Raw genomic sequence first — 45,179 nt, 5'->3', positions numbered from 1 at the left:
GTAAGCGCCTAGCCATCCCGTCTTGAGTTGCATTGAAGGTCTTGGGAGCATCGTATCCACTTAAATAGGTGGACACGTGAACACTATCGAAGAAGAAGCGCCACCTGGCCGTCGTCGACGCCGGCGCTATAGCGTCGAGTTCAAAGCCCAGGTGGTGGCAGCTTGCCAGGGCCCCGGGGTGTCGCTCGCGGCGATCGCCCTGCACCACAAGCTGAACGCGAATCTGCTGCGACGTTGGGTAGAGCAGGCCGAAAGGAACGATTGCGTGCTGGTGGCGCGTAGCGACGTGGCGGCGCCGTCTCAAGCGGCACCGGCATTTGTGCCGTTGCCGCTTGAGACGAGAAGCGCGCGTACGGCTGAGATTCGCGTCGAAGTGCGTCGCGCAGACCAGTCGATTACGGTTAGCTGGCCGACATCAGAGGCAGCGCAATGCGCCGCCTGGCTGCGAGAGTGGCTCGCGTGATCCGCATTGATGAAGTGTGGCTGGCAGTCGACCCGCTGGACATGCGTGCCGGCTTCGATACGGCACTGGCGCGCGTGATCACGGTGTTCGGCGCTGCACATCCGCACCATGCTTACCTCTTTGCCAACCGGCGGGCCAATCGCCTGAAGGTGCTGATTCACGACGGAATCGGGATCTGGCTGGCAGCGCGACGGCTGAACGAGGGACAGTTCGTCTGGCCGCACGCTGGCAGCGAACCAAAGCAACACATACTCACACAGGAGCAGCTCGCAGGTCTGGTGGTCGGTTTGCCGTGGCAGCGCATCGGCCCGAACGGTGTGATTCGCGTCGTATGAGGCCAACAGGGACGTTAACTGTTGCGCTTCCATGGTGCCAGGGGTTCTGGCAGACTGGTTTGCATGAACCTGCCCGCCGACCTCAACGCCCTCAGCCCGGAACAGTTGCGCACGCTCGCCGCGCAGCTGATTGCCCAGGTGCAGGACAGAGACCGGGAGATTGAGGAGAAGACGCGGGAGGTCGAAGAGAACGAACGCGAACTGCATTACCGGCAGACGCGTATCGAGCAGCTGAGCCACGAGATCTCCATTCTCAAGCGCCTGCAGTTTGGCCGGCGCAGCGAACAGTTCAGCAGCGAGCAGATGAGCCTGCTGGAAGAAGCGATCGACGCGGATCTGGCCGCCATTGAACTGGAACTCGAGCAGCTTCAGCCGCAAGCCACCGCCGACCAGTCATCCCAGCAACCGAAGCGCGCATCACTGCCAGCGCAACTGCCGCGCACAGAGATCCACCACGAGCCGGATAGCACCGTATGCCAGTGCGGCTGCGAGCGCGTGCGCATCGGTGAGGACATCAGCGAGAAGCTGGACTACACGCCGGGCGTGTTCACGGTTGAGCGGCATATCCGTGGCAAGTGGGTATGCAAGAGCTGCGAAACGCTGATTCAGGCGCCAGTGCCCGCACACGTCATCGACAAGGGCATCCCGACCACGGGGCTGCTGGCCTCGGTGCTGGTTGCCAAATACGCTGACCACCTTCCCCTGTATCGTCAGGAACAGATCTTTGCGCGGGCGGGTCTGGCAATACCGCGATCGACATTGGGTGCCTGGGTCGGCACGTGCGGCGCACAGTTGCAGCCACTGGTCGATGCCCTGCATCAGGAACTCTTGCAGCAGGGTGTGCTGCACGCGGATGAGACACCGGTACAGATGCTTAGTCCAGGTAAAGGGAAGACACACCGGGCGTACCTGTGGGCGTATACGCCCACGCACTTCAGTGATCTGCGCGCGGTGGTCTACGACTTCGCAGACAGCCGCGCAGGCGAGCATGCCCGCACCTTCCTCGCCAACTGGCAGGGCAAGCTGGTGTGCGACGACTATGGCGGATACAAGGCCGGATTCCAGCAGGGCATCACTGAAATCGGATGTGCTGCGCATGCACGGCGCAAGTTCTTCGACCTGCATGCCAATCACAGCAGCCACGTCGCTGGACAGGCCATGCCGTTCTTCGCTGCGCTTTACGATATCGAGCGCGACGCTGCAGTGCTGGATGCCGAAGAGCGGCGCAAACTCCGGCAGAGCCGGGCCAAACCGGTGTGTGACGCACTTTATGAATGGATGGTGGCGCAGCGTAAGCTGGTTTCGGAGGGTTCAGCGATTGCGAAAGCGCTGGACTACAGCCTCAAACGTTGGGAAGCGCTCACGCGCTATCTCGACGACGGGCATGTGCCCATAGACAACAATTGGGTCGAAAACCAGATCCGCCCATGGGCCATCGGAAGGGCCAACTGGTTGTTCGCCGGCTCGCTACGAGCAGGCCAACGTGCTGCCGCCATCATGAGCCTGATACGCTCGGCCCAACTCAACGCCCACGACCCGCACGCCTATCTGAAAGACATCCTCACGCGGCTGCCGACCCACAAGGCCAGCGACATCTCGGCATTGCTGCCGCATCGCTGGCGTCCGCCTGTGATAGTCAACTAGCGCAATCCGTCAAGGCGGGTTTGCTGCGCGCTTACCCATCTTTCGCGGTAATGCTAATGCTTCCGGCGTCAATCTCGCTGTGCTTTGCCAGGGCGGCGTATGTCCGCTTGCGTAGAGCACGATTGGATGCTGAAGCCGTTCCTCGCACCGTGTTTGGTCCGATTCCGGTTGATCCGGTGGGATTGGCTGGCTCGCTGGTCTGGGACCATCCATTTAGGGTCGCAATTACGGCTATCGCGCCGACGACCAGTTTCAGTATTTGAGCAGCATTCATTGAATCCTCCAATTGCTGGTAGTCGTCGTACTAGAAGTTATGGCGCACGCCAATCATCGCAGCGGTAGTCGAAACACCAGGGGCAACTGGCGCACCGTACGTAATCGCCTGATTCATTGTTCCCTTGTTGTGTACGTAACCGACCTGAACGTAACCTAAAGTGGCTTTGGATAAGCTATATTCGGTACCAATTGCAACCTCAGTTGAGTGGTTGACTCCATCGTTCCTGTCCTTCAGGTGGTAATACCCGGAAGTCAACTTCAAGGTCGGGAAGACTCTGTATCCCACACCGACGGAGATGAGTTCGTAATCCACCCGACCGGGGTTTGCCGGGTTCCTTCCAACGCCGTACGAACCGGCTACAGAAAGGCTATGAAATGTGTACATCGCGCCCAGGTAGTAAAAGCGGTTGTTGCTCACTCCGGCCGGCACAGTTGTGGGGGAGGGGTTCGTATCGTGCCCGTTGTAGTAGACGGCAGACAGATTGAGACCGTAATTCGCATACTTCAAAACGGCCGACTCTCGCGTGCGCCCCTGGATTTGCCCTGGCACTCCACCCGGTGCGTATTCCAGCGCGAGCGAGACCCCGTAGATCTTCGGCGATTGATATACAAGCGCATTACTGTCCCATAATGCGCCGAGCGGGCCGTTCGTACTCGCACCTTGCCACCCCGCCGCCTGATTCATGCCCAGCCACGCGGTAAGGATGCTGCCGAAGTACTGCGCGGAGCGGACATCGGTGTCCGCCATTGCATAGATCATCGGCGTGAACTGCCTGCCAGCGTCGAATGTGCCAAACGGGCCCGATATTCCTACAGTTGACTGCTGGTTGAAGATTGCCGTTTCGTCTGCCGTGTCGCCCAAACCCGATTTACCATTTCCGCTGTTGAACGCACCCTGCAGCTTGAAATTCACTTTATAGCCGTTCCCGATTTCTTCGCTACCCTTAACGCCCCAGATGCTTTGGTAGATTCCGCCATCCTTAAGCTGGACGACAGCCCCCGTGTTGGGTGCTTTCGATGCGAACGAAGACGCCGACGTGGTTTGGTATAGAAATCCAGAATCGATGACGCCGTACAGCGTCACTGACGATTCTGCATACACTGCACTACTAAGCACGGCAATCGTCGCCGCAAAGTTTATCTTTGCTTTCATTTCGTCTCCTCATGTTCCTGAGATTTTTGTCTTTGTTTTTTACGACCACGCAACGATGCTCCGCATCGTGGATTTGTTAGAGATCGCCGTTGACTTCTTGAAGATGGCGTTCGGCCCACACCAATTCCCGTGCTTTCTCTAGCGGCCCGTCTCCGGTCCGAATGCGACGGCCGCAAGACCGATGCCGAACGCGCTCGCAATCGCGATCCCAACGGCATTGAGCCCAAATGTCTCGGACGCCGCGGAAATCGTTAGCGGGCCGATAGCAGTGAAGAGCCGTCCCACGTTCCACGAGAACCCTTGGCCGGTCGCGCGTAAGTGCCCGGGAAAGAGCTCAGTCAAATACAGGGCAACGATACCGAACCCACCTATAGCAAAGTAGCCGAACACGAACATCGCTAGGCGAAAGAGGGGGAGGGTAGTGCCGGCGGTATAGAGAAAAATCGTTGTAGTCCATGCACCTGCGCAATAGCCGGCATACACGGCGCGCCGCGATATGCGGGGCAGTAGCCATACCGTGACTAGCGTCGACGCGAAACCGAGCACGGCGCCTGCATTCATTGCCATGAAAGTGGTGCCCGTCTGGTGAGTCAGTTCTGCGGCGCTGAGGCCAGGAGACATGACCTGTAATAGAACCGGGAACAGGACTGCCCCGCCCCAACTACCAATCATCATCGCCGCGGCAATCAGTGAGCCAACCAGGGTTCGACGCCTCAGCGGTTTTCCGAATATTTCCGAGAGCGAACCCATTCTGGGTCCCCGGTGAAGGAGGGCGGCTTCATGCGAACGCTTCCATCGAGCCGATTCGGGCGTAACAAGGCGCAAACCGAGGCTGACGACCGCTGGGGCTGCGCCCAATGCCAATATCCAGCGCCAACCCAGACCCGCCATGACGATCGCAAGTACAGAAGCGAGGATAAGCCCAAAAACTCCGACGGCCTGCATCACCTGAACGGCCTTGGCCCGATGCCTTTCGGGCCATGTCTCGACGACGAGAGCCGCCCCAGCGGCCCACTCTCCGCCAATGCCGAGCCCCGAAATCATCTGCAACACCAGCAACTGATGCCAATTCTGTGCGAGTGCACTGGCTGCGGTGAATATCGAATAGATGACCATCGTTGCGAGCATGACACGTGCACGCCCGACGCGATCGGCAAGGACGCCGAAAACGATTCCGCCGACGCCCCAGCTCAGCAGCTTCGCACCTATGATCAGGCCGCCTATCTGCGCTGCGCTACTTCCAGAGGATCCCAGCAGGTCGCGAAGGGCAGGCAGCATGATCATTGTGAAGAGCTGCAGATCCATTGCGTCAAACATCCAGCCGACGAATGCTGAGGCGAGGACCATCCACGCCCCGGCGCCGATGGCGGGCGTCTCAACATGCTGGACATCTCGCGTTGATTCCAGGGGATTCGAACTAGTTCGCATGCTCTTGTCTCCTTGCGCGCTTAAGGCGCGCATAGTTATCCGATGATTCTTTGCTCTGGCAAGCACTCCAACCAGGTGACTGCTAGATTGCTAAAGAATGACTCACGTGTCTTGTCGACTGCGTCCTCCGCAACACGGTGACGTCGACGTGCTTGTACGGTGCGTGGTGTAGCGTTGCTCCTGTGAACGTGTTGCACACGCCCGGTCCGGATGGGGCGCTGAGTTAGTGAGAGGTTTACGCTGCGGTCGTGCGGCGGTGCTTTTACCTGTCCGTCGCATCAGATTGTCCGGCATCGCTATTGATGATTTGCAGGAATGGATTGCTGTCTCCGTGCCGGACTTCCTCCTCTTGCATACGGCGTGCGCCCGGGCAACAGTTCGTCGGGGTCGGTTTTTACAAACGGAAATGCATTGGGATCCCGTGCCGCTGTTTATGTCAGTGCGAGCTGCCGTTGATATTGGGGATCAGTGTTCAAAAGTGCTCGGCGATCCACGCCGGACATAAGAGCAGAACGTCACTCACCTATAAGCTTCTGAGCGTCTTTCGCGCGGACGGTTGCGCAATCCACCTCTGCCTTCGTCGCGCGGAGCTCACCTTGACCGGCTTTTCGCCATTTCAGCGTCTCCTACGTTCTGGTGTTTTGTGGGACCGAGAAGCGGTGGCGGTTAAGTGCCATCCGGTTTGCCGATTATTTAGCGACCGGTTACGGCCATCTTTCAAAAATGCGGCAGAACCTTCGATTTCTCGGCATCCAGAAAAGCTGCGATGCCACAATCAGAACGGGTTTCTGATTCGGTTCCGTCCGACCCTGATGCGGCCGATGGATTTTCGGCGCGCGCCAGCGGCCCGTAGGAAGAGTTCGCTGTTGAGCGGGCATCAATCGAAACGAGCGGGTAAGTTTTGGATCGCTGCTAGACAGATAAATTTCATTATCAGTCCGTCTCTGATTTTGAACTAAACTGCCGATCATGAAAACGCGTGACGCCTTACCCGTCGGCCACACCGGCCCAAACTTCCCGGACGAAGCCGAACTCGCGGCGCTGCGCGGGTGGTACGCCGGCCTGGACGCGCGGGCCGCCATTGCCCGCTACCTGGGCGACCGAAGAGCAGCCGGCGCGTCGTCGCGCGGCGTGCTCGGCCGGATTCGCCGCCGGCTCGTCGCGTACGCGCAGGCGCGCCATCGCGGGGATCTGGCGGGCGTCTTCATCGATCGCGCGACGACAGCATCGGCGGATCGGGTGGCCAGCGCAATCGAGACGCTGCGCAATCTGCCGGTGCCCGTACCGATGATCGCCGATCCGGTCGACCTGTGGCTGCCCGCACGCATTGCCGGGGCTCTGCATGCCCACGGCATCCGGACGCTGGCCGACCTGACCGTGCGGATTCCGCGACGGCGGCGCTGGTGGTCGGTAATCGCCGGACTCGGTGCTGCAGGCGCACGCCGCATCGAGGCTTTCTTCGCCGCGCATCCCGCGCTGACCGAACGGGCGCGCGCGTTGATCGTCGCGGCGCCGGCCGGCAGCATTGTGCCGTGGGAGCAGTTGTGTGTGCCGCACGAGGTCGACGGCTCGCGCGGACAGTTCCGCGCCCCGGCGCACGCCTGCCTGCTCAAGGCTTCGAATGACTATGAGGCGGTTCAGTCCTGGCTCTCAATGCACGAGTCGGCGGCCACACAGCGCGCTTACCGGAAAGAAGCCGAACGCCTGATCCTGTGGGCGATCGTCGAGCGCGACTGCGCACTGTCGTCGCTCACCACCGACGATGCGATCGCCTACCGGAGTTTCCTGCGGCGGCCGACGCCGCGTGAACGCTGGATCGGACCGTCGCGACCGCGGCACAGCGTCGAATGGCGGCCGTTCATCGGCCCGCTTTCGGCACGCTCGGCGGCGTACGCGCTGAACGTCCTGTCGGCGATGTTTCGCTGGCTGGTCGAGCAGCGTTACCTGCTCGCGAATCCGTTCGCCGGCGTCAAGGTCAAGAGCCACGCACGGCGTGCCGGACTGGACGTATCCCGAGGTTTCTCCGAATGCGAATGGCTGCTGATCCGGACGTTCGCCGATGGCCTCGAGTGGTCGTACGGCTGGAGCGTGCCGGCGGCGCAGCGCCTGCGCTTCCTACTGGACTTCGGCTATGCGACCGGCCTGCGCGCGAGCGAGCTGGTCGGTGCGACGCTCGGCGACATCCGCCGCGACGAGCACGGCGATCACTGGCTGCACGTGCTCGGCAAGGGCGGCAAGCTCGGAAAGGTGGCGTTGCCGTCGCTCGCCCGCACCGCGCTCGATCAGTCTCTCATGCAGCGGGGACTGCCCGTAACACCAGCGCGTTGGGACCCGGCGATGCCTCTCGTCGCGAGTCTCGATGAGGATGGCGCGGGCATCGAAAGCACGCGACTGTGGCGCGTGCTGAGGCGATTCTTCGTGCTGGTGGCCGATGCGATCCAGGACGAACGGCCGGCAACCGCTGAGAAGCTGCGGCGCGCCAGCCCGCACTGGATGAGACACACGCACGCGTCGCACGCGCTCGCGCGCGGCGCCGAACTGATCATGGTGCGCGACAACCTGCGGCACGCGTCGATCTCAACGACGTCGACCTATCTGCATAGCGACGAGGTGCAGCGTGCGCGGCAGTTCGATCAAGCATTCGAGGCGCGAAAGGCCTAAAGTATGAGCGCGTCGATCGCAAATTGGCCAAATGAGGCGGCCTGGTGACGAACGAGATCGCGATTGTGCCGCCACAACGACCAAGGTTTTGCAATGGGATACTCGAATCGAACATTTCTGATCACGCCGGACGACGTCATCCGGAAGATCGGAATGACGCGTTACTGGAACATGCTCGGTACTCCGGACAGTGACTGCCTTCCGGAGTTTGCGGATCAGCGCGTGCGCCTCGCAAACCTGACCATTGAGCTGGTGGACCGCAAGCCCGCGCACGTGATCAATCGGGATTTTGTGATTGTCACTTTTGATGCTCAGGGCCGTCTCAATGTCGGTCAGATCATGCAGCGAGGTAGCTCGCTGTTTGAAGTCTTCATGGCCTCCAACCTGGGCCGTTACGACAAGAAAGGCACTGCGAAGGTTGTCGATGCGATGGCCCGCTTTACCGTACAAGGAAGTCAATGGACGCCAACACCGGCCTTGAGGCAGGCCCTTGACGAGGCAGCACTGGGGTTGCGACGGTGCCCTGGCATTTAGGCGGATAGACGCTTATGGCGATCCGCGCATAAGCCGAGCGCATTTCATAACCAAGAGGCTTATGATAGAAAATTGCGCGTACCTTGTTCCTACCCCTTGTTGCGTGCCTTCGCAGACCGGCTTTCCCAGTCAAACCCATCCGCGACGCACGCAGTGCGGAGTGGGGTGGATGAGTCCTTTGTCACTAACGTTTGTGGCGCGAGGGCAGGACTCGTCTTGGGCCGTTCCCGGGTCAAGGCCAGAGATGGCTCACTACGAGCTAGCGGTGTGAAGCCCGCTTTCTTTGCCTACTTTCTTTGCGGCGGCAAAGAAAGTAGGTGCCGCCCCGCACAGGGGCGAACCTAATAGACCACTAAGAATGCAAGGAAAGGCCAACACCATAAGAATACCAAACCAAACCAACGCGCCGCAGGCAAAAAAAACCTCAAAGCACCACAGTCCGATCCCCATTAATAAAAACCCGCCGCTCGACGAACGCCTTAACAGCCCTGGCAAGAGTAATACACTCAACATCCCTCCCAACAGCCAGCAACCTCTCAGGCCCATAGGAATGATCAACCCTCTCAACAACCTGCTCAATAATAGGCCCTTCATCGAGATCATCAGTAACAAAATGCGCGGTAGCGCCAATCAGCTTAACCCCACGCGCATGCGCCTGATGATACGGCTTGGCCCCCTTAAACCCTGGCAGGAACGAATGATGAATATTGATAGCCCGCCCAGCGAGGGCCCGGCTAGTCTGATCTGAAAGAATCTGCATATACCGCGCAAGAATCATCAACTCAGCGCCGCTAGACTCAAAAAGCTCCAACACTTGCGCTTCCTGCGAAGCACGCGTCTCAGCATTCACAGGAAAATGCCTAAACGCCAACCCATGCTGCGCCGCAAGCCCCTCTAGATCCGGATGATTCGACACCACCCCCACGATATCCATCTTGAGCTCCCCCATCTTCCAGCGAAACAGCAAATCCGCGAGACAGTGTTCGAGCTTCGACACCATAATCAAAACCTTGGGCCGCGCAGCGACATCATGAATCGCCCATCTCATCCCGAAGTCAGCAGCAATACCCGAAAACTCCCGCCGCAAGACGTCAATCTGCAAAGGCAATGCGGGCGCCGCAGCAACCCCATGAAACACACAACGCACAAAAAACCGCGTACTAATCTCATCGTCGAAGACAGTGAACTCATCGATATAGCAATGATGCCGCTCGAGAAAGCCAACAACGGCGGCAACCTGTCCTGCGGCGCTCGGGCAAGAGAGGGTCAGGGCAAACTGATGGGAGCGATCGGTGGCGGACATGCGGATCCTTGGCTTCGATAGAGAAACCCGCGGAAGCGCAATCAAAAAGACCTTCAGCGCACGCGGGAATGCTGAAGTAAATCAGGCCACATTTCCCGCGAATAGAATCGAACCGCCGTGATGCTGGTATCGGTGCGTCAGCGCCGCGCGCTGCGGCGCATTTAAAGCGTCAGTCGCGGTGTCCCATCAGGCGCATTCGTCGAACAACCATCTGCGGAACAACGGCACCGCCGCCGCTTCAGGCCGTGCTTGCGGACGCACCAGAAAATACCCGCGCGAGGTCGTCACCGGCTTGTCGAGCAGTTTGACCAGTTGTCCGCTTGCCACCAGTTCGTCCACCAGCGGTGTCCACCCCAGCGCAATTCCCTGGTTCATCAATACCCCATGAATCACCAGCGCGTAACTGTTAAACGTGATGCCGTCCCGATCCGCCGGGGGATTGAGCCCCTGCGCAGCAAACCAGCCGCTCCACGCCAGCCAGCGTTCCGGTTCCGTCGGCTGCACATGCAGCAGCGGCAGACGGATCAAGTCTGCGGCGTCCGTCACCTCTGGGTGTGCCGCGCGAAACGCCGGCGAGCACACCGGCGTGACTTCCTCGGGAAAGAGCCGCGTCGAGGTGCTCGGCGCCCAGTCGCCATCGCCGAAGACAATTGCAATGTCCGCATGGTCATGGCGTGGATCGAGACCTGCCTGCGAGGTAATGATCTTCACGTTCACATCCGGCATCAATTGCTTCAGGCGCGTGAGCCTTGGCATCAGCCAATAGGTCGCAAAACCGAAATCGGTCAGGATCGTCAGGGCGCCGCTCGCCCGGCGAGCGCGGATATCGGCCGTGGCCACGCGCAGGGTGTCGAGGCTCTGGCTGACCGCTTCGAACAGTCGTTCGCCCTCGGGTGTGAGTGAAACGCCGCGGTGCCCGCGGGCGAACAGCGGGGTGCCGAGGTCTTCTTCCAGTTGCACGACGCGCTGGCTGATCGCCGGCTGAGTGGAGCCGAGTTCGCGTGCCGCTGCCGTAAAGCTGGCGAGGCGCGCCGCCGATTCGAACACCGACAAGGTCTGCATTGGCGGCAAGCGATCCTGTCTCGACATAACTCCCCCTTATGGGCCCATAAGCATTGAGCACCTTCACAGTGCGTTTATGAGCAGCAATAGTGAAGACACTCGGGTATGACACGGCACGCCACGAAGCCGCGTTTCAGCCGGGTCTTAGCCGCGCGTCCGCCGCGCGGAGATCATCAAGATTCTAATCGGCCCCGCTCATGAGCCTTAACACAAAACAGAATATCCTTATCCTGATGGCGGATCAGATGACGCCGTTCGCATTGCGGGCATACGGCCATGCGATTTCGCATACGCCGCGTCTCGATGCGCTCGCCCGCGACGGGGTGGTGTTCGATTCCGCCTATTGCGCGAGTCCCCTGTGCGCGCCTGCACGCTTTTCGATGCTGGCGGGCAAATTACCTTCCAATATAGGCGCCTACGATAACGCCGCCGAATTTCCCGCGCAAACCCTGACTTTCGCGCACTATCTGCGTGCCGCCGGCTATCGCACCATCCTGTCGGGCAAGATGCATTTCTGCGGCCCGGACCAGTTGCACGGTTTCGAGGAGCGGCTCACCACCGATATCTATCCGGCCGACTTCGGCTGGGTGCCGGACTGGTCACAGCCGGAGGTGCGCCCGAGCTGGTATCACAACATGAGTTCGGTACTCGACGCCGGACCTTGCGTGCGCACCAATCAGCTCGATTTCGACGACGAGGTCACCTTCACCGCGCGCCAGAAACTCTTCGATATCGTTCGCGAACGGCAGGCAGGGCGGGATCAACGGCCGTTCTGCCTGGTCGCCTCGCTCACGCATCCGCACGATCCCTATGCGATTCCCCAGGAGTACTGGGACCTGTATCCCGACGATGAGATCGATCTGCCGCGTACGTCGTTGAGTGCGCAGCAAAGCGATCCGCATTCGCGACGCCTGCGCACGGTCTGCGAAACCGACCGTACGCCGCCCAGCGAGCAGCAGGTCCGCAACGCACGGCATGCTTACTACGGAGCGCTCTCGTACGTCGACCGCCAGTTTGGCGCCATTCTCGATGCGCTCGATGCGACGGGTCTGGCCGAGGACACCATTGTGATCGTTACCTCGGACCATGGCGAGATGCTCGGCGAGCGCGGCCTCTGGTACAAGATGACCTGTTTCGAGGGTGGCATCCGCGTGCCGTTGATCGTGCATGCGCCTAAGCGTTTTGCGGCGCATCGGGTGTCGGCCTCGGTATCGCATCTCGATCTGTTGCCGACACTCGTCGAACTTGCCACCGGTGCGCCGCGTAGCGAGTGGCCAGACCCCGTCGATGGCCGCAGTCTCGTGCCGCATCTGCAAGGCGATGGCGGGCACGACGAGGCGATCGGCGAATACCTGGCCGAAGGCGCGATCGCGCCGATGGTGATGATCCGGCGCGGTGACTTCAAATACATTCATTCGCCGGTCGATCCCGATCAGCTGTTCAACCTGGCTGCCGATCCGCAAGAGCTCACCAATCTCGCGACGAATCCGGCGTTCGCTGACACGCTCGAGGCATTCCGCGCCGAAACAGCCCGTCGCTGGGATTTGCCGGCGTTGCATGAAGCGGTCCTCGCGAGCCAGAAGCGGCGCCGCTTCCACTTTGAGGCGACCACCCAGGGCCGCATTCAGTCGTGGGACTGGCAGCCGTTCAACGACGCCAGCCAGCGCTACATGCGCAATCACATCGAACTCGACACGCTGGAAGCCATGGCGCGTTTCCCGCGCGCCGCACCTTAGCGGCCATCGGGCGAACATCTTGAGAACATCCACCGTACCCAACGAACTAAACAAACGACCGAACCGGAGCCCATCATGAACAAACGCTGGACCCTCTTGCTTTCCACGTTGTTGGCCACGTTGTGCAGCATGGCGAGCGTCGCGGCCGACGCGGCTGACCCGCAAAGCTGCACCCAGGTCCGTATGGCCGACCCGGGCTGGTCCGACATCGACGCGACCAATGCCGTCACCGGTCTGCTCCTGAAGGGCCTCGGCTATCAGCAGAACGTCTCTAACCTGTCGGTGCCGATTACCTATCAGGGCTTGAAGAAAGGGCAGATCGACGTGTTCCTCGGCAACTGGATGCCTGCCCAGGGGCCACTGGTGAAGTCCTTCATCGATGAGCATTCGGTCGACGTGCTGCACGCCAATCTGACCAACGCCAAGTTCACGCTGGCGGTGCCAGACTATGTCGCCGCGGCCGGCGTGCATTCGTTTGCCGATCTCGTCAAACATGCCGACCAGTTCGACGACAAGATCTACGGTATCGAGCCAGGCGCGCCGGCGAATCAGAACATCAAGAAAATGATCGCCGACAAGGCGTTCGGTCTCGGCGACTGGAAACTGGTTGAGTCGAGCGAAACAGGCATGCTGACTCAGGTGGAGCGGGCAGTGCGGGACAAGAAGTGGATTGTGTTCCTCGCCTGGGAGCCGCATCTGATGAACACCAGATTCCATCTCGCTTACCTGTCGGGCGGCGATGCGTACTTTGGCCCGAACTACGGCGGCGCTACGGTCAACACGGTCGCGCGGGCAGGTTTCGCTAGTCAATGCACGAACCTCGCAAGGCTGTTCCAGCAGGTCACGTTCAATGTGGATCTGGAGAACCAGATCATGACTAACGTGCTGCAAAACAAGGTCGATGTGAATGCCGCAGCGCTGCGTGCCTTGCAGGCCAATCCCGAGTTGCTGTCAGCGTGGCTGAAGGGCGTAACGACCATTAACGGTGCAGATGGGTTGCATGCGGTTCAGGCGTCTTTAGGACTGCATTAGGTTTGACAATTGTCATATCGGGCAGGCATCAAGACCGGGCCCGGGACGCGCGTCATGCTCGCTGCATCGCAGCACATCTTTAGCATTTTCCCTTGTTGTCGCAATCAGACCAATCGGCGTCGCCTTTGGTCGAGTTGCCGGAAATATGGGCTTGTACTGTCCCACCATCGTCGCGTGGGATTGCGTGGAAACACGCGGCGAGCGCTCTAAAGACGGCGCGTCATTCCAGCAAGATCGAGCGGTTCCGCTGTGGTTCATGCGGAACACTCTTCCCATCGACAAAGGCAAGAGAGAACGACACAAATGAAAAGAACGAATGCCGCAGCACTGTCTGGCGTAGCCTTCGCGCTCGCCAGCCTTCCCGCCGTGAGTCAGGCCCAAAGCAGCGTCACGCTGTACGGGATTGTCGACGCGGGCATTACCTACGTCAGCAATACCGGTGGCTCACACGTCGTGAAATTCGACGACGGCATCGCGTACGGCAACCGTTTCGGTTTGAAGGGTACGGAGGATCTCGGCGGTGGCTTGTCGGCCGTATTCGTACTCGAAAGCGGCTTTCATCTGGGCACAGGCAAACTCGCTTTCGACGGCGCGGAGTTCGGCCGCCAGGCGTACGTCGGTCTGAAAAACCAATGGGGTACGCTCTCGTTCGGCAATCAGCTCGACCTGACCAACGAGATGGTGTCCATCTACAACATCTCTGCGTGGGGTAGCGGGTATGCGATCCACCAGGGCGACTTCGACCGCTTCAACGGCGACCGCCTGCCCAACTCGGTGAAGTTCCTGTCGAACGAGTTCGCGGGCTTTACATTCGGTGGCTTGTATTCGTTTGGCGGCGTCGCGGGCGACTTCCATCAGAACAGTGCCTACAGCCTGGGCGCACACTATGCGAACGGTTCGTTCACGGCGGGCGTGGCCTACACGCAGTTGAACAATCCGTTCGGCATCTACGCATTCGATCCTTACGCGATGATCGGCACGAGCACCTTCCTCGGCCGTCCGACCATCAGCGTGAGTCCGAGCGGTGCGATTACCGATCTGTATGCGAATACCTCGTTCGCGGTCGACAAGCAGGGCACGTTCGGCGTGGGCACCAGCTATGCCATCGGCGACGTGACGCTGAACGCGAACTATACGTACACGACGATCAAGGCATACGGCGAGTCGTCGCACATGCAGGTGGGCGAGGGCGGTGCGAACTGGCAGATCACCCCGGCGTTTAGCGCGATCGGCGGCTACCAGTACACGACCTTCGAAGGACACCACTGGAACCAGGGCACGCTCGGCCTGCATTACCTGCTGTCGAAGCGCACGGACGTATATATCTCGGGTGATTACCTGAAGGCGTCGAACGGGGTGAACGCGGTGATCGGCTATAGCTTCACGCCGTCCACCACGAGCACACAAGCGGATGTGCGTATCGGCATGCGGCATTCGTTCTAAGCGGCTGGGCAACAACGGCGGCAACCGCGGCAAGGGCTGCAAGGGTGACGGTGGAGCAGGGCTGACGCTTCGGGGCCTGGCGGCAGCGTCCGCGTGCTCTGATCCCCACCGTGCGCCCCGCTGCCGAAGCAGTCAGTTATTTCTGTCTTGACAGAAATAACTGACTGCACTAAATTTGCGACATGGAACTTACACCGGTCGCACAGCGCTTCGTTCTGCATTGGGGTGAAATGGGCTCACGCTGGGGCGTGAACCGCACCGTCGCGCAGATCCACGCGCTTCTCTACCTGACAGGCCAGCCGCTGACTGCAGAAGACATTGCAGACACGCTCGGCGTGGCGCGTTCTAACGTCAGTACCAGTCTGAAAGAGCTGCAGTCGTGGCGGCTTGCGCGCATCACCCATCAGATGGGCGATCGGCGCGATCACTTCGAGACCTCCACGGATATCTGGGAACTGTTCAAGCTGATCGTCGAAGGGCGCAAGCAACGGGAGATCGATCCAACGCTCACGGTGCTGCGCGACTGCCTGACGAATCCGGAGATCGAGGATGAAAGCGCCGGGACCCAGAAGCGTATCCGGCAGACGCTCGAGTTCATGGAGACGCTCACCACGTGGTCCGACGAGATGCTGCGCATGAAGCCGGAGACGTTGATGAAAACCTTGGGCATGGGGGCGAAGATCAGCCGCACCATGCGGGGAAAGCCGAAGCAAGGCTAGGCCGCCAATCCGATTGGAGAGGCGGCTAGCGGTAAGGCGCGGGCGGACAACGCCCGTTTTTTTGAGGGTTTAATTTCTGTCTATACAGAAACAACAGTCAAGAATAAAGGGGAAGTCCGATGAGCAGCCTGAGGCTTTCGATAATGCAAGCGGCCGTGTCGGCCGTCGCGCTTCCCTTCGCGAGTGGCGTCGCTGCAACTGATAAGGCGGCGTCGTGAACGTCCTCGTCTGCGGTGCACGCGGGTTTCTAGGCGCGGCGATTTGCGAGCGCCTCGTTCAAGCGGGTCACACGGTCGTCAAGGGCGTCCGGGAGCCACATGCCTTCGCCCAGGAGGTTGCGGTCGATTTCAGCCGCGATCTGACGGTCGACGCGTGGCTGCCGAAGCTCGCCGGCATCGATGCAGTGGTCAACGCGGTCGGCATCCTGGTCGAGCGCAGCGGACAGCGTTTCGCCGATATCCATGAGCAGGCGCCGATTGCTCTCTTCACTGCCTGCAGCGCGGCGGGCGTGCGGCGCGTGGTGCAGGTGTCGGCGCTGGGCGTGGAACAGGGCGGTTCGCCTTACTTCGATAGCAAGCTGTCAGCGGACAGGTTTTTGGCCACCCAGCCCATCGAATGGCAGATCTGCCGCCCGTCGCTGGTTTACGGCGCCAAGGGCAAGTCCGCGTCGTTCTTTCGCACGCTTGCGAGCCTGCCGGTTTGCGCCGTCGCTGCACAAGGCCGGCAGATGCTGCAGCCGATCCACATCGACGATTTGGCGCAAGCGTTGCTGCATCTGCTCGATGCGGCAACGCCAGCACGGCAGTGCGTCGAGCTGGTCGGTGCGACGCGGGTTGCTTACCGCGACATGCTGTCCAGCTATCGCCGTCAGATGGGATTCCCGAGGGCACTGACGGTGAGCGTGCCGGGCTGGCTGATCAGTTGCGCGGCCACGCTACTCGACCCGATACCCGGCGCGATCCTGACGCGCGACACATGGAAGATGCTGCGCGCCGGCAACGTGGGCGATGCTGCGCAAACGGCCTCGTTGCTGGCGCGTCCGCCAAAGGGTGTGGACGACTTCATGACACCTGCAGAGGCGCCATCGATGCGCGAACAGGCCCTTGCGCAATGGCGCTCAGGTCTGTTTCGCGGGGTTCTGGCGCTGGTGTGGATCTGGACCGCGCTGGTTAGCCTGTTCGTGTATCCGCTGCGTGACAGCCTCGCGCTGCTGGCTCAGGTGCAGCTCACCGGCCCCGTTGCGGCGGCTGCGCTTTACGGTGCCGGTCTGCTCGATTTCACGTTCGGCGTGGCCACGCTGCTCTTGCCCTGCAGGCGGCTGTGGCTCGCCCAAGCCGCGCTCATAGCGTTCTACACGGTAGTCATCGGGATTGCGATGCCGGAATTTGTCACCCATCCGTTCGGACCGCTGCTCAAGAATTTGCCGATTCTTGCAATCCTGTTTTTACTTATTGCTGAAGAGAAGAAGTCGTGAACCTCTATTTTCTGATCAAGACCCTGCATATCCTGTCGTCGGTGGTGCTGGTGGGCACGGGTTTCGGCACCGCGTTCTACCTGTTTTTTACCAATCGCACGCGCTCCGTCGACGCGATCGCTATCGTTGCGCGTCTGGTGGTTCGCGCGGACTGGTGGTTCACCACGCCGGCTGTGATCTTTCAGCCATTATCGGGGCTGTGGCTCGCGCATACCGACGGTTGGGCGTGGCAGACGCCGTGGCTGATGGCCTCCGTCGCGCTGTACGCCCTGACTGGGCTTTGCTGGTTACCGGTCGTGTGGCTGCAGATTCGTCTCGCGAAGATGGCGACGGCTGCCTCTGCCCAAGGCGAAGCGCTGCCGGCACGCTACTGGCAATACGCGAGGATTTGGGAAGCGCTTGGCTATCCGGCCTTTGTGGCAATGATCGGCGTGTACTTCCTGATGGTGATCAAGCCGAACTGGTATGCGTAGCGGTTGTCACGCCAGCCGTGACAGTTTGGGTCTCAGGCGCTGCGCTCGCCGCTTTGCCCAGCGGCGCCGCAGCAGTCGTAGCAGCGCTCCCCAATGGATGCCGGTCGCTGCGCGGACTCGTCCCGAAGCGTGCCCGGTACGTCCGCGAAAAATGCGAGGGCGATTCAAAGCCGCAGGCCACGCAGATCGACGTAATCGTCATATCGGTTTGCTGCAGCAACTCCCGCGCGCGGCTCAAGCGCAGTTGCTGATAAAAATGCGTCGGCGTGTCCTTCAGCGCCGCGCAGAAGAGCCGTTCCAGCTGGCGGCGCGTTACGCCAATCTCCTGCGCGAGTTGATCCGGCGCCAGCGGTTCCTCCATATGCTGTTCCATCACGCCGATCACCTGGATCAGCTTGCGATTGTGCAAGCCGTAGCGCGCGGCGATTTCCATGCGCTGATGGTCCGAACGCTGCCGGATCCGGCTAACCACGAACTGCTCCGACACGGCTGACGCCAGCGCCGCGCCATGACTGCGGCCGATCAGGTCAAGCATCATGTCGATCGACGCCGTGCCGCCCGCACACGTGATGCGGTGCTCGCCGATCTCGAACAGTTCCTGACTGGCGGTGAGCGCCGGGTAGCGTTCGCGAAATGCCGAGAGCGCCTCCCAATGCACCGTCAGGCTGTCCGCTGGGCTTAGCACGCCCGCTTCGGCGAGCACGAAGCTGCCGGTGTCGATGCCCCCTAACGTCGCGCCCGCACGGTCCAGGCGCTTCAGCCAGTTGCCGAGTCCACGGGTATAGCAGGCGAGCGGTTCGAAGCCTGCCACGACAAAAAGCGTCTGGACCTCCTTGATCGTCTCGAAGGCCGCCTCCGCGTTCAGAGAAATGCCGTTGCTCGCCGCCACCGGCGCGCCGTCGACGCTCAGAATGTGCCAGCGGTACAGATTCTCGCGGAAGCGGTTCGCTACCCGCAACGGCTCCACAGCCGACATGAAGCCGATTGCCGAGAAGCCCGGCAGCAACAGGAACGAAATATCTTCGGGCATCGTGCGGCGGCTCGGGGAGGGCCTGCGGTTCGAGGGACGCGCAAAAGCGTAACAAGCGGCGCCCGAGCCGGCAAGGCGCGCCAATATTCGCTTGCGGGGCAATGCTGCACCGCACCGGCGGCCATGCTGGTTTTCCCTCATGGTCGCGGGGAAGCAAGAACGGGTCGCTGACGGTCGCTTTGCACAGAATATGCACTTGTACCTTTACATCACACCACGCAGTCCAGATATCCGGTTGGCCGCACGCTTTGTGGCCTGATGCGAAACCCGCAGTGATACGTGTCCAAAAAGGGGGAACCTCATGAAGTCCAGCGTCAAAGCCTTGTCCGTCTGTCTTGCCGCTGCGGTTGCGACTGTCGCCACCGCGGTCGCTGCACTTGCTTTCCCTCAGCCGGCCTTTGCGCAAGACCCGCAGTCCTGCCGCGCCGTGCGCTTTGCCGATATCGGCTGGACCGATATCACGTCGACCACCGCGCTCGCCTCCACCGTCTTCGAAGGGCTCGGCTATCAACCGGTGACGACGGTTGCGTCCGTGCCCATTTCGTTCGCCGGGCTCAAGACCAGACAACTCGACGTCTCGCTCGGTTACTGGTGGCCGGTGCAGGAGACGGCCATCGCACCGTTTGTCGACGCCAAGGCGATCAACGTGCTGCAGACGCCGAACCTGACCGGCGCCAAGGCAACCTTTGCCGTGCCCACCTATGAATACGACGCGGGCCTGAAGACGTTTGCGGATATCGCCAAACATCGCGCCGAACTCGACGGCAAGATCTACGGTATCGAGCCTGGCAGCAGCGCCAACGCGGCGATCCAGAAAATGATCGCGACCAATCAGTTTAGCCTCGGCGGCTTCAAGCTGATCGAGTCGAGCGAAGCCGGCATGCTGGTGACCGTGGATCGCGCCGTGCGCGACAAGAAGTGGGTGGTGTTTCTCGGGTGAGAGCCGCATCCGATGAACATCACCATCGACATGAAGTATCTGACCGGCAGCGATGGCGTGTTCGGTCCCAACGATGGCGAGGCGCGCGTCTACACCCTCACTTCGCCGGACTTCCTGACGCGTTGCCCGAACGCGGGCAAGCTGGTGAGCAACCTGCGCTTTACGACGCAGCTTGAAAACGTGGTCATGCAGTCGGTGATGAACAAGGAAAAACCCGCCGATGCGGCCAAGGACTATCTGAAGAAGAATCCTCAGGTGCTCGATGCGTGGCTGGCGGGTGTGAAAACCTATGACGGCAAGGACAGTTTGCCGGCGGTCAAGGCATACCTCGGTCTGTGACCTGGCTTCGCGCCGGCGAGGTGAGAAGTAGTCTGATAAGCATAACGAACCAACAGGAATTCGCAAGCATGAACCATGAAGTCATTGTGACCTGCGCAGTCACTGGGGCAGGCGACACAGTCGGCAAACATCCGGCCATTCCGGTGACGCCGAAGCAGATTGCCGAAGCCGCCATCGAAGCGGCTCGGGCCGGCGCGACCGTTGCGCACTGTCACGTGCGCGATCCGCACACGGGACGCGGCAGCCGCGACCCGAATCTATATCGGGAAGTCGTGGACCGTATCCGCTCGTCGGAAACGGACGTCATCATCAACCTCACCGCCGGCATGGGGGGCGATCTGGAGATCGGCCCCGGCGAGGACCCGATGCGCTTTGGCGCGGGCACCGATCTGGTGGGTGGCCTCACGCGTCTCGCGCACGTCGAGGAGTTGCTGCCGGAGATATGCACGCTGGACTGTGGCACACTCAATTTCGGCGATGGCGACTATATCTACGTGTCGACGCCGGCTCAACTGCGAGCGGGCGCGAAGCGCATCCAGGAACTCGGCGTAAAGCCGGAACTGGAGATCTTCGATACGGGGCATCTGTGGTTTGCGAAGCAGTTGGTCAAGGAAGGACTCCTCGATGCGCCGCCGCTGTTTCAGATTTGCCTCGGCATCCCGTGGGGCGCGCCGGCCGATACGACGACCATGAAGGCCATGGCCGACAATCTGCCGCCCGGTGCGCATTGGGCCGGCTTCGGCATCGGCCGCATGCAGATGCCGATGGTCGCGCAGGCCATGCTGCTCGGCGGCCATGTGCGGGTCGGTCTCGAAGACAACATCTGGCTCGATAAGGGTGTGCACGCCACCAATGGCACGCTGGTGCAGCGCGCGGTCGAGATTATCGAGCGGCTCGGCGGCAGGGCACTGACGCCCGCCGAAGGGCGCAAGAAGCTCGGCTTGCCGGCGCGCGGCGAACGACAACTGGAACGCCGCGCGGTCGAACAGTTCGCATAAAGATGCACCACTCAAAGCTCTTCGCAAAGGATCGTCAGCAATGGCAGTGATCGTCGATATCAAGACATTTGCAGCAATCGGGGCAGGCGTGATCGGCAGCGGCTGGGTGGCGCGCGCGCTTGCCCACGGGCTGGATGTGGTCGCATGGGACCCGGCGCCCGGCGCCGGGAAGCAGTTGCGCGACAACGTCGCAAACGCATGGCCGGCGCTGGAGCGGGTGGGGTTGGCGCCGGGGGCGTCGCAGGAGCGCCTGCGCTTCGTTAGCACCATCGAGGAGTGCGTGGCGCACGCCGACTTCATTCAGGAAAGCGCGCCTGAACGCGAAGAACTGAAACTGGCCTTGCACGAGCAGATCAGCCGCGCCGCAAAACCGGATGCGATCATTGGCTCGTCCACCTCGGGTTTGTTGCCGAGCGACTTCTATGCACGCGCCGTTCACCCTGAGCGCTGCGTGGTGGGTCATCCGTTCAACCCGGTTTATCTGTTGCCGCTCGTCGAAGTGCTAGGCGGCGAGCGCACCGCCCCGGCGAGCATCGAAGCGGCCATGACAATCTACCGATCGCTCGGCATGCGGCCGCTGCGGGTGCGCAAGGAAGTGCCGGGCTTTATCGCCGACCGCCTGCTCGAAGCACTATGGCGCGAGGCTCTGCATCTGGTCAACGAAGGTGTAGCCACCACCGGCGAGATCGACGATGCGATCCGCTTCGGCGCGGGTATCCGCTGGTCGTTCATGGGCACCTTCCTGACCTACACTTTGGCGGGTGGCGATGCGGGCATGCGTCACTTCATGCAGCAGTTCGGTCCCGCGTTGGAGCTGCCGTGGACCAAACTGGTGGCGCCGAAGCTGACCGACGAATTGATCGACTGCGTAGTGGATGGCACGGCTGAACAGGTGGGACCGCGCTCGATCAAGGAACTCGAGCGCTATCGTGACGAGTGCATTACCAGCGTGCTTGCGGCGATTGGCGAGACCAAGGCGCGTCACGGCCTGCGTCCGGAGGATTGACTCTGCTACCCTGCACGTCGTTACGCGGCACGATACATGTCGTGATGTGCCAGCGACTGAAGCAGGGTACGCTAGCGCAAGCAAGCAGCCGCCACGAACCAGGGAGATGCCTGAACATGTCGCACACCTTACCGCTGCCGGCGTACCACGACACTGTGCGCGCCGAGTGGGTGGACTACAACGGCCATCTGCGTGACGCGTTCTATATGCTGATTTTCAGCTTCGCGACCGATGCGCTGATCGATCAGATCGGTCTGCCGGATGCGGTTCGCCGTGAGCGTGGCCGTTCTATCTACACGCTCGAAGCGCATATCAACTATCTGCACGAGATCAAGGAGGGCGCCCAGGCGCGCGTCGAAATGCGCTTGCTGGCACATGACGCCAAGCGTCTGCATATCTACCTTGAGATGTTTGCCGACAGCGGCGCGGAACCGGTGGCGGCGAGCGAGCAGATGCTGCTGCATGTCGACACCAGCGGCCCGCGTTCGGTCGCCTTCGACGAGGACGTCGCTGAGCGCGTCGACCAGCTCGCACGCTCGCATGCGGCGCTGCCTGCCGCGGCGTGGGCTGGGCGGCTGATCGGTTTGCCGCCAACGACGCGCGGATGAGCGGGCCACAAAGGCTGCCGGAGAAGCGCGAGGAGCGGCACGATGCTTGAGCCTGAGATTGCCGCTTTCGTCGCGCAGACCGAGGCGGTCTATCCCGCCAATACGGCAACGCTGCCGGTCGCGCAGCAGCGCGCGATCTACGATCGCTATGCGGCTGCGTTCACTCCACCGTTACCGGCGGGTCTGCATGTCGAGAACACGTGTTTGCGTTCGCACGCCGGTCACGCAATCGCGCTGCGTCTATACCGGCCCATAGACCGGCAAGCGACACGCGGCACCGTACTGTACTTTCACGGCGGCGGCTTTGTGGTGGGTTCGCTGGATAGTCACGAGATCGTGACAGCGCGGCTTGCTGCGGATACCGGCTTATGCGTGATCGCAGTGGATTACCGGCTTGCGCCTGAGCATCGCGCGCCGGCGGCGCATGACGACTGCCTGGAGGTCGCGCTTGCAGCGCTCGCGGGCCGTTTGCCTTTTGCATCGTTACCTGCGCCGTTACTGCTGGCCGGTGACAGCGCCGGTGGCAATCTAGCGGCAAGCGTCGCGATGGTCCTGCGGGATCGTGGGATTGACGAGGTGCGCGGCATGGCGCTGATCTATCCGATGCTGGGCGCCGAACCGCAGCTACCGGCCCGTGACACCGAAGCGCATGCGCCGATGCTCACGCTAGCAGACGTCCATGCATTCCGGCATCTGTACTGGGGCGACGCACTGCTGCCGCCTTGGACCTTGCCGCTTCATGCGCAGCGCTTCGATGGCCTGCCTGCGACGTTAGCGATCGGCGTCGAGCACGACCCGCTACGCGATGATGCGCGTGTTTTCGCAGAACGAATTCATGTGGCCGGCGGGCGCGCTCGGATCTGGATAGGCAAAGGACTCGTGCATGGTTGCTGGCGCGCCTTGGCGACCAGCCCCGCCGTGCAATATTTGCACGACACCGTATGCCGCTTTTTGCTGGACGCCGCGCGCCCGCAAACTGACTGAATGGCCGGCTGACGATGCCGGCTTATGCCGCTTGCAATTCCCCAACCAGACTGCACAAGGTTTCGACTGAAATCATCGCAGACGCATTCGACGGCGCCGGGCGTTCGGCCGGCTTGAACACCGCGTCGCCGCGACGGATCTTGCGGCGTGAGACTGCGCAAGTGCCGGACGTATGCGCGGAGCGTCGGCGCCAGCGCTGCTCGCCGTAGTGACAGCGTCCCGGCTCGACCCAGCGGATCACCAGCGTCGTGTCGGAGCGCTCGAGAATCTCGATGCGTACGCCATTGGCACCGTCAAGGGGGAAGGACTCTATGGTCTTCATCGTCGGCTCCGTATATGTGGTGTGCCGAATGTATTCCTGTGCGGGCCTGAGAGCCATTGTGCGCCAGTTGAAACACTGTTCTCGAAACAGCAACAATGAAACTTGACTTTAGTAGTGGGACGAAACGACGCGGGTTTGCGGGATGGGGCGGTGTCTAATTTTGGTATAGAGCGTTTTTTTGCAACGCAGTGTTGACTGCAGCGCGACGTCCGAGGGGCCCAAGCGGGAGGGCGCGGCCGCTTCCTTTAAGATGTGAACATTAAAGAGCCGAGCCGGGGCTAGTGTATCTGGTTTGCGTTTTTCCGGTCGGCTCGTGCACATATTTTCTAGAGGTCACATGGTCACACGTCCGCCCGCCGCATCCCCCGAACCCGATTCGCCGAGCCGCCAGAAAATGCAAAGGGTGGCCTCCGCCGTGCTGTATGCCGGTCTGGTGCTGCTGGCCTTGTGGATCATCCGCGATTTCCTGCCGGCGGTCGGCTGGGCCTGCGTGATTGCGATCGCGCTGTGGCCGTTGCTACACAAAATCGAGGATCACACCTGGTTGCGGGGGCGTACGACATGGATCGCGGCCATTCTGACGCTTGCGATTGCCTTGCTGGTGGTGTTGCCGGTTGCGTTGGGGATCGGCCAGGCCAGCCATGAAGCGCACGATCTGCTGGAATGGTTCAAGGGCGTGCAGGAAAACGGCATCGCCATGCCTGGTATCGTTCAGCGCCTGCCGTTCGGCGCGCAGCAGGTCACGGCGTGGTGGCAGGCCAACCTCGCCCAGCCGCTGCGCGAATCGCCCGCCATGAAGGGGTTGCACGGCGAAGCCGTGATGACCTTCGGCCGCCATTTCGGTGCGCGGGCGGTGCGTGGGCTGATGGTGTTCGGCTTCATGCTGGTGACGTTGTTCGTGATTTTCCAGGCGGGACCGCGGCTGTCCGGAGCCTTGCTCAAAGGGGCTCAGCGTGCCTTCGGCGAGAACGGAGCGCAGTTGCTCGATCGCATGGCCGCTGCAGTGCGCGGCACGGTGGCAGGGCTGGTGGTGGTCGGGATCGGCGAAGGTGCGCTGCTGGGCCTCGCCTATGAGGTGGCCGGCGTGCCGCACGCGGCCTTGCTCGGGCTTGTGACGGCCGTCGCCGCCATGCTGCCGTTCTGTGCGCCGCTGGTGTTCTGCGGCTCGGCATTCTGGCTGTTTGCGCAAGGGGCGGTGGCGTGGGCGATCGGCCTCGTCGTGTTCGGCTTCATCGTCGTGTTTATCGCGGAACACTTCGTGCGGCCGGTGATCATCGGCAACTCGACGCGCTTGCCGTTCCTCCTGGTGCTGTTCGGCATACTCGGTGGCGCGGAGACCTTCGGACTGCTAGGCCTGTTTATCGGTCCGGCGCTGATGACCGTGCTGATGGTGCTGTGGACTGACTGGGTCCGGTAGCGGTTGGGGGACGCGGCCTCTGGCTGGACTGTTCGCGCTTTGGGCTGCTTTTGGGCTGCTGCTTTGGCTACGGCTTCGGCGCGTTCTCCGGCTCCTGCGCTGCCGGTTTCGCACAGGCCAGCGTGTACTTCAACGCCGCCGGTAGCAACGCGCTCCAGACATCCCATGTGTGAGCGCCGTCGATAATGCGTAGCGCCGCCGGATTGCCCGCCAGACGCAGGTTGGTATAGAGCACGGAAGCGTCGGCCTGGATCGTCAGGTCGTCGTCGCCGGCGCCGATGAACATCGGCAGCCGATACGGGCGCTTCATATAGTGTTCCCATTGCGCGGGGTAGTTGAGCGCGTGCCACACGTGCGGATCGAACTGGTACTCGCCGAACACGCCGACCCGGCGTGCGGCCGACGTGAGCGGCGGTTCGTTCGGATAGATCGCGGGGCTGAGCAGCATGGCGCTGCAGAACTGGTCCGGCCGCGTCATCGCATAGCGCAGCGCGCCGAAGCCGCCCATCGAGACGCCGCCGATCATCCGTCCAGCGCGTTGATTCGCCACGGCATATTGCGTTTCGACTTCCGGCAGCAAGTCGTTGAAGAACGCGGTTTCCATTTTCTCCTTGCGATCGACGTACCAGTCCGTGCCGCCCTGCGGCATCACGATCACAACCGGCGGGATCTCCTTGCGCGCGATAAGTGCATCAGCCGTGCTCTGGAGATGGCCTTGCGTGATCCAGTCATTGGCGTTGCCGTTGTTGCCGTGCAGGAGATACAGCACCGGGTAGTGTGCGCCGTTGGCGTGGTAGCCGGTGGGCAGATAGATGGTATAGGCCCAGTCGCGCTCGAGGGCGGCGGCATGGAAGCTGCGGCTGGCGACCGTGCTGGCGAGGGCAGAGGTGCTGACGACGGCGAGCGCTGCAAACGTGGAAGCGGCGGTGGCAACGGCGCCGGCAATCGTAGTGGCTACGGCGAGAGCGCCGAGCAGGGCGTTACGAGCAAACGGCAGCGGCGCGGAAAATGACAGTCGGAACATGGCGGTGAAAGGTGGGCGGGTTCGGCTGTGGCTACTGGTGTGGCTAATGATGCGGCTGGGCTTGGCCTTACGGGTCAATAACCTCCGCCGCTAGCTGGACACGCTGCCCGTCCTCCGGGCGCGCAAGCTCATCAAGCGTTTAACCGGCTCGGCCAGACGAGCGGCCACGAACAACGCGCCAATGGCCGCAGCATCGGTGACGAGCCCGAGCGGGATGTCGAGATAGCCGTCGGTTGCGGTATATAGCAGCGAATCGGCGACCAGCGAGATCACCGCTCCCGCCACGAAGCACAGCAGCCCCTTGCGGCCGATCATGCCGACCCACGGCAGCCATTGCGCGAGCTTCTTCACCCAGCCGAGCCGGATCAGGTTGGCGACGAGCCACGCAATCGCGAGGAAATTGCCCGCCCGTAGCCAGGACAGATTCTGCTTGTAGCTCGCGTCGAGCGGCGTGTGTTCGATAAACAGCTTGTAGTAAGCGGCGCCCACGACGACGCCAAAGGCCAGCACGCTGACCAGCCATCCCGCCCGGTGCGCGCTGATCTTCTGATAGACCGGCTGGCAGCGCGTCAGCACTCCGAGCACGAACAGCAGTTGCCAGGCGAGCGGATTGAAGTCCCATTGCGTGTCTTCGACCGCCGGCAAATACGCACTCACCGCGGGCGCGACAGCCCACAGCGCGACGCTGCCGGCCAGCAGCCACCACGGCCGGCGGCGCGCGAGCGGCAAAACCAGCGGCACGCACAGCGCGAAGAACGCATACATGGGCAGCACGGAGGCGAGATAGGGCTGACGCCGGAACAACAGAATGTCGCGCAACGCGGCGAGTGGCGCATCCATGAAGTCTTCGAGATCGGCGGTGGTCAGGTTCGGCGCGTCGATGCTGAAGGCGATCAGCACCGCGCTGACCGCGAGCATCAAGCCGGCCGTGACAAGGAACGCGCGATAGATTTCGAGCGAGCGCCGCAGGAAGCGGTGGCGCGCGGCCGCCTCGGTGCGCCGTTCGGCGAGCGTGGCGTAGGCCGTTGCGGTGGCGAAGCCGCCAAGGAACACGAACACCTCGGCGGCGTCGCATAACGCGTAGGCGTGCAGCGTGACACGCGAGAGGATGCTGCCGCCGATGTGGTCGACCACGATGATCAACAGGACCAGTCCGCGGAAGAAATCGAGTTCGAGCAGACGGGAGGGTGACTTTTGCATTGCGTATTACCGAAACAACCCGATGCAAACGCGCGCCGTTTGAGCGCGGCGTGTCTGCACTGGGCTTGGGGGAGCGCTGGCAGCGCGGCGGCCGGTAGCGGCGGCGCGTTGCCGTATGAGCGAACTGACCGATTGTTCGCGGAGCAGTAAAAGCAGACCCGCGGCAGCGAAGCGAGTTCGGCCGGCAGGGCGACATTTCTTTCGGAATTATTTCATGTAATTACGAAAAGGTGTGCGCCAAGGGGGCATGACGCGGGTTGACGGATTGCCGCAGACCGTCCGTGCAAGGGCTGCGGGGCGGCCCGGCGATGGGCATTCACCCAGATCACCGCTGTGTTACGCCAAGCGCTAACTGTCAAATTGCGCAATATGGGAATGCACGCGCGTGGGCATTTAGCAACGATTTGCGAGGGCCTAACTTGTCCCGATGGACGGCCTACTATCGGTGTGCAAGCATCGTTTTCACCACTCGTGATCGTTAGAGCCCAAATGTAGTTAATGCTGAAAAAACAAGAAGAGCTTTCTCAAAGTTGGCTAGCCCTTGGCTAATGACTAGAGATTCGGGAGATCTTCATGAAAAAGAACATGATCGCGTTGGCTGTGAGCGCAGCCTTCGCTCTGCCTGTGTTTGCACAGAGCAGCATCACGCTGTACGGGGTGATCGACGAGGGGATCAACTACACCAGCAATGCGGGCGACAAGTCCGCCTACCAGCTAGAGAGCGGCTACGCGCAAGGCAGCCGCTGGGGCCTCAAGGGTTCCGAAGATCTCGGCAGCGGCCTGAAAGCGATCTTCGACCTCGAAAACGGTTTCGATGTGAACAGCGGGGCGCTCGGACAGGGTGGGCGCATGTTCGGCCGTCAGGCGTTTGTCGGTTTGACGGCGGCCAACTACGGCACGGTGACGCTTGGCCGGCAGTACGACTCGGTGGTCGACTATCTCGCGCAGGCCACGGCTAACGGCAACTGGGGCGGCTACCTCCTTTCGCACCCCTACGACAACGACAACACCGACAACTCGTTTCGCGTCAACAACACGATCAAATACGCGAGCCCCGACTTTGCGGGCCTGCAGTTCGGCGGCACCTACAGTTTCAGCAACGACACCAACTTCGCCAACAACCGGCAGTACAGCCTGGGCGGCCAGTACACGAACGGCGGCTTGCTGGTGACCGGCGCTTACCTGCAGGCCGATAATCCCGGCCTGACGACCAACGGCGCGATTGCGACCGATGACGCCAATTTTATCTCCGAGCGGCTGCGTATTTTCGGCGGCGGGGTCAACTACACGTTCGGCGCGGCGACGCTTGGCTTCGTCTATACGAACACGAACGTCGGCGAACCGGCCGCGACCGATACCTCGGCGTATGTCGGTTCGATCACAGCTCCCAACGGCGGCTCGGTGACGGCGATCAAGTTCCAGAACTTCGAGGTGAACGGCAAGTATCAGTTCACGCCGGCCTTCTTCGTAGGCGTGCAGTATGTCTATACCGCGGCCACCATGGATGCTACCTCGGGCAATGAAAACCCGAAATATCACACGTTCGGGCTGATGGCCGACTACAACCTGTCCAAGCGCACGGACTTCTACTTCCAGGCGGCGTATCAGAAGGTGGCCGGCGACAAGACCGATACTGTGCTCGATGACGCTTATATCCCGGGATCGGCCGGCGCGTCGTCATCGTCGAACCAGTTCGCGGTGCGCGCGGCGATCCGTCACAAGTTCTGAATGAACGGCGCCTTCGTCAAGTCGCGTTGCACCGCGCGGCATGGAAAGGCAAATGGCCTCGTGAACCTTTGGGTTCACGAGGCCATTTTGCGTTCAGACGAGGACGCTGGTTCGACTTAGCGCTATTAGCGCGGGCCGTAGCCGCGCTCGTGGTCGGCGGCGCCGTTGGCCGGCGTGCCGGTCAGCGCGTGGGGCGCTTCGGCGTGCTGCGTGATAGCCGGCGTTGCCGGGTGAGTTGCTGATTCAACCGCCGCTGCAGCCGCGCCCGTCGCCGCCAGGCCCGGAACCAGTCCTTGCAACGAACCGCCGGAAAGGCCGACTTCGTTGAGCAACGAGTCGATCAGCGGGGCGTGCGCGCGATAGGCGAGGGCCGCGGACATGGCCTGCTCGGCGAGGTTCGTGCCGTTGTGACCGGAACCGCCACCCGCACCGCCATCCACACCGTTGCTGCCGGCGCCGTTGCGATTGAGACCGTCGACCTGAATGATCTTGATGCCGTCGATCGCCTTCATCGGCTCGACCGTCTGCTGGATTACGCCCGGCAGCGCCTGCAACAGCGCCAGCTTGAACTTGAGGCTGGTCTGGTCGGACGACAGCGCGTTGATGGCGTCGTTGAGCGCCCGTTGCGCCTCGGCCTCGGCGAGCCCCTTCTTGCGGGCTGCTTCGGCCAGCTCGACGATCGCGGTGGCCTGCATCTGCGCCGCCTCGCGTTCGGCACGCGCCTGGGTGGTCACGTGCACGGCGGCGGTTTCGGCCTGCTGGGCGGCCTCGATCAGCGCGACCTGTTTGGAGCGATCGGCTTCCGCGGTGCGGCGAGTGGTTTCCACCAACTGCTCGGCTTTCACCGCTTCAGCAAGCGCCTCGTTGGCGCGCGCCTGAGCCTGCGATTGCGCTTCCGATTTCGAGGCAATCACAATTGCCTTGTCCTGGGCGGCGATTTCGGTGACCTTGGCCTGTTCGATCGCGGCCATCTGCGTCACCTTGGTCTGCTCGATCTCCTTCACGCGCACTTCGCGCTCGGCTTCCACCTTGCGCGTGCGCACCGCCTGTTCACGCTGGATTTCCGATTCCTGCACCTGACGCTCCGCGGCAATCCGGCTTTGCTCGGCTTCCTGGTGGCGCTCGGCTTCATAGGCGGCGATCCGCGCGCTCTGTTCGGCCGTGCGGGTCTTCACCTGCTGTTCCTGCTCGAGCTTCATGAACGATTCCTGCTGCTCGATGGCCAGTTTCTTGGCGAGCGCATCGCGGTTTTTCTCGCGCACCGATACTTCGGTATCCTGCTCGACTTCGTTGCGCTCCTTGCGGCGGCGCTCGGTTTCCTGAGTGAGCTTGGTCAGGCCTTCGGCGTCGAACGCGTTGTTCGGGTCGAAGAATTCCTTCGAGGTCTGATTGAAGTTGGTCAGCGACACGCTTTCCAGTTCCAGACCGTTCTTGGTCAGGTCTTCGGCAACGGTGTTCTGCACGCCCTGAACGAAGTTCTCGCGGGCGTCCTGCAGGTCCTGCATGGTCATCTGCGCGGCGGTGGAGCGCAGCGCGTCGACGAACTTGTCGTCGACCAGCGCGCGCAGGTCTTCCGGCGCGTTCGTACGCTGGCCGAGCGTTTGCGCGGCGGTGGCGACGCCTTCCGCAGTGGGCTTCACGCGTACGAAAAACGCCACCACCACGTCGACGCGCATGCGATCCTTGGTAATCAGGCTGTCGCGCGAGGAGCGGCTGACTTCGAGCTTCAAGGTGTTCATGTTGATGGGGACGACCTCATGAAACACCGGCAGCACGACCGCGCCGCCGCTCATGATGACCTTCTGCCCACCGAGGCCGGTACGCACAAAAGCCCGCTCCGCCGATGCGCGCACGTAGAGCCGCGCAAAGATCAGGCCGATCACCGACAAACCTATCACCACTGCGAGACCGGTGGCACCCCAGAAAAATATGGCATCCATGTTGTTCCTCAACTCCCATGAAATGAAACGGCATGACAAAACTACGGGCGCCGCGCATTGGTTGCGCCGGCGACCCTGCAGGTGAACCCGCTACAGCAGATCCGGACGTGGATTGGCGATCGCGCGATACAGCGATCCGGAGACACGTGAGACGATCAGCACAGTCGAGCCACGCGCAAAACGCACCTCGGCGTCGTCCGGTTCGATGCGCAAGTAGTGCGGCTGACCGTATTCGTCGACGAGCCGCGCTTCGGCAGGATTGCCAGGCGATGCCTCGCCCGTGACGATCTGGGCAGTACGGCCGATAAAATCCTCTTCCGACAGTGCCGACGTTTCGTTTTGCGGCAGATAGCGGCCCGCGAGCCCGCCGGTTTGCCGCACGAACGGCAGTGCGCCCAACGCAGCGATGACGGCCGCCACGGCTGGCGGCAGCATGAAGCCCGCAAGCGCATGGAGCAGCGATTGCAGCAGCAAGCCGACAATCGCGAAGCCGAGCAGGAACAGAATCAGCAGGATCAGGAGCGGCACGCGGCCGAGATGCAGCCAGCCCAGCACCTGGCCGACGACGCCGGTATCGGCCCCCGTGCCCGAGTGGTCGATGCCGAAGTGGCTGACGAGCATACTGCCGGCGTGTTCGGTGACGCTCAGGCCGAACAGCAGCGTGACGCCTTCGAGCGCGCCGATGGCGATCATCAGGCCGATCGCGGCTACAAAGGGGGCATTCCCCGGTAGCAGAAGCGGAGTCATTGTTGTTTTTTTCCCCGAATGAATGGGTAGGTCAGGAGTTTTCGCCGACCGGTCTGTCGCTCGCCGCTTTCAGACGCGCGACGCGTTCGCTGATGCGCTGTTCCTTGTGCATCGTCTCGAGACGCCTCAGCAAGGAAGGATCGGCACTGCCCGCGCTGGTATGCAAGCCCGCGAGGCCAGTGGCGCCCGTCATGGTGCGATTGAAACCTTGCTCGAGTTGTTCGGCACGAATCCCGGCCGCGGCACCCGAGACGCCGTCGACGCTGCTCGCGCGCTGCGCCACGTTGCGCGCGGCGATCATTTCGGCGAGCGCCTGCTCCATCTCGGCGCGTTTCGCGCGCAGGCCGAGCAGGTCCGATTCGGCCGCACTGGCATGTTCGATGGCTTCCTGCAGCGCCTGGTTGAGCGTGCCGAGCTGGTCCTCCAGATCGATCTGACGTTCGGCGCCGGCATGCGTGGCCGCCTCGTCGCCTTGCGCGAGGGCCGTGGCGATAAGCTCGTTCAGGCGTTCGATTTCATTGTTGACGCGGGTGATGGCCTTGGTGGCCTGATGCCGCGCGGCTTCGTGCCGGCCCAGTTCGATGCGCGCCTGGGCAAGGACTTCGTCGAATTCGCGCAGGTATTGTTCCAGTACGGCTTGCGGTGTACGGCTTTCGAGCGAACTGACCAGCGCATGCACGTTGGCCGTGAGCAAACGCTTGACGCGGTTACCCAGACTTTCTGTCGTCATGATGCTAACTCCTGGAGGGTACGAAAGGGTGCTGCTGCGATGAGGTGCACGGTTGACCCGTCAGGCGGGCGGTCGCGCCAGCTGGATAAGCTGGGCGAGCTCCTGCAACTCCGCCACATAAGGATTCAAGACCGTAGGGTCGTAGGTGGGCGGCCGTTGCGTGACGGTGAGCCGCAATAGGCCTAGCAACATGCGCATGGCCTTGGCGGTGAGGCGTGCCTCGATCTCGCGCGCCACCTCGGCGACGCGTTTGCCTTCCGGCAACGCGGTGACGAGGCTTGCCATCAGCTCCGGCAATTGGGTGGCCAGCAGCGTGACGATTTCGGAGTGGCTGTGCGTAGCGTGCTCATAGGCCTGGGTGGCCTCGAGCAACGGTCGCACCTGCTCACGCAGCAACGCCACGCAACTGACGAAATCGTTCTCGCCGTTGGCGCGGCGCTGGGCGTCCGCGATCAACGCGCGGATCTTGTCGCTCGGGCTGGTGGCGCCTTGCAATTGCAGGCTCGACAGCCACGCGAGGTCATCTTCGGGAATGCGCACGGATACGGTTTGCATGACACAGCACCTGTTTCGGATTCGCTGAAAGTCAGCATAGTACAAATGTATGCATTTGTACACGTTTGCAATTGAAAGTTGTGAGGCAGCGGGTTGGGGTGGATGTTCCGCCGGATCGGAACGGTCGCTCAGGCCCGTCTGGCGGCATTTATGCGTGGCTCATTGCGAGCTGATCTTCGCGCTGCTTGCGTCGGTCAGGTTGCTGTTGAGCTTTGGAATATTACAATATAATTGCGAATTGGCCTTGACAATAGAACGTGGTTGATCCGAGGGGCGCGATGCGAAGCACACACGTCAATCAGTACCCCAAAATATCCCGCTCTATATCAAATTCGTTATCTGATCTATATAGGACAAAAAGTTACGCTTTTCCTGTCTAACAGCGCGATAATCGCGCGGTTTGCCCGTTGGTAGGGCAGGGATTTGGCAGTTTCAGGACGTTCAAGGGCAGTTCAAGCAGAGTTCGCGCGCGGTACAGAACTCATCAGATCGACTGCGGCGGTGCCGGTGTTCCGGCCGTCGCACGTCGCCGGTACGCCCGGACCCACGTGGCCGGGATCGCTTGATTTCCGATGTTGTCTGGCGTCGACGGCTTGCGCCTCCCGTGCAAGCCCGCTCGCGTGCGTCGGCTGGCGCCGGACTCGCGCGCTACCGTGCGTCCCCCTGAAGTTGCCGTTGTCGTTCACTAAAGGAGAAGTCCATGGGGAAACTCGACCTTTCGCGTCGCAGTTTTCTGAAGGCCAGCGTGATTGCGGGTGTCTCGGTGTATCTCGCGCCGATAGGCAGCCGTGCGTTCGCTGCGTTGTTCGAAGAGAAGATTCTGACGCCAGTCCAATGGGACGCGGCCAATGGGCAGGCCAAATTCCGCATCGACGGCATCGCCAAGGTGACCGGTGCGAAAGTGTTCGCACGCGACATCCGCGCAGCCGACATGCCGCATTGGCCGAACCAGCAGGCCCACGCTTTCATTCTGCGCACCACCCAGGCCGACCGCCTCTACGAAGGCTTCGACCTGACACTGCTCGGCGACGAACTGAAGCCGGACCGTATCGTCACCGCCGACGATCTGACGCGCGACGGCCTGATTTTCCCCGCCTTCTATGGCGACGACATGCTGCTGCCGCCAGGCAAGACGCCCGCGTATCTGGGCCAGGCGGTGGCGATCCTGATCTATCACGACTTCGCGCGCTTCCGCTTTGCCAAGGACAAGCTCAAGTTCCATGACGAGATCATTCGCTACGGCGCCGAGACCGGCCCGCTCGAACGCGATCCGTGGGGCACGTTCCGCTTCGTGCGGGTGGGCGGCAAGACGCCTTATGACGACGACACGTTCTCGAGTCTGAAAGACGCGCCGGTGTTCCCGAGCATGATGCGCAAGCACCAGCCGGTCTGGCCGGACGGCAAGGAGCACGGCAAGCTCGACGAGCAGGGCATGTTCTACGCTGGACAGATCCAGCAGGAACTCGATCAGCCGTCGGCGGACTGGCTCGTGATGGAACGCGAGTACAACACGCAGTCGATCGATACCGCGGCGCTCGAGCCCGACAACGCGAACTGCTGGTATGACGCGGCGACGCAATCGCTGCATATGGTGGTGCCGACCCAGGCGCCGCTGGAAGTCGTGGAAAGCGCGGCCGGCATGGTCGCGAAGTGCGCGTTTCCGGTGAAGAACCTGTTCGTACACCCGTGCTACACGGTCGGTTACGGCTCGAAGGATCACTTCAACGTGCCGTTCTATGGCCTCGTCACCGCCATGTACGCGGACGGCCGTCCGGTGCGCCTCGCCAACGATCGCTATGAGCAGTTCCAGACTTCGCTCAAACGGCACGCGTTCAAGATGAACTACCGGATCGCTGTGGACCGCAAAACCGGTCTGCTGCAATCGTTCAAGGCCGCGATGGAAGCGAACGGCGGCGGCCGCTGCAACTTCTCGCCTTCGGTGGCGATGGTCGGTGCAACCGCGGCGCAGTCGATCTACTACTTTCCGAAGAACGACCTGTCGGCGGTCGCCATCGCTTCGCGGGCGATCGACGCCGGCTCCGCGCGCGGCTACGGCACGCTGCAGAGCATGGCGGCCACCGAGATGATGATCGACGAAATCGCCGCACAACTCGGCGTCGATCCGATCGATTTTCGCCTGAAGAACGCGTTGCGTTCGGGCATGAAAAACACCCAGGGTGCGGTACCGGCCGGGGCGATTCGCGTTGACGACGTCTTGCAGAAGGCCAAGGCCCATCCGCTGTGGGTGAACCGGGCCAGCAAGAAGCTTGCATTCGAAGCGGCGCATCCGGGCCAGCGCTATGGCGTTGGTTTCGCCTGCGTGCAAAAGGACTTCGGCACGGGCGCGGAGACCTCGCTGGCGAAGGTCGAATTCACTGCCGACGGCAAGATCAGCCTGCATCACACGGCCGCCGAAATCGGCACCGGCATGTCGACCTCGCAGGCGATCGCCGTCGCGAAGTGGCTCGGCAAGCCGGCCACCGAGGTGCGTGTCGCCGTCACCGACTGGCCCGACCTGCCGGTCGTCACGAGCGGCGATCCGTACATGATGTCGCAGTCCGATCAGGACAAGCTGTCGGCCAATCCGCGCTGGTCGCCCGGTTACGCGTCGCCGTCGAGTGCGACCAACTCCGCGTTCTATTTCACCCACAGCACGCGCGAGGCTGCGCGGGTGGTCTTCACCCACGGGCTATGGCCGGCGGCGATGGCGATCTGGAGCCAGGGGATCGGCGGCGGCCAGGCCGCGCCGTTGACGGTGCGCATCGAGGACGCGCGCTGGGTCGAAGGCAAGCTGTCGGCGGCGGGGCTCGAAGCGCTGCCGTTCGAACAGCTCGCGAAGAAGGCGCACGAGCTCGGACTCGTGACGGGCGCAGCGGTGCACGTGTTCAATCGCTGGCAGTGGGCAGAAGCGGAGTTCGAGATCGACGGCAGCGTCGAGCGTCTGCCGCTCGATGGCCTCTCGCTGCGCTATGGCGACAACGCCAGCGCCGACAAGAAGAAGCTGCAAAGCACACCGAATCAATACCGTGTGCTCGATCGCCAGCGAGTGTTCATTCCGCCGGTGCAACGTAACAACGCAGCGGTTACGTATTACAGCGCGGTTGGCACGTTGGTCGAACTCGCGGTGCACGAAGCAACCGGCAAGGTCGAATTGCTCACGCATCACTCGATCATGGAGTGCGGTAACCAGATTGCACCGCAGCTCGTGTCGGGGCAATTGCAGGGCGGCCTCGCCATGGGCATCGGCCATGCGCTGCATGAGTATCTGCCGCTCTATGAAGATGGCCCCGGCAACGGTACGTGGAACTTCAACCGCTACCAGTTGCCGCGCGCCAAGGACGTCGCCGTCTGGACCCAGACTGGCGAAGTGCTGCCACCGTTGACCGAAACCGATCCGCCCAAGGGTATCGCCGAAGTGGTGATGATCCCGGTGGTCGGCGCGATCGTGAACGGCATCGCACACGCGATCGGCCACCGTTTTACTGACCTTCCGGTCACCCCGCAAAAAATTCAGGAGGTGCTCGCATGACGGCCCCTAATCAAACTTCCGGTTCGGTGATGGGCGCCGTGCCGGCCTCTGGTAGTGCTGCGAAGGCAGCGAGTGCAGCGGCAGCTTCGGGCGGCGCAGCAAGTGCTGGCGCGGCATCGGCATCGGTGTCCTCGGCTAACGCCGCCAGCACAACGGTCGTGGAACGGCCTTTGACGCACTTCAAAGCACAACCAGTATCGCTGAAAGTTAACGGCCGCGAAGTCGGCCCGCTGCAAGTGCCAGCCGGTCTGATGATGATCGACCTGTTGCACGAATACCTTGACCTGACCGGTTCGCGGCTCGGCTGCGGGCAGGGCATCTGTCACGCTTGCGTGGTGATTCTCGACAAGCCGGACGGCACCAGCGAGGAAATCCGCACCTGTATTACCGGCGCGAATTTCTTCGACGGCAAGTCGATTCGCACCATCGAAGGCCACGCGCAGCGCGACGAGCATGGCGAAGTGGTGGCCCTTTCACCGATCCAGCAGAAGTTTCTCGAGCACTTCAGTTTTCAGTGCGGCTACTGTACGCCGGGGTTCGTCAATGCCGCGACGGTGCTGATCGAGCGCCTGAAGCGTCAGCCGGTTGCGAAAGACAAGGTGGAAGAAACCATCACCGAGGCGTTGAACGATCATATCTGCCGCTGCACGGGGTATGTGCGCTACTACGAGGCAGTCAAGGAGGTGGTGCTGACGATGCCGGGCCTCGTAAAGGACGCCGCATGACGAGCCGATTCCAAACCTCGCTAACCCTGCGTCGCATTGCACTGGTGTTGAGCGTCGCGCTGCTGTCGTCGTGCGGCCAGCAGCACGACGACACCTCGGCTGCGGCGCTGACCGTTTCGCCTGCCAACACGCCGGCCGACCTGCAAAATGCTGCGGCGGACCAGCTTGCGCGTGGCCGTTATCTGGTCAAGGCCGCCGACTGCGCCGCCTGCCACACCAGCGCGGACGGTGCGCCGTTCGCCGGTGGCGTCGAGCTCGCCTCGCCGTTCGGCACGTTCTACGGCACGAATATCACGCCCGATAAAGACCATGGCATCGGCAAGTGGAGCGCCGGCGACTTCTACAAGGCGCTGCACGACGGCGTGACGCCAGACGGCCAACTGTACCCGGCGATGCCCTACACGTCGTACCGGCAGATCTCACGCGCCGATAGCGACGCGATGTACGCGTGGCTGATGGCGCAGAAGCCGGCTGCCGTGCCGAACCGCGAGCCGAAACTGTCGTTCCCGTTCAACATGCGTTTTGCCGTGCGCTTCTGGGACATGCTGTTCCTCAAGGATGCACTGCCGGATGCATCGAAGGGGGCGTCGGCCGACTGGAATCGTGGACGCTATCTGGTCAGCGCGCTCGGTCATTGTGCCGAGTGTCACACCTCGCGCGGCACGTTCGGTCAGCTCGATCACGCGTTGCCGCTTGGCGGCGGTGCGCTCGGCCGGGTGGTCGCACCGGACATCACGCCGAAAGGACTCGCGGCGCGCGGCTGGACGGCGGTCGATCTGCAGACCTTCTTTGCCAGCGGGATTGCGCCGCAAGGTTCGGCCTTCAGCGAGATGTACCCGGTTGTCCATCTGAGCAGCCAGTACCTGAGTCACGACGATCTGCGCGCCATGACCACCTATCTGCTCGGCGACCAGCCGCCGGCTCCCGAGCCGCTGCAGTCGGTGTCGGCAGACGCGGCGCAACTGGCGGCCGGCCGCAACGTCTATCTGGCCGTGTGCGCGGGCTGTCATGGCCGCGACGGCGAGGGCAAGCCGCACGTCGCCGTGCCGATGCACGGCAATTCCACCGTGCGGCAAAGCGATCCGCACAACCTGATCGTGGCGATGCTCGACGGTATCGGCGCGCAGGATTTCCCGGGGCTGGAACGCATGCAGGAGATGCCGGGTTTCGCGGGCCAACTGAGTGATGCGGAACTGGCGCAACTGGCCAGCTATCTGCGGGCGACCTGGGGCGGTCAACCCGCTAACGTAACCGCAGATGCTGTGAAGGCGCTGCGGTAGGCGAAGCAACAGACGTTCGACGTTTGGAAAACAAACGGCCGGCACCTTGAACAAGGGCCGGCCGTTTTTTTACCCGGTGCTACTCCGGTGCATACCCCAGCTCTCGCTGGTGGCGAATGGACAACAGCAAAACGTGCGTGTCCGAATGCGCGTACAAAGCCACGTACGCTGAGCCGTTCTTCGTCAGAATTTTCTCGGTGCCTGCGACCACCTCCACCGCCAGCTCCGTTAGCCGTGAGCAGGCGTCGCTAATCGGTACCACATCATGGGTTCGGAATGACATAACTGGATCCTGTGCAGAATTCGTTAACGTCAATCTGCAAATATTCGTACGACAAGTCAAGCCGACCCGACAGGATGTTGCAATCGCAACATTTCGCACGAACAGGACGAGTTACCGTTCCCGCGATTCCCACGTTGACGTTCGTCACTGATTGCTGATCGCGCCACTGCGTTCTCAGCATCCACGCCCGAATTCAAGTTTTTTTGACAATTTGCCGTTAAAGAAAACGTTATCGCGGGTCAAACCCTCCGATACCGATCGTAAGGATTTGTATCAGTCTGTTCGGACGGCTCGTTTTTTGTCCGAGGCATTTTACAATTCCGCTTGAATTTTAATCGTCTATCTGGCCCTTTTTGCGGTAGAACGCCTCATTTTTGAGATATTTGCCGCACAAGCGTTGGGTGGCAGGCAGGGTACGGGTGATAGCTGCAACGAGGCGGCTCTCCCGGGTCGCGAGATCGCAGCGCTTCGCACGAATGCGCGCATCGGATGCGACGCGGGAACACTCGGACTCGTCAAGAACAAGGCAGGAGTCGAATTTGTCAAGAAGTCGTTTCGACAAAACCATGATGGCCAGCGTCGCTGGCGTCTGGGTCGCATTGGCGATGAGCGGTTGTGTGAATCAGACGCAGCCGGGTCAGCAGGCGGACGGGGCAGCCTCCGGGGGGGCGGCGGCAACGGCTGCAGCGTCGGATGCGGCGGCAACGGCGTCCTTACAGGCGTCGGCGGCGGTTAGCGCGGCCAAGTTGAAGGCCGCGCAGCCGCTCGTGTATCGCGTCAGGCGTGGCGACACGCTGAGCCACATCGCGCAGCATCATCACTGTAGTGTCAAGGAATTGCTGGCGTGGAACCACCTGAAACCGTCCACGCGCCTTAAGTTGGGGCAGGTGCTGCATGTCGCCTCGCCCGAAGCGGTGAAGGAAGCCAGCGCGGCGGCGGCTGCCGCAGTCGCTGCTCAGGCTGCCACGGCTGCAGCAACTGCGGCTGCGGCCTCGGCCACCTCCACAGCTTCAACCCCTCCAACCGACGCTCCCGCACCCAGTACTGCGCAAACGCGCCAGGTCGACGCCGAGGTGTCGCGTCACGCCAAGCGCGTCGTGCTGGCGTGGCCCGCTCAGGGCAACGTCGTCGAGGGGTTCCAGCCGGGCGAGACACGCGGCATCGAGATCGGCGGCAAGCCGGGCGATCCGGTGCGTGCAGCCGCAGACGGCAAGGTCATGTATGCGGGGACGGGGCTGAACGAATATGGCAGCCTGATCATCGTCCAGCACAACAAGGACTTTCTGACCGCGTATTCGCACAACCGCAAACTGTTGGTGAAAACCGGCGATATCGTGCGGCAAGGGCAGGAAATCGCGGAGATGGGCGACGAAAGCAACTCGCGCGTCTCGGTGTTGTTCGAGGTACGCCGCGACGGCAAGCCGGTCGATCCGATGCCGTATCTGCCTGCCAAGCAAGGTTGAGTCTGCGAGCAGGGTGAGGCGACGGCGGCTGCCGTGCCGGCGGTCGCCTTGCGGAGGGCTTGTTGCAGAGGGTCGACGCTTTCGCTCGATTTCAGGTTTGCATAAAGCACGAGCCCCGGCGTTTGACCCGCCGGGGCTCGTGCTTCGTCACATGCTTTGGTCTTAGAACGTATCGCCTGGCACCCGCACCCAGCCTTCCATCAGCACGCGCGCGCTACGGCTCATGATGGCCTTCTTGACGACCCATTCGCCATCCACCTTGCTGGCTTCTGCGCCGACGCGCAGCGTGCCGGACGGATGGCCGAAGCGCACCGCCTGGCGTTCGCCACCACCCGCAGCGAGATTCACCAGCGTGCCCGGAATCGCGGCCGCCGTGCCGATGGCCACCGCAGCGGTGCCCATCATCGCGTGGTGCAGCTTGCCCATCGACATCGCCCGCACCAACAGGTCGACATCGCCAGCCGCAACCTGTTTGCCGCTAGACGCCGCATACCCCGCGGGCTTCGCGACAAACGCGACCTTCGGCGTATGCTGCCGCGTTGCGATTTCGTCGATATTCGTGATCAGGCCCATGCGCAAAGCGCCGTGTGCGCGAATCGTCTCGAACTTCGCTAGCGCCTTGTCGTCGCTGTTGATCGCGTCCTGCAGTTCGGTGCCTTTATAACCAATCGCCTCGGCGTCGACGAAAATCGTCGGAATCCCCGCATTGATCATGGTGGCCTTCAAAGTGCCGACGCCCGGTACTTCCAGGTCGTCGATCAGATTGCCGGTGGGGAACATCGCGCCGCCCGCGCCGTCTTCTTCGGCGGCCGGGTCCATGAACTCGAGCTGCACTTCGGCGGCGGGGAAGGTCACACCGTCCAGTTCGAAGTCGCCGGTCTCCTGCACGGCGCCATTCGTGATGGGTACGTGGCCGATGATGGTCTTGCCGATATTGGCTTGCCAGATCCGCACGGTGGCCACACCGTTGTGCGGAATACGGCTCGGATCCACCAACCCAGCGCTGATCGCAAACGGTCCCACTGCGGCGGAGAGATTGCCGCAATTGCCGCTCCAGTCGACAAACGCCTTGTCGATCGACACCTGACCAAACAGGTAGTCGACGTCGTGGTCGGGCTTGCTGCTTTTGGCGATGATGACGGTCTTGCTCGTGCTCGACGTGGCGCCACCCATGCCGTCAATCTGTTTGCCGTACGGGTCCGGGCTGCCGATCACGCGCAGCAGCAGCGCATCGCGCGCCGCGCCCGGCACTTGGGCCGCTTCGGGCAAATCCTGCAGGCGGAAGAACACGCCTTTGCTGGTGCCGCCGCGCATGTAAGTGGCGGGAATCTTGATCTGGGGTACGTGTGCCATTGCGTAGTTGTCCTGTTAAGACGCGGGCGGTACGTCGCCGCACCGCCCGCGTATCAAACTCGACGCACGCGTTGCTGTGCGTCGGTGTTGCTGGCCATCAAGCTGCCGCTTGCGACGATTCGAGGAAGTCCTGCGCAAAGCGCTGCAGCACGCCACCGGCTTCGTAGATCGACACTTCTTCGGCCGTGTCGAGACGGCAGGTCACCGGCACTTCCACGCGCTCGCCGCTCTTGCGATGGATCACCAGCGTGAGGTCGGTGCGCGGCTTGCGCTCGCCGATCACATCGAAGGTTTCGGTGCCGTCGATGCCAAGCGTCAGACGGTTCACACCCGGCTTGAACTCCAGCGGCAGCACGCCCATGCCCACCAGGTTGGTGCGGTGGATGCGCTCGAAGCCTTCGGCGACGATCGCTTCAGCACCGGCCAGACGCACGCCCTTGGCGGCCCAGTCGCGCGACGAGCCCTGGCCGTAGTCGGCCCCGGCAATCACGATCAGTGGCTGCTTGCGTTCCATGTAGGTTTCGATTGCTTCCCACATGCGCGTGACCTTGCCCTCGGGCTCGATACGAGCCAAAGAACCGGCCTTCACCTTGCCGTCTTCCAGCACCATTTCGTTCTTCAACGTCGGGTTGGCGAAGGTGGCGCGCTGTGCGGTCAGGTGATCGCCGCGGTGGGTCGCGTACGAGTTGAAGTCTTCCTCCGGCAAGCCCATTTTCGCCAGATACTCGCCCGAGGCGCTATCCGGCAGGATGGCGTTGGACGGGGAGAGGTGGTCGGTGGTGATGTTGTCGCCGAGCACCGCGAGCGGGCGCATGTCCTTGAGCGTGCGCTCGCCGGCCAGCGCGCCTTCCCAGTACGGCGGGCGGCGGATATACGTGCTCATCGGACGCCAGTCGTAGAGCGGATTGGCGCGTTCGCCGGCGTCGGCCGTGACCGCGAACATCGGTTCGTACACCTTGCGGAATTGCTCCGGTTTCACACTTGAGGCAACGACCGCGTCGATTTCCTCGTCGGACGGCCAGATATCCTTGAGCATCACCGGATTGCCGGCGGCGTCGGTGCCCAGCACATCCTTCTCGATGTCGAAGCGGATCGTGCCGGCAATTGCGTAAGCTACCACCAGCGGCGGCGAGGCGAGGAAGGCCTGCTTCGCATACGGGTGGATCCGGCCGTCGAAGTTGCGGTTGCCGGAGAGCACGGCAGTCGCGTACAGGTCGCGTTCGACGACTTCCTTCTGGATCACCGGGTCCAGCGCACCGGACATGCCGTTACACGAGGTACATGCATAAGCGACCACGCCAAAGCCGAGCTGCTCCAGTTCCGGCAGCAGCTTCGCTTCTTCCAGGTACAAGGTGACGGCTTTCGATCCCGGCGCGAGCGAGCTCTTGACCCACGGCTTGCGGGTCAGGCCGCGCTGGTTGGCGTTGCGCGCAAGCAGCGCCGCAGCAATCATATTGCGCGGGTTGTTGGTGTTGGTGCAGCTCGTGATGGCGGCGATGATCACCGCGCCGTCGGGCATCAGCCCCGGTTCGTTCTCAACCTTGCCGCTGATGCCACGCGCAGCGAGTTCCGACACCGGCAAACGACGATGCGGGTTCGACGGGCCAGCGAGCGTACGCACCACGGTCGAGAGGTCGAACTTCAGCACGCGCTCGTACTGCGCGTTCTTCAGGCTCTCTGCCCACAGGCCGGTTTCCTTCGCATACGTCTCCACCAGTTTGACGAGTTCGTCGTCGCGGCCAGTGAGCTTGAGATACTTGATGGTCTGCTCGTCGATGTAGAACATCGCGGCCGTCGCGCCGAACTCAGGCGCCATATTGGCGATGGTGGCGCGGTCGCCGAGCGTCAGGTTCGCGGTGCCTTCGCCGTAGAACTCCAGGTAGGCGCCGACGACCTTTTCCTTGCGCAGGAATTCCGTCAACGACAACACCACGTCCGTCGCCGTAATCCCCGGACCGGGCTTGCCGGTGAGTTCGACGCCGACGATATCCGGCAGACGCATATACGATGCGCGTCCCAGCATCACGCTTTCCGCTTCGAGGCCGCCCACGCCGATCGCGATCACGCCGAGTGCATCCACCATCGGTGTATGCGAATCGGTGCCGACCAGCGTATCCGGAAACGCCACGCCGTCTTTCACCTGAACGACCGGGCTCATCCGCTCCAGGTTGATCTGGTGCAGGATGCCGTTGCCCGGCGGGATCACATCGACGTTCTTGAACGCCTTCTTGGTCCAGTTGATGAAGTCGAAGCGGTCTTCGTTGCGCCGGTCTTCAATCGCGCGATTCTTGTCGAACGCGTCCGGATCGAAGCCACCGCACTCGACGGCGAGCGAGTGGTCCACCACCAGTTGCGTCGGCACGACCGGATTGACCATCGCCGGATCGCCGCCTTGTGCGGCAATCGCGTCACGCAGGCCGGCGAGGTCGACGAGTGCCGTCTGGCCCAGAATATCGTGGCAGACCACGCGCGCCGGGAACCACGGGAAGTCGAGGTCGCGCTTGCGTTCGATGATCTGCTTGAGCGAAGCGTTCAGCGACACCGCGTCGCAACGGCGCACGAGGTTTTCGGCCAGCACGCGCGAGGTGTACGGCAGCGTGTCGTAGGCGCCCGGCTGGATCGCCTCGACCGCGGCGCGCGTGTCGAAGAAGTCCAGCTTGGTGCCTGGCAGGGGTTTGCGGTTTGCAGTGTTCATACCGTTGGGGGGGAATAAGAATGTGGTGCATGAGGGACAACCGCCGGACGTCACCGGCAATTATCCCCCTTTCCCGATCAGCGTTTCGGATCAGCGTTTCGCGAGCGGCACGAACTTCAGGTTGTCCGGACCGGTGTAATTCGCGCTCGGCCGGATGATCTTGTTGTCGATGCGTTGCTCGATGATGTGCGCGCTCCAGCCCGCCGTACGGGCGATCACGAAGAGCGGCGTGAACATCGCCGTCGGCACGCCCATCATGTGGTACGACACCGCGCTGAACCAGTCCAGGTTCGGGAACATCTTCTTGACGTCCCACATCACGGTCTCGAGCCGCTCGGCGATGTCGAACAGCTTCGTGCTGCCGGCTTCCTTCGAGAGCTTCTTCGCCACTTCCTTGATCACCTTGTTGCGCGGGTCGGAGATCGTGTACACCGGGTGGCCGAAGCCGATCACGACTTCCTTGGCCTCGACGCGGCGACGGATGTCCGCTTCGGCCTGGTCGGGGCTCGTGTAGCGCGACTGGATTTCAAATGCCACCTCGTTCGCG

The 45,179-nt window shown here is 62.1% G+C and carries 36 protein-coding genes and 1 pseudogene; 22 read left to right on the top strand and 15 right to left on the bottom strand.

Going from position 1 to position 45,179, the window contains the following annotated elements:
* Nucleotides 1-76: 76 nt before the first annotated feature.
* The 3 genes from tnpA (at nt 77) to tnpC (ending at nt 2,442) form a co-directional block, all read left to right on the top strand.
* Nucleotides 77-463 (top strand): IS66-like element accessory protein TnpA, encoded by a 387-nt coding sequence (gene tnpA / locus BLQ92_RS38230; protein WP_244106250.1) that lies wholly within the window; start codon nt 77-79, stop codon nt 461-463.
* A complete protein-coding gene (gene tnpB / locus BLQ92_RS38225) occupies nt 460-798 on the top strand; it encodes an IS66 family insertion sequence element accessory protein TnpB (protein WP_175772483.1) in 339 nt (112 codons plus the stop codon). The genes tnpA and tnpB overlap by 4 nt, the downstream gene beginning before the upstream one ends.
* Nucleotides 799-861: 63 nt before the next feature.
* Nucleotides 862-2,442 carry an IS66 family transposase gene (tnpC, locus tag BLQ92_RS38220; protein ID WP_090680246.1) on the top strand — a complete coding sequence of 527 codons (1,581 nt, stop codon included), beginning with the start codon at nt 862-864 and terminating at the stop codon, nt 2,440-2,442.
* A 304-nt stretch (nt 2,443-2,746) separates the two neighbouring features.
* Here the strand turns inward: tnpC and BLQ92_RS38215 are convergent, their stop codons facing one another.
* Entirely contained in the window at nt 2,747-3,871 is a 1,125-nt protein-coding gene (locus BLQ92_RS38215) for a porin (protein WP_090695925.1), read from the bottom strand.
* Between the two features lie 138 nt (nt 3,872-4,009).
* Nucleotides 4,010-5,299, bottom strand: coding sequence for an MFS transporter (locus BLQ92_RS38210; protein WP_176860805.1), 1,290 nt, complete (start codon nt 5,297-5,299; stop codon nt 4,010-4,012).
* Between the two features lie 969 nt (nt 5,300-6,268).
* On the opposite strand from BLQ92_RS38210, the gene BLQ92_RS38205 reads away from it, so the two are divergent.
* Nucleotides 6,269-7,960: a phage integrase family protein gene (locus tag BLQ92_RS38205; protein ID WP_090695923.1), complete on the top strand. Its 1,692-nt coding sequence runs from the start codon at nt 6,269-6,271 to the stop codon at nt 7,958-7,960.
* Between the two features lie 63 nt (nt 7,961-8,023).
* A complete protein-coding gene (locus BLQ92_RS41010) occupies nt 8,024-8,494 on the top strand; it encodes a hypothetical protein (RefSeq protein WP_244106249.1) in 471 nt (156 codons plus the stop codon).
* Between the two features lie 424 nt (nt 8,495-8,918).
* On the opposite strand, the gene purU is transcribed toward BLQ92_RS41010, so the two are convergent.
* Nucleotides 8,919-9,797: a formyltetrahydrofolate deformylase gene (purU, locus tag BLQ92_RS38195; RefSeq protein WP_090695922.1), complete on the bottom strand. Its 879-nt coding sequence runs from the start codon at nt 9,795-9,797 to the stop codon at nt 8,919-8,921.
* A gap of 186 nt (nt 9,798-9,983) precedes the next feature.
* Nucleotides 9,984-10,886: a choline sulfate utilization transcriptional regulator gene (locus BLQ92_RS38190; RefSeq protein ID WP_090695921.1), complete on the bottom strand. Its 903-nt coding sequence runs from the start codon at nt 10,884-10,886 to the stop codon at nt 9,984-9,986.
* 170 nt (nt 10,887-11,056) lie between these two features.
* Here BLQ92_RS38190 and betC point away from each other — a divergent pair, with 170 nt between their 5' ends.
* The 6 genes from betC (at nt 11,057) to BLQ92_RS38160 (ending at nt 17,736) form a co-directional block, all read left to right on the top strand.
* Nucleotides 11,057-12,595, top strand: coding sequence for a choline-sulfatase (betC, locus tag BLQ92_RS38185; protein WP_090695920.1), 1,539 nt, complete (start codon nt 11,057-11,059; stop codon nt 12,593-12,595).
* Between the two features lie 75 nt (nt 12,596-12,670).
* Nucleotides 12,671-13,627 (top strand): choline ABC transporter substrate-binding protein, encoded by a 957-nt coding sequence (locus BLQ92_RS38180; RefSeq protein ID WP_090695919.1) that lies wholly within the window; start codon nt 12,671-12,673, stop codon nt 13,625-13,627.
* A gap of 303 nt (nt 13,628-13,930) precedes the next feature.
* A complete protein-coding gene (locus tag BLQ92_RS38175) occupies nt 13,931-15,070 on the top strand; it encodes a porin (RefSeq protein WP_090695918.1) in 1,140 nt (379 codons plus the stop codon).
* A gap of 182 nt (nt 15,071-15,252) precedes the next feature.
* The gene (locus BLQ92_RS38170; RefSeq protein WP_090695917.1) at nt 15,253-15,789 is read left to right on the top strand and encodes a GbsR/MarR family transcriptional regulator; all 537 of its coding nucleotides are present in this window, start codon (nt 15,253-15,255) and stop codon (nt 15,787-15,789) included.
* A gap of 214 nt (nt 15,790-16,003) precedes the next feature.
* Complete coding sequence (locus BLQ92_RS38165; protein ID WP_090695916.1) at nt 16,004-17,263, top strand: SDR family oxidoreductase; 1,260 nt, start codon at nt 16,004-16,006, stop codon at nt 17,261-17,263.
* Entirely contained in the window at nt 17,260-17,736 is a 477-nt protein-coding gene (locus BLQ92_RS38160; RefSeq protein WP_090695915.1) for a DUF2269 family protein, read from the top strand. Before BLQ92_RS38165 ends, BLQ92_RS38160 begins: the two co-directional genes overlap by 4 nt.
* Here BLQ92_RS38160 and BLQ92_RS38155 read toward each other — a convergent pair.
* Entirely contained in the window at nt 17,714-18,766 is a 1,053-nt protein-coding gene (locus tag BLQ92_RS38155) for a GlxA family transcriptional regulator (RefSeq protein WP_090695914.1), read from the bottom strand. The two genes, BLQ92_RS38160 and BLQ92_RS38155, sit on opposite strands and share 23 nt — an antisense overlap.
* A gap of 301 nt (nt 18,767-19,067) precedes the next feature.
* Between BLQ92_RS38155 and BLQ92_RS38150 the strand changes: the two are divergent.
* The 5 genes and pseudogenes from BLQ92_RS38150 to BLQ92_RS38130 all read left to right on the top strand — a co-directional run bounded on the left by BLQ92_RS38150 (nt 19,068) and on the right by BLQ92_RS38130 (nt 23,641).
* A pseudogene (locus BLQ92_RS38150) lies at nt 19,068-20,045 on the top strand (choline ABC transporter substrate-binding protein).
* A gap of 68 nt (nt 20,046-20,113) precedes the next feature.
* Entirely contained in the window at nt 20,114-21,043 is a 930-nt protein-coding gene (cdhC, locus tag BLQ92_RS38145; protein ID WP_090695913.1) for a 3-dehydrocarnitine:acetyl-CoA trimethylamine transferase CdhC, read from the top strand.
* Nucleotides 21,044-21,083: 40 nt separating this feature from the next.
* Nucleotides 21,084-22,049, top strand: a complete 966-nt coding sequence (locus BLQ92_RS38140) for an L-carnitine dehydrogenase (protein ID WP_090695912.1) — start codon at nt 21,084-21,086, stop codon at nt 22,047-22,049.
* Nucleotides 22,050-22,165: 116 nt separating this feature from the next.
* Nucleotides 22,166-22,657, top strand: a complete 492-nt coding sequence (locus BLQ92_RS38135) for a thioesterase family protein (RefSeq protein ID WP_090695911.1) — start codon at nt 22,166-22,168, stop codon at nt 22,655-22,657.
* Nucleotides 22,658-22,699: 42 nt separating this feature from the next.
* On the top strand, nt 22,700-23,641 hold the full coding sequence (locus BLQ92_RS38130) for an alpha/beta hydrolase (protein ID WP_090695910.1): 942 nt from the start codon (nt 22,700-22,702) through the stop codon (nt 23,639-23,641).
* A gap of 22 nt (nt 23,642-23,663) precedes the next feature.
* Here BLQ92_RS38130 and BLQ92_RS38125 read toward each other — a convergent pair whose 3' ends face one another.
* Nucleotides 23,664-23,963 (bottom strand): DUF3331 domain-containing protein, encoded by a 300-nt coding sequence (locus tag BLQ92_RS38125; protein WP_090695909.1) that lies wholly within the window; start codon nt 23,961-23,963, stop codon nt 23,664-23,666.
* Nucleotides 23,964-24,300: 337 nt separating this feature from the next.
* Here BLQ92_RS38125 and BLQ92_RS38120 point away from each other — a divergent pair, with 337 nt between their 5' ends.
* A complete protein-coding gene (locus tag BLQ92_RS38120; protein WP_090695908.1) occupies nt 24,301-25,380 on the top strand; it encodes an AI-2E family transporter in 1,080 nt (359 codons plus the stop codon).
* 67 nt (nt 25,381-25,447) lie between these two features.
* Here the strand turns inward: BLQ92_RS38120 and BLQ92_RS38115 are convergent, their stop codons facing one another.
* Together BLQ92_RS38115 and BLQ92_RS38110 are read right to left on the bottom strand one after the other, a co-directional pair.
* Nucleotides 25,448-26,404, bottom strand: coding sequence for an alpha/beta hydrolase (locus BLQ92_RS38115; RefSeq protein ID WP_090695907.1), 957 nt, complete (start codon nt 26,402-26,404; stop codon nt 25,448-25,450).
* 90 nt (nt 26,405-26,494) lie between these two features.
* A complete protein-coding gene (locus tag BLQ92_RS38110) occupies nt 26,495-27,604 on the bottom strand; it encodes an OpgC domain-containing protein (protein WP_090695906.1) in 1,110 nt (369 codons plus the stop codon).
* 573 nt (nt 27,605-28,177) lie between these two features.
* Between BLQ92_RS38110 and BLQ92_RS38105 the strand changes: the two genes are divergently transcribed.
* Entirely contained in the window at nt 28,178-29,332 is a 1,155-nt protein-coding gene (locus BLQ92_RS38105; protein ID WP_090695905.1) for a porin, read from the top strand.
* A 125-nt stretch (nt 29,333-29,457) separates the two neighbouring features.
* Here BLQ92_RS38105 and BLQ92_RS38100 read toward each other — a convergent pair whose 3' ends face one another.
* The 4 genes from BLQ92_RS38100 to BLQ92_RS38085 all read right to left on the bottom strand — a co-directional run bounded on the left by BLQ92_RS38100 (nt 29,458) and on the right by BLQ92_RS38085 (nt 33,304).
* Nucleotides 29,458-31,272 (bottom strand): flotillin family protein, encoded by a 1,815-nt coding sequence (locus BLQ92_RS38100; protein WP_175772477.1) that lies wholly within the window; start codon nt 31,270-31,272, stop codon nt 29,458-29,460.
* A 90-nt stretch (nt 31,273-31,362) separates the two neighbouring features.
* A complete protein-coding gene (locus tag BLQ92_RS38095; RefSeq protein ID WP_090695904.1) occupies nt 31,363-32,019 on the bottom strand; it encodes an OB-fold-containig protein in 657 nt (218 codons plus the stop codon).
* A 31-nt stretch (nt 32,020-32,050) separates the two neighbouring features.
* Complete coding sequence (locus BLQ92_RS38090; RefSeq protein WP_090695903.1) at nt 32,051-32,749, bottom strand: PspA/IM30 family protein; 699 nt, start codon at nt 32,747-32,749, stop codon at nt 32,051-32,053.
* A 60-nt stretch (nt 32,750-32,809) separates the two neighbouring features.
* Nucleotides 32,810-33,304 (bottom strand): hypothetical protein, encoded by a 495-nt coding sequence (locus tag BLQ92_RS38085; RefSeq protein ID WP_090695902.1) that lies wholly within the window; start codon nt 33,302-33,304, stop codon nt 32,810-32,812.
* A gap of 700 nt (nt 33,305-34,004) precedes the next feature.
* Between BLQ92_RS38085 and BLQ92_RS38080 the strand changes: the two genes are divergently transcribed.
* The 4 genes from BLQ92_RS38080 to BLQ92_RS38060 all read left to right on the top strand — a co-directional run bounded on the left by BLQ92_RS38080 (nt 34,005) and on the right by BLQ92_RS38060 (nt 40,584).
* Nucleotides 34,005-36,833: a xanthine dehydrogenase family protein molybdopterin-binding subunit gene (locus tag BLQ92_RS38080; RefSeq protein ID WP_090695901.1), complete on the top strand. Its 2,829-nt coding sequence runs from the start codon at nt 34,005-34,007 to the stop codon at nt 36,831-36,833.
* Between the two features lie 29 nt (nt 36,834-36,862).
* Nucleotides 36,863-37,558 carry a (2Fe-2S)-binding protein gene (locus BLQ92_RS38075; protein ID WP_090695926.1) on the top strand — a complete coding sequence of 232 codons (696 nt, stop codon included), beginning with the start codon at nt 36,863-36,865 and terminating at the stop codon, nt 37,556-37,558.
* Complete coding sequence (locus BLQ92_RS38070; protein ID WP_090695900.1) at nt 37,555-38,838, top strand: c-type cytochrome; 1,284 nt, start codon at nt 37,555-37,557, stop codon at nt 38,836-38,838. The genes BLQ92_RS38075 and BLQ92_RS38070 overlap by 4 nt, the downstream gene beginning before the upstream one ends.
* An 822-nt stretch (nt 38,839-39,660) precedes the next feature.
* Nucleotides 39,661-40,584, top strand: coding sequence for a peptidoglycan DD-metalloendopeptidase family protein (locus tag BLQ92_RS38060; protein ID WP_244106248.1), 924 nt, complete (start codon nt 39,661-39,663; stop codon nt 40,582-40,584).
* Nucleotides 40,585-40,746: 162 nt separating this feature from the next.
* Here BLQ92_RS38060 and prpF read toward each other — a convergent pair whose 3' ends face one another.
* The 3 genes from prpF to BLQ92_RS38045 all read right to left on the bottom strand — a co-directional run.
* Nucleotides 40,747-41,937 carry a 2-methylaconitate cis-trans isomerase PrpF gene (gene prpF / locus BLQ92_RS38055; RefSeq protein WP_090695898.1) on the bottom strand — a complete coding sequence of 397 codons (1,191 nt, stop codon included), beginning with the start codon at nt 41,935-41,937 and terminating at the stop codon, nt 40,747-40,749.
* A gap of 97 nt (nt 41,938-42,034) precedes the next feature.
* Nucleotides 42,035-44,632, bottom strand: coding sequence for a Fe/S-dependent 2-methylisocitrate dehydratase AcnD (acnD, locus tag BLQ92_RS38050; RefSeq protein WP_090695897.1), 2,598 nt, complete (start codon nt 44,630-44,632; stop codon nt 42,035-42,037).
* Nucleotides 44,633-44,722: 90 nt separating this feature from the next.
* A partial coding sequence (locus BLQ92_RS38045; RefSeq protein ID WP_280517456.1) for a citrate/2-methylcitrate synthase occupies nt 44,723-45,179 on the bottom strand: 457 nt, incomplete at its 5' end.

Origin of the sequence: Paraburkholderia phenazinium, assembly GCF_900100735.1 — a bacterium.
Classification (GTDB): Bacteria; Pseudomonadota; Gammaproteobacteria; order Burkholderiales; family Burkholderiaceae; genus Paraburkholderia; species Paraburkholderia phenazinia.
This window is presented reverse-complemented; position numbering and strand designations above follow the sequence as displayed.

What these genes read in the sequence shown, in the direction of transcription:
- BLQ92_RS38115 (WP_090695907.1), bottom strand. Translation starts at nt 26,404, where the DNA reads ATGTTCCGACTGTCATTTTCCGCGCCGCTGCCGTTTGCTCGTAACGCC.
- BLQ92_RS38125 (WP_090695909.1), bottom strand. Translation starts at nt 23,963, where the DNA reads ATGAAGACCATAGAGTCCTTCCCCCTTGACGGTGCCAATGGCGTACGC.
- BLQ92_RS38210 (WP_176860805.1), bottom strand. Translation starts at nt 5,299, where the DNA reads ATGCGAACTAGTTCGAATCCCCTGGAATCAACGCGAGATGTCCAGCAT.
- BLQ92_RS38155 (WP_090695914.1), bottom strand. Translation starts at nt 18,766, where the DNA reads ATGCCCGAAGATATTTCGTTCCTGTTGCTGCCGGGCTTCTCGGCAATC.
- BLQ92_RS38170 (WP_090695917.1), top strand. Translation starts at nt 15,253, where the DNA reads ATGGAACTTACACCGGTCGCACAGCGCTTCGTTCTGCATTGGGGTGAA.
- BLQ92_RS38085 (WP_090695902.1), bottom strand. Translation starts at nt 33,304, where the DNA reads ATGCAAACCGTATCCGTGCGCATTCCCGAAGATGACCTCGCGTGGCTG.
- BLQ92_RS38080 (WP_090695901.1), top strand. Translation starts at nt 34,005, where the DNA reads ATGGGGAAACTCGACCTTTCGCGTCGCAGTTTTCTGAAGGCCAGCGTG.
- BLQ92_RS38070 (WP_090695900.1), top strand. Translation starts at nt 37,555, where the DNA reads ATGACGAGCCGATTCCAAACCTCGCTAACCCTGCGTCGCATTGCACTG.
- BLQ92_RS38130 (WP_090695910.1), top strand. Translation starts at nt 22,700, where the DNA reads ATGCTTGAGCCTGAGATTGCCGCTTTCGTCGCGCAGACCGAGGCGGTC.
- BLQ92_RS38110 (WP_090695906.1), bottom strand. Translation starts at nt 27,604, where the DNA reads ATGCAAAAGTCACCCTCCCGTCTGCTCGAACTCGATTTCTTCCGCGGA.
- tnpC (WP_090680246.1), top strand. Translation starts at nt 862, where the DNA reads ATGAACCTGCCCGCCGACCTCAACGCCCTCAGCCCGGAACAGTTGCGC.
- prpF (WP_090695898.1), bottom strand. Translation starts at nt 41,937, where the DNA reads ATGGCACACGTACCCCAGATCAAGATTCCCGCCACTTACATGCGCGGC.
- BLQ92_RS38105 (WP_090695905.1), top strand. Translation starts at nt 28,178, where the DNA reads ATGAAAAAGAACATGATCGCGTTGGCTGTGAGCGCAGCCTTCGCTCTG.
- BLQ92_RS38090 (WP_090695903.1), bottom strand. Translation starts at nt 32,749, where the DNA reads ATGACGACAGAAAGTCTGGGTAACCGCGTCAAGCGTTTGCTCACGGCC.
- acnD (WP_090695897.1), bottom strand. Translation starts at nt 44,632, where the DNA reads ATGAACACTGCAAACCGCAAACCCCTGCCAGGCACCAAGCTGGACTTC.
- BLQ92_RS38075 (WP_090695926.1), top strand. Translation starts at nt 36,863, where the DNA reads ATGGGCGCCGTGCCGGCCTCTGGTAGTGCTGCGAAGGCAGCGAGTGCA.
- BLQ92_RS38190 (WP_090695921.1), bottom strand. Translation starts at nt 10,886, where the DNA reads ATGTCGAGACAGGATCGCTTGCCGCCAATGCAGACCTTGTCGGTGTTC.
- cdhC (WP_090695913.1), top strand. Translation starts at nt 20,114, where the DNA reads ATGAACCATGAAGTCATTGTGACCTGCGCAGTCACTGGGGCAGGCGAC.
- purU (WP_090695922.1), bottom strand. Translation starts at nt 9,797, where the DNA reads ATGTCCGCCACCGATCGCTCCCATCAGTTTGCCCTGACCCTCTCTTGC.
- betC (WP_090695920.1), top strand. Translation starts at nt 11,057, where the DNA reads ATGAGCCTTAACACAAAACAGAATATCCTTATCCTGATGGCGGATCAG.
- BLQ92_RS38205 (WP_090695923.1), top strand. Translation starts at nt 6,269, where the DNA reads ATGAAAACGCGTGACGCCTTACCCGTCGGCCACACCGGCCCAAACTTC.
- BLQ92_RS38215 (WP_090695925.1), bottom strand. Translation starts at nt 3,871, where the DNA reads ATGAAAGCAAAGATAAACTTTGCGGCGACGATTGCCGTGCTTAGTAGT.
- BLQ92_RS38120 (WP_090695908.1), top strand. Translation starts at nt 24,301, where the DNA reads ATGGTCACACGTCCGCCCGCCGCATCCCCCGAACCCGATTCGCCGAGC.
- BLQ92_RS38180 (WP_090695919.1), top strand. Translation starts at nt 12,671, where the DNA reads ATGAACAAACGCTGGACCCTCTTGCTTTCCACGTTGTTGGCCACGTTG.
- BLQ92_RS38140 (WP_090695912.1), top strand. Translation starts at nt 21,084, where the DNA reads ATGGCAGTGATCGTCGATATCAAGACATTTGCAGCAATCGGGGCAGGC.
- BLQ92_RS38175 (WP_090695918.1), top strand. Translation starts at nt 13,931, where the DNA reads ATGAAAAGAACGAATGCCGCAGCACTGTCTGGCGTAGCCTTCGCGCTC.
- BLQ92_RS38095 (WP_090695904.1), bottom strand. Translation starts at nt 32,019, where the DNA reads ATGACTCCGCTTCTGCTACCGGGGAATGCCCCCTTTGTAGCCGCGATC.
- BLQ92_RS38135 (WP_090695911.1), top strand. Translation starts at nt 22,166, where the DNA reads ATGTCGCACACCTTACCGCTGCCGGCGTACCACGACACTGTGCGCGCC.
- BLQ92_RS38100 (WP_175772477.1), bottom strand. Translation starts at nt 31,272, where the DNA reads ATGGATGCCATATTTTTCTGGGGTGCCACCGGTCTCGCAGTGGTGATA.